A 57,671-nucleotide genomic window follows, 5' to 3' on the forward strand; every position below is an offset into this window, starting at 1 on the left:
CAAATAAACGGTCTTGAGCATTTCTTACAACAGCAAAATTGTCTACATTGTAATGTCCATGAAGGATCTCATTGTGATGGGAAATGATTTTCTCAGCAGACAAAATCTTAGAGTCTGTCGTCGAATGTCCATCCCCTACGAGAGTTACATCAAAAGAGTGGACTGTAGCCGTTCTTACAGCCGTATCGATGCAATGTTCAGTCTTACATCCCATAATAACTAAATGACCTACTTGATTATCTTTTAAATATTGAAGCAAATCCGTTTTGTAAAAAGAATTGGTCGCCTCTTTGTCTATAAAAATTGCAGTATTGGTTGGAACCTTAATTTCATTGTGAACTTGAAAGCCAGCACCCTCCCCATTGGCAACATCTTTATCTCTTACAAAAATGATAAGTGCAGCTTCTACTAATGCTTGATTAATTACGTTATTTATATTCGCAATCAATCTATTTTTCTTGAACACTTCCTTTTCTTCATGGTTTCCGTCAATTAACTCTTGTTGGGCATCAATAACTAATAATGCTTGATTCAATAATATCCCTCTCCTCTGTGCTTTTAATTGTTGTAGGTATTCGACAAAATAATTGAAATTCCTGTTGTTTTCAATTAGAACTACTGTTTGTTCTAAAAAATTTACCTCTCAGTACGAAAAAAACGTAGTTGCTAAACTAACCTGCCTCGATAGTAGATTAGCAGCTACAATTTTTCAAAGTACTTTATTGTTCTTTAAATGACTTTATTATTCGTATACAACACGTTCTTCTATTCGATCTACCAGTTCGTTATAAATTCAATGCAAAATCTGATCAAATTAAAGCTAAAACACTCTATCTTGGAGAAAAAAGAAGGAGCTGTAGCGTTGAAATAAAGTTTGATTATTTCTGTGATCCTTCTTCCATTAAAGCGCCCTTTTCTTGAATAAGTACATAACTTGTATTAGCTTAGTAACCACCTTTATTAGCAAGAAACACTGCTCCTTAAACATTGTCTATGGTTTTGAAATATATTTACTATCTCAATATTCTCCAAAAATCCGGTCCATAGTTCCTATTCTCAAATTTAACTGGAAGTCGTGTCTTTGAAAAATTATCACCAACGTTTATCTTATATAATTTATTCTGTAAAGGAGAACCAAAGGAAAACTCAAGTTGACGATCAGTAAGATTAAACAAAACTGAATGAACTGTTCCAAAGTTCTCTTTGTAATTATGAATTGACACCCCTTCTGGAAACTCCGTTAAAAGAAGTTCTTTAATTTCGTAAACAGATCTCTTACCATTAACACTAAACTTATTCTCTAAAACATTATATCGCAGCTGTGATTGATCTAGCTTACCTGGTTCGAGACTTTCAATTTCAGGAAATAGTCCATGATTTGTTGCGATTAAATAATCTAGTTCTGCTTTTTTTACTGCTTTAACTCCATCATACGTTCCAACTAAAGCTGCCTCTCCATTTGCATCCGCTAAAAGTAAATTCATATTCGTTCCCACAGGCATGTTTTTCACAGCATAAACGGCTTCTTCAATATTTTTGCACGTCTCTAGTACAGCTCTAACAATAACCATAAACTGCAACCCAGTGACTGCTGGTTCTCTCATACCTGGATATTTACCTATTGGCATGCCACACGAAGCAAAGGCTACACATAGACCTTTCTCGTTTAATCCTTCACTCCGACCAAATGCAGATACAGAGAAACCAGTATGCGTGTAACTTCCATCTACTTTAGTTGTACAAAGGCGCATATCTGAAATGTTAGGAGAGAGGTCGTAGTTTCGTACTACGTATGTTTTACCATCAGCCATTTTTTTTGGCGAAATTGCGCCTAGACTACATCCTCCAGGTATTAACCAGGCATCGTTATAAAACTTTAATTGATTTGGTTCAAAGCCAAAACCTTCCGCAAAACCTTCTAATTCCTCATTTAATCCCGGACAATACTCCTCGATTTGAGATCTCATTTCAAGATATGCTTTGTCAGAATCAGGTTGTTCCCTAATAAAAATTTTCTTAGCGTGTGAATTCTCACGGTATTCTAATGCTTGCTGTTTGCCAATCTCATACGAACTTCCTTTAAGATAAGTAAATTTCCCTGTATGCGTATTCATTTCAAGCTCCCCATTCTGCATTTTAATAGCAAGACACATATACCTTGCTATAAACAGAATAAACTCTCCAGTTGCTGGAGAGTTAACCTCATTATTCATTATTCATTATTCATTATTCATTATTCATTATTCAATTGTTATGAATTGTTACCTTACCTTTACAAACACTTTCGTCAGAAAATCATTTGGGTGTATTTCATTATTCGGTTTCATATTTATTGGATTCACTATTTTGGATGGAACGAGTCCCTTTATGTACTGTTCCATATACATCCCTTCAACATGCAGTGACTGCTCTGCTAACCATGCCTTTAAACGACTGTAACCATAGTGAAGTTCTGAATAAGGCCCTTTCACATTGACACATGCATACATTCCTCCAGGTAATATCATAAGAGGCTCCTCGTTTTTATCGACTTTTACAGGTAAAAGTAATTCAACATCTGCTTTCTTTTGTTTCCAGTCTTTTTGATGAAAAATAGCTAATAGCTCCCCATCTATATCCAACTGATATGCATATATCCGTTCAAACAACTTTTTAACGAGTGTGTCCATTTCAACGAGGTTTATTGTTTTGCGTATAGACACAACCTGTATATTTTGTCGCTTCTCTATGTAACAACTTGACAGAGTGGGCTCCGGAATGAATGCTTCCTCATTCTTTATGAACTTCTTTATTTGCTGAATGTTGTTAATTTGTTTGGTGATTTGTTCTTGCTGATACTGTAACTCCTCAGTTTTTTTCTTTAATCTTACATCCAAATTTTTCATATCTTCACCTTTTAAAACTTGCTCAATTTCATTTAACGAAAACTGGCAATCTTTAAGAATCAGGATGGTTTTTAGCTCTTTCATCTTATCGTAGTCATAATAACGATAGCTTGTCTCGGGATCTACATAAGAAGGTTCGAGTAAACCAATGTCACTATAGTAACGAATTGTTTTCACGGGTACATCGCACAAATTTGAAAATCTTCCGATGGTATACATAGCATAGCCTCTTTTCTAAACTACATTTACTTCTAAATAATTTACTCAAATTAATTCCATAAGTTAAAAATGCATAAAATGAAGAATCTTGAAAGACTCTTTATTTTACGCATCCAATGGGAAAGAAATTGAAATTCTTATATGAATATAGTACCAGGTTTGCTAGCCTACGGTAAAACTATATGTGCCGTTAAAAACAAGAAGCTAAAACATATACGAACACTCACAATATGTGCGGAGAGTAGTGATGGCACAACGCAATCTTGCATGTCAACCATATTATTTATCTAATCCTATAATTGCTAAAAGAAAGGAAAAAGATAAGAAAACACAAAGTGGCATAAACAACATCGTATCCATTCTCGCAAAATACGTATCTTTTTTTCGTTTGAAAATACCAAAATAATGAAACTCCCCAACTATCCTAAGCCCAAACACAAACATACAAATCCAAGAACCGATTTGTACAATAACGCGTGGAATGAATGAAGTAATTATATTTGCCTGTAATAATAGAAGTAACGCTGCCATGCTTAGTAATAGCGTAACTAATAACGTCATATAAGCACTAGGAGTAAAAGCTTTCCCCTCAGACTCGGTTGGAATAGCAGCTTCTATCCCCCATTCCCCTCCATAAAATTACAAAGTATCTTCTAACATGTTAAGGATATTACCAAAATGAAGATTTATTAATCCATTGGAAATTGTTGCATAAGTGCGTCTCTCATCATTTCAACTGGGTATTTTGGTATTTTCAGCATAATCATACGGTTTAAATAATGATTCAATTCCGCCATATTGATAAAATCACTCTTTTTCACCTCTAATTCATCATAGAAATAATCATTTATCATAAAAACAGATTCATTCATTTGCGAAATAATACTACGATTATTCGTTGCAGCATATTGAATAGTTAGATCTTGATTTAAATATTGTTCAATCACTTCTGGTTCAATTCCATCTAATAACAAATTTGTTACTAAATCTTTTTTGAATAACGCCTCTAAATTTCGTAAATCTTTTTTCTTTACTCCATAAATCACAAAATGATACCTTGTAATATTGTTCATGACTATGACACATTTCTTACGATTAATTGTAAATAAGTTTGCATGCCAACAATTTAACGTATTGCTATCACTTGGGTCTATCTTTTCTATTTTTATTCCCATGTTATCTGCTAGTTTTTTTGTACATTGGATTAGTTGCATATACGTTCGGTCCTTCCATTTTATATTTCAAAACGCTATTCATTACAGAATTTTCTCCATCGTTTATAATGTTCTTTCTCCATGTCTTGTTCGGTAAATAAGCTTAATTCTTTTTTAGCTTGGAAAATGAGAAATTCATCATTTTGATCGTGAAACATCGACCAAATTTTCTTGTTTTTTTTCTGAAACTCATGGATATATTCTGTTAGCTCATAATAAGGCAATTCTCCTTCCTTCCATTCTACAAATTTAACCGAAAGTTTTTCAAGAGCATCTTCTGTTAATTTTTTATGATATAAATTTACAATTTCTAAATCTCGTTTGCGTTCTGCTTTTGATTTTTTCATCGTATTTGTTCTCCTAACCATTTAGCAAAAGAGCAGTCACATTCTTAATCTCGTGACTGCTCTTTTGTTTCCTTATTCCACTCCTAAAGCCTTAAACACCGAATCCTCAGCACTCTGATAAAATGCTATTTGAAACTTAGCAAACAACTTTGGTGGAACGGTCGGAATATCAACAGCTGATGCCATTGGAAGGAGTATTTTCTTAGCTCCCGAATCAAAACATACTTGTAATACATTTGCCAATTCTTCAACTTTACTAATAGTACCACTAATACTAATAGAGCCTAATACAACCATTTGACTTTGTACCGGCTTGTTCATCCTCTCTGGAATTAACTTTCCTCCACCTTGTTCCGGAACAGATACAAATTCTTCATTCATTGTTTCGTTATCAATATAAGAAAAATTGACATCATAAAATTCCATGCCACCAATTTTCTTTAATTGTTCTTTCACACGTCTACGTCCTATCAACGCATAACGTAGTACTTCTTCCACATCTTCTTTTGTATACTCTCCGTTTGGATATAACAGTTTAATTAAACCAGAAACAGTTTTCCGCACTGCGATTATATCACGTTGGTTCAAATTGTTATCTAGTCTAAAGAATTTATCAATTGCGTCAGAGAAAGAACGCTTCCGCATTTCTCTTAAAAATTCAGCTAATATCTTCGTTGTTCAAACATCTCTTCTAAGTCCATATTTGGCATTTGGATCGGTGTTACACTTTCAATACGAAATGGACTTGTACCCTTTAATTCTTCATCAAAGTAGTATTCCATTTTGACAATACACCACATACCACCTGCGAGAAGCTTGTCAAACTCTTTTACATAGTGTGAGGGAATTGATACACCGTTTAATCCAAGATATGAACTTTATTTCCTTTTGCCTGTATACTGTCAATTGCAAATGTTAAGGCACCTAATTCCTCTATTGATAAATTTTTTACTGGAAACATTGTATGATTTTTAATTGAATATCCTCCGTTACGTCCTTGAATACTCTCTATATAAATACCTGCTAACTCTAGTTCGTTTTTGTAAATTTGCACCATACGTTCTTTTACTTCTAGTTCTTCTGCAAGTTCACGAATTTGCATTTTTCCTCTTGCTTGTAATAATTCAATCATTCTTAAGCAGTTAATTAATTTACTCATAGTAATCCTTTCTTATCGTTAATCATATATTTTCTTCTATATGAAACTTTCGATAATTAAGATACTTAATATTATACAGCGAAAAAACCCGCAATGCCCCATCGATCGTACAAAGGGGCATTACGGGTTTAGATATTTGTATAAGAATATTCTCTAAGCGTTATAACGATTTTTTCTTCGTTCCATCCTTGTTTGGCCTTGTGTTGTTTCAATTTCATGATGTTGTTGCTCTGTTTGCATTGTATGATAAGGCGTTTCTCTTTCTTCACGATTTGGTTCATACGTACGTGGTTCTTTTGATTTGGACGATTTTCTACCGAATTTTAACATCTTAATTTTAAATTTTGGTAGACTCGGAATACGAATCTTAAATTTAGGTTTGATTCGTTTCTTGTTTTGTTTGAATAGGTTTGTTTTCCCTTGTTTTTCATTACGATTCCCACGATGTAGTGCGTTTGCAAGTAAACCTCCAAATAAACAGCCCGCTACTAGAATGATTAGATACAATCGTTCTGTTGTTAGTAAGTTCATGATACGCCCAAGAACTGCTAATGATTGGATTTGTTTTATATCCCACAATAAAGCTCCCCATAATGAGAGTAAACCTAAAGTGATCGCATAAGTGCGGAATCGGAATAAAAGCGGGATCACAGCAATACATGCAGCAATTTTCGCATTGGCTATTAAAGAGCTAGTTGTTACGTATTGATTCCAAATTGCCAGCAAAAATGTGATAAATATAGTATAGGCTACCCAGCTAAATATTCGTGAATGCATTCGTTTTGCATAATAGCTTCCTAAACTAGTTAAAAACAATAACCCCCCTATAAAAAATGACAATTGTAGAGGCATTTGTTTCATAATACCTGCAATTGGGAACAGACAGCTGAGCACCATTAACAGCACATCAAGTTTCTTCACAATTCTCCATCCCTTTCAGCTTTCTTTCTAGCTTCTATATATTAAAGCAAATTTTGTTGTTTTTCTACCTATCATATTCCTCGCTTCTAAAAAATCATAACATAAAAGTATTTTGCATAGGTTACATTCAATCAAATAATAGTATTCCTAAAAGACATCTTAATCCTACTAGTGCCAAAAAGTAAACAAAAAAACAAAGCTATAATTGACAATAGATAACTACATTTGTATAAAGAAATGACAAATCCCGCTATTTATTAATCAGCGGGATTTTTTAATTATCGTATTGTATTTAACGTGCTTCCGAAAGCATACCATTTTAATACGATTATACTTTCGCTCACACCGCAGCTACTTCACACGATATACTTTACTATTTCTCATTCACTCCCAAAGCCCCACGCGCCATCTCCAAATGACCTTCCTCCTTCGTCTGCAGCGCAAATAACCCAATCATAACCGGATAAGCAGCGCCAAGTTCAATAATATGCTCAAACATTCTTGGCCAAACCTTTCCTCCTGCTTTTTCATATTCGTTTAATAATACTTTTAGATTATCCTCTCCAAAGATTGTGAGATAAAGAGTAAAATCAGTAGCTGGATCAGTCACTTTTGCTTCTGTCCAATCTAGCAGACCTGTTACTTTGTCGTTTTCATCAACTAATATGTGCGGTGGATGTAGATCACCATGGACAAATACAGAATGCTTTGGCCAATATGTTTCATCAGCAAGCCATTTTTCCCAACGCACCCATAATTCATCTGAAACGCCAAGTTGTGCTTTAATTTGATACATTCTATCTACTAGCAATTGTTTTGCTTCAACTGGTTGAAGCACTTCAATACCATACTCAGTTGCTGCGTGATGATCAACAGCATGCAATGCGACAAGAGATTCAGCTAAAGATTTAATGAAATTTATTGAAAGTGACTCATTATTAATATGCCACACATAATTTTGTATTTCTAAATCAATCACAGCAGCAGGAGTTCCCGTAACTCTTGGATAAGCAATTAATTCTGGTGTGTTAATTTTCCAATCTGGCACGGCAACCGGTAAATATTTTTGAACTAATTGTAAGATGCTACCTTCTGTTGCTCCTCTTTCAATTACATCTGGTCTTCTTGGTTTGCGAAGTACCCATGGAACCTCGTTTTCATCATTCACGAATACTACTTGAAAATCCATACCTGATTCATTTAGTTCTGCGCTTTCCTCATTCAACTGTAAACCATTTTTCCGAGCAATCTCTAAAATTTCTTCTATACTTTTCTTTTCGGTACTATTTGTCATAACTAAACACTCCTTTGATTTTCTTTATATAAAAGCAAAAAACACAGGCTGGTTGCCTGTGTTTAGAGTAAACGGAATAAGATATAACAAATAACGTGAAAGAACCTCTCTCATGTTTGTAGAAAAACAGAAATAGAGATCTTTCTAGTCTTACGAACGGTCTTCGCAGTGTAGGAAAATGAACTCGAATCAATTATGCTATTTAACCCTATTTCCTATAAAAACACATACAGGAAATAGACCTGGCCGAATCATACTGCATCGTTTATTATATATTTCTATTTTTAAAGACAACAAAAAAGAGAGCAGATTTGTCCCGCTCCCTTTTTCATGTATAACCCAATGAGGTTACCTTAAAAATAGGCAGACCAATCCCGATTACCCCGCACACAGGCAGAGCCTTTGTAGCACTATTCAATTAGCGGCTCAAAGTATTAAATCGGAATCTCATGAATGCCATCAGGTAAACCCCTCCGTTCTTTTTAGTTGCACACATCATACTATAGTTGTATGTATTTGGCAATAAAAAATCACCTTATTTTTCATTTTTTCTCGTATACAGGTGCGATTTTATCAATTCGATTCGTCCAAATACCGCCAGTATAATTTGACGGTAAACGTTTTAAGTCTCCTACCGAATCAAATCCACCTGAGAATTCTCCACTTCCACCAACAAGAATCGTTCTAACATCATGTTGATCCATTCGGTTTAAAAACTTATTTGGCCAGCCCCATAGCCACGGTGCAATCTTCTCTGGTATATGTAATTCTGTTCTTTGACAAGACTTTGGTACATAACCTGTCCATCCAGTAGCAATATACGGAAGTAAACAACTTTTCATTGTTGCTTTGGACATCACCCTCAATTGTGGCAATTGTTTATGCAATGACTCAATTGGCTCATCGCCGCCATATACAGTAATCTGATTCAAACGAGTTTCAGACATCTTTGATAAATGTTCGGCTAATCTTTTTCCTTCTTCTGAATCATTACTTTTTACATGAATTAAAAATTGTTGATTTGGAAAATGAGAAAGCACTTCTTCCATAGAAGGCATCAAGCCAATACCTTTCCCGCGAAACGGGTATGTTTTCCCTCGGTCTGCAGTATAACCATAACCAACGTCGAGTTTCTTTAATTCGCTTAGTGTATAGTCTCTTGTAACACCTTTGCCATTTGTTCTACAATCCAATGTCCAATCATGAAATACGGCAAATTGATTATCTTTTGTGATATGAACATCAAATTCAATTACATCAGCGCCGGATTTAACAGCAGCTTCCATAGAGGGAATGGTATTCTCTAAAAATGGATGATCCGGTGGATGAATCCGTTCTGCTGTGCAAGTATCATTCGTAACACCTTCTAGGTTAAAGGTTTGGGCCACCCCTCGGTGCGCTAGAAGCAATGGTTCCCCTGTACGTTTCGGTGTAAATAAAGAAGTGTTGTTCAAAAACATAAAAAGAATGACAATAATAAAAAACAGTACGAGTTTACTCTTATAAAACTTACGAATCCTATTCATTTTCTCTCCTTATTATATACATAAGTATTTTAAATTCTTAGTTGCAATCCATTCAAAAAGAAGAGTGGCGAATATGTAATCATGCAGTTGAATTTAATTTTTTATGAACAATTCTCTACAAGGTTCTCAAGCTGTTCCCTCACATTCACGTTACAAATACCGCCGTGATAACAAATAACGGTTTCAATATCAAGCTCTAAAAACTTTTTTAGTGAATGGATGGCTGTTTCCATATCGAGAGTTGTTTGCGGTACAGGTCCTCGTAAATTTCCACCTACACATATCATTGCATCACCTGCGATTAGTGTTTTGCTTTTTTCGATATACAAACTAATGTGTCCTGGTGCATGTCCTGGTGTGAAAATAACTTGAATCCCGCCGCAAAATGGTAGCTTTTGTCCATCTTCTAATGTTTGATTTACTTTCGCTGTGGGAGGTTTTTTATATAAAAATTGCATAGGCTTAGGAAGTGCTATCCATTGTTCATTACTCATTTGATTGGGATCAGTTTTTATGAGATGTAATATACCTTCAATGTAAGGTTTATCAAGTTCATGTGCGTACACCTCAATTGGATGATTTGATTCTGTTTGTATTTCAGATAGACTTCCGATATGATCTAAATCTTGGTGCGTTACAATGACTGCTTGTAATCGATCAAAAGGTACTCCGACATCATTCATAACGCTGCGGATTTGTTCCAATTGTCCTGGCATACCAGCGTCAATTAAGATCGCCGTTTCTTCATCCCATATAAGAGTTGGGTTTAAAACGAAACCTTGAATTTTTAACTCCAGCATAGCTAGTCCATTTGAAATCTTCATTATTATCTTCCTCCTCGATACTCACTTGCATATTGGTCATTACATGATACTTATTTATTTGTATCACGCCTGCAAGTATCGAGTCAACATTAAAATATTTTATTATAACACAAATAAAATATTTTGTCAATGATTATTTTTCAAGAGCTACCATCCCATTTGTATAAACTCATACGGGTAATTACGAATATATTCTCCAATTCTCTTCCATACATCTGGTGCGATCTTTTAAAACGATACATGAAATTACATATCTTTTCGATACAAATTAATCACATCTTTTAACGCTGCCGCCGCTGCTCCTCTTGGATTGGATTCCCCACCAATTGACGTAACACTGCCCATCGTATCCGTTTGAAAAGTTACGCCTTTTTCTGTTCCAGTAACGCAAGCAAGCGGATGGTCCTTATCAATTTCACATGGACTTACTTCTAATTGTATATTTCCAGAAATGTCTTTGTATGCTTGCGCCATAAGTTTTAGTGATTTGTCCTTTTCTTTTGCAGTTTGTATATCGTACTTTGTAACACTCTCTATTCCTTTTACAGTTATTTGGTCCAGTGAATACTCTGCACCAAACAAACTATTCGCTAGCAATAATAGTTTACAAGCGCTATCCATTCCGCTTACATCTAATAAAGGGTTTGTTTCAGCAATTCCTTTTCGCTGCGATTGTTGCAATGCTTGTTGGAACGATATATCTTCTTCATACATTTTTGTAAGGATGTAATTCGTAGTTCCATTTAAAACACCTTCCATTTTTTCAATCTGACATCCTGCTAAACTAAATTGACCGATATCTAATGTAGGTAATGCCGCTGCTGTTGCACCGCTATAACGAATGTGAACGTTTGCTAATTTTGCAGCTTCTTTTATTTCCTTCCATGCAGTTACAAGTGCCCCTTTAGAAATAGCCACCACGTCCATGTGATTTTGAATTGCTGTTTCAATATATCGTCTTCCAGGTTGTCCATTTTGAATGTTTGTAGGAGTAGATTCTATTAATACATCTCCAATTAGGTAATCTTCTCCTCTATCAATTGGATAACTTTCTATATATTTTACTAATGCATGTGAACCCGCACCATACATGAGTAACTCATCTATATGTAAACCATTCTCGTTATATATTCTTTCTGTTCGTCCTATAATCCCAGTAATTACGAGATCTATTCCGTATTCTTCTTTTATGTATACCCCTCTCTCATGTACCAATCTCACAAATTCTTTTCCAACAGTGCCATATCCAGATAATACCGCTTTAATTTCCATATCATCACCTCAAATATTATGCTGTTTATTTTTGAATCCATATGTTTATCTTAGTACTCTTTTTGTGACATTTCACTATTTTTCAAAACTGACGATCAGAAAGAATGATATGATTCATCAACTAAAAAATCCCTCCATAAAAAAAGCGGGAGGGATTTTTTCGATTTGCAAAATCAACATGAATCTATTTATTTCGGTAAGTTTGCTAGTCTTTCAGCAACTGTTCGATAAAAAGCATGAATATCAGAAAATCCTAATGAATCAGAGACACTCAGTCCAACCATATCAAGATGATCCCAGTTATGTTTTGTTTCTATATGGTTCCATTTTCCTGCTTGAGGTGCACCATTATAATTTATAACCTCATCAGTTGATGGCCCTATCATAGAGTTTGTATTTACGACTCCATCATTTTGCCACCAAGATGAATCAATTACTGGTCGATTTTCTTCATATCTTGCATATGAACCTAGGAAAATAGCATTTCCCATTAATGTTTTATTCATTGTTACGTGCGGAAGATGTAGACCTGTAATAGGTGTCGCTTTTGTCGCATGCCCACTATAGGAGAAATAATATACATCCGGTTGCGCTTTTACCCATTCGTTTAATTCCTTCGCTCCATCTGTACTTAGGTCCCATTGACTTATATCTTTTGTACCTTTCCAAACCGAGCTGTTTAACACACGGTTTGAATATTGAAGAAACGATTCTCCCGCTTTCTTTTTAATTCCCCATTGATCTAGTTTAAAGTCATATAGTGATAGATTATTATTTTCTCCCATACCAGCAGTTGCAACAAGTAATTGCTTAACAGATGGTAGAAGTAAACTTCCATCTGCAAGTGTTGTTCCATTATGCGGTGTTGCCAATGTTGTTACACTATGCACATAAGACTTTCCTCCCTGGAACAACGGAGAAATTTGCACATCGGCATGTTGTTTTGCATAGTTTCTTTCTTCTTGACTACCTTCTTTCAATAATTGGACAAGTGTACGTATCGTTTGCCCACCCATACTATGTCCTACCAAATGAACCTTATTTGTTTCACTCCAATTCGGAGCAAATCCCGTATATGTTCTACCGTATCGATCATGTCCATGTTTTGCAGCATGTTCCGCTCCATAGTCAACTGTCCCCCCATTGATTTGTGTGTATAACTCACATGCACGATCCCAGTTACTAGATAACGGTCCAACAGCTGCCGTATGTACATTATATCCATCTGTCTTTAAATTCTCTTGAATATCGTGAACGCCGCCCCAATATTTCACACCTAACAATTCATCTCGTCCCCAACCTGTAAACCCATGAACAAGAATAATAGGATTATTATCGCTCTTTCCTTCTTCTGCATGTACCGGTGATGAAATAATTGCACATGAAACAATAAAAAATAAAATCAAAAATCCCCCAAACAATCTTCTCATTTTACATCCCCTTTCTTTTTCTCTACCCCCTAATAAAACGCTTTCAATTCTCCCTCCTTTTATGCGATAGAAAAAAAGACCCGAAATATACACCTATGCAATACGCAAAGGTTATACAATGTGGATCTCCAGTTCTCTATCACAGTTATTAACTTAAACATACTGTAAACTATTTTATTTAAATTGTCACTAAATTATGAAATATTACATAATTAGTTTATTTTATTAATAATCAGTTACACTTTCTAATTTTCTTTATAAACTTTCATCTCTTTATTTTTCATCTTCAAGAGTTACAAACTTGACTGATATTAATTTATCAAAATCATTTACTTGTTTTTCTAGTTTTAAATATTCATTTACAATTGTATTATCCGTTGACATCGTTGGGTTTTGATCACCTAATGATTTTTTCAAACGAATTAATTGCAGATTTGTTTCATCAGCTGGTATTTGTTTATAAATATCGTTAGCAACAACAACGAGATACGTTTCAGAATCATGGTCACGTAAATGTCCAAGCCAAGAATCACTATCATATGTAACAGGTATCTCTTTACCGTTTAGGTTAAGGTTTGTTACATAACTATCGTCGCTTTCTGCAAATAGGAGTGCGCTCCCTTTTCCTATCTCTGGTAATTTAGCTAACGGCGTAGAATCCATTTTTCCATTCACATCATCACGTTTACGAAAGATTTTTGTTTTTATAATCGTTTTAGCTGTTGTTTCATCTAAAATAAGAACAGCTTTCTCATCGACCTTTCCTGTTTTCACTCGAAACATAGTCTTTGTTTTTATATTGTCTTTATATCGATCTATAACTGGAACTGCATCTTGTTCATTACCAATTATAAATATCCCATTGGCTGGTTGAGAATCCTGAGTAAATTTAGAACATGCACTTAAGCCAATAACAGCCAGTACACTGATTATAAAAATAGTCATATACTTTTTCATAACTGCTCCTTTCTTTTATTGATCCATTGTTTTATAAAGTCGTTGCAAATAGCGCCAACGGACCATAAAGAAATACAAAATTTGTATACATAAGAACGAGATAAGAATTGCAATAGAACTTTTGAAAATAGAATAGTCGATTAGTTGTTGCAGCGCTGTATATGCTACAGCACTATGAACTACCGCAACGAGAATTGGTAAAAAGAACATCAATAATAATTGTCGCGTTACAATTCCTTTTAATTCTCGCTTACTTAAACCAATTTTCCCAATCATTTTATACTGCTGCTGATCTCGCTCTAAATCTGTATACAAACGGAAGTAAATAAAACTTGCTGCAAATGTGAAAAAGACAATCCCAACAAGTACACTTGCTATCATTAATAATCCATTTCCTTGCTTTACTTCCAGCCATTCTAATGTTAAAGCAGAGAAATAAAAATTTCGCTCCTCATCGTTTGCATCGATTGCTTTCTTCAATTGATGCGAGATCTCTTTCGTTTGAAGCCAATCTTCCACAACAAATCCGTAAATGCGATCTCGAGTATGATCAACATCTGTAATTTCATCGTAAATAGCCTCTTTTACTGCAATAAGAATTCCCCCTACTTCATGTGGTAAGACAAGATGCTGTACTGCTTTTTTTACACGGAATGTTTGCATCCAATCTCCATGAATAAGCTCTATATCCTGTTTAAACTCACCATTTTTAAATTCTTGTTGCTGGGATACCCATCCTGGAACTAATATTATTTCATCCTCTTTATTCAATATCTCCTTCTGATAACCGAGAGCATTTGCAAGATTATTATATTCACTTAATTTCATGACATAAATACCGTTCTCTGTATACTTAAATGAAGCAGATGCGACCTTATAATCAAGTTTTTCATTTTTAAGCTGCTTCTCAATTTCAGAAAGATGTTCTTTTTCAAGTTGATTTTCTTGTGAACTAAAATAAGTGAAAGTGTATGGATTGGTCATTCTTGCAAGTTCTTCATTTCCGATTGCTGCACTTGTGCCAATAGCAGTGAATGATACAGCCGAAATAATTGAAACGATAAAAAACATCGTTGCATTATCTTTCATACGATATACTAGTTCTGAAAACGTTAATATATTTGTTTTCTTTAGAAAAAAACGCTCTCTCTTTTTTACAGTATGCAATAGAAAGACGCTACATTGCGTATACAAAAAATATGTACCAACTACAACAAACAATACACCTAATCCTAAAAATAAGATGGAAATTACTCGATAAATCACAACATAGAATACAAAACCGTATCCCGCACCTATACTAACCACTGAAAGAAGTGATAAAAAAATAGAAGCTTTCGGTTCAGGTTTTGGTTTTTCTTCTGCTTGTATAAGTTCTACAAGCTCCGTCACTTTAATCATTTTAAAAGTAAACAATGAAACGATTAGAAACAAAATCAGAAATGCTATAACTGTTAATAACACTGCTTGAAACGGGATATAAAAAGGCAAGCCATCATTAATCGCTAATACGCTCGCACTAATCAGCAATACTAATTTTGCAAAGATAAGACCTATAATAATTCCTGTAAAGATAGAAGCAATGCCAATTAACATATTTTCAATAAGCACTAATTTCTTCAACTGTTTCATCGACATTCCTTGCATCATTAAAATACCAAATTCTTTTTTACGTGTTTTTAAAAATGAGCTTACAGAGTATAAAATAAAGAAAAATGAAAAGATAAAAATTAACCCTTGTGATATTCGTAATCCTAGCGTTCCAAATTCACTCATCGTCTTACTAGTTGACTCTAGCTCACCCACTAAATCAGGATGAAACAGTAAAAGCGCATAAGTGAAAAAAATCATAATAGAGAACGTACTACTTAGAAAATGCGCAGCGTATGTTCGTTTGTTGCGGAAAATATTATTAAATGCGAATTGACGAAAAGTCATGCCTTTTCCCTCCTAACAGCGAGAGCACATCCATAATCTTTTGATAAAAAGTTTCTCTACTATCACCACGATAGATTTCATTATATAACTGGCCATCTTTAATAAAAATGACACGATTACAGTAACTTGCTGCATACGGATCATGTGTCACGAGCATGATTGTTGTTCGCTCTTCCTTATTAAGCACCGCTAACATTTCCATCACATCGTTTGAAGATTTAGAGTCCAGGTTCCCGGTTGGCTCATCTGCTAGTACGAGTTGCGGCTTATGAATAATCGCACGCGCAATCGCTGTACGCTGTGCTTGTCCCCCTGATATTTCGAATGTTCTTTTACTTAATATATCGGTTATACCTAGCTTTTCCGCTACTTCTTCCACTCGTTTATTCATTTCTTTTACAGGAACTCCATCTAATGTCATTGGTAACACAATATTTTCTTTCACTGTAAGCGAGCTTAGAAGGTTAAAGGATTGAAAAACAAAACCTAATTGCTGACGGCGAAATAACGCTAGTTTTTCAGGTGATAACTGAAAAGGATTTGTACTATTTATTAAAATTTCACCTGACGTTGGTGAATCTATGGTAGATACCATATTTAACAGCGTTGTTTTTCCGCTACCTGACGGACCCATAATACCAACGAATTCGCCTTCTTGAATAGATAAATCAATATCGGTAAGAGCTTTATAAGGAACTTTTCCTTTATATACTTTACTAATACCTTTCGCATGTAATATTTCCATGTCCATTCTCCCTTCATGTATACTCCTTACTATGAAGTGTAAAGTAGTTTTCTTACATCTCATATTGAATCGTCTTTCATTTCCCTTACAACTTTGTAAGATTTCTGAAAAAAGCCGATGAAATGTATTGTTTCATCGGCCTTTCTTATGAGATATGAAAAATAATCCGCACGAGTGTTCCTTTATCTACTTCAGATTGCAATTCAATTCCATGTCCTAAGTGTTTTACAATTTCGTATGCAAGATATAATCCCATCCCAGTAGATTCTTTAAAGTCTCTACCATTTTCACCAGTAAAAAACGGTTGAAAGACACGTGGTACATCCTGTTTCGGGATACCAACGCCATAATCTCTCACTTCTAAAATAATTGCTTTCTCTTCTTCATAAGCTGTAATTATGATTTTTTCTCTACTACCTGCAGAATACTTAATCGCATTAGATATAAGTTGACCAACTAAAAATTGGAGCCACTTCGCATCACTTTCTACTACAATCTCTTTATTAATTTTAACTTCAGGATATACAAAGTTACGGATAAAAAAGCGTTTATGATCAAGCACAGCTTCGTTTACTAATTTATGTAGTTGTACTCTTTCTACATAAAAATCTTGTGTAAATGTTTCTAAACGCGCTACATATAAAGCCATTTCTAACCCTTTTTTTAGTTTATCTGCCTCTTCGCTAATACTTTCAAAACGAGGATCTACTTCGTCTTGTGTAATCAATTCAATAACGGATAGAGGTGTTTTCATTTGATGAACCCATTGATTCATGAAAGTTAAGTGTTCATCATTTTTTCGCTCCTGTAATTGCAATTGCGTTTGATAGTGATGATATTGCACTTCTAATAAATCGTGCAGAGCTGTTGATAAAGCCGCAAAATCTGATTTCTGTACAGATTCATCTAAAGACTGCATCGGGTTTGATAACCGCTCATAAAAAGAGCGATGGGTAAAATAACGATAGAATAAATACGTAATAAAAAAACATATTCCGAGAAACATAGCGTAAAGTGCCGTTGCGACATGATGATACCCATCAAACCAATATACAAGGAAAATCGCCGTTAACTGTAAAACTGTAAAACAAATAAGTGGAAGATGATCACGCAAAAATAACTTCATCATTTCTTCTCACCCTGATCCCATGTAATATGGATACGATAGCCAACGCTGCGAATTGTTTCAATCGCTTTTGTAATACCTAATGCTTGTAATTTTTTGCGTACACGAGTTGTATTGACACTTAACGTATTATCATCGACATAAGACTCACTATCCCATAGTTTATTTAACAATACTTCTCTACTTACAACACGTGGATAATTTTTCAGAAGCACCTCTAGTAAGATTGCTTCATTTCTTGTAATATCGACTTCTTGACCATGTAATTGAAGCACAAGTCTTTCGGGGTATAAGTTAAGCCCATGCTGTTCAATCATGCGCTCTTCTATTTTAGGAGCGTAGTCTCCATATGCTCGCCTTAGTTGGCTCCGGATTTTCGCCATCACAACTTCATAATGAAACGGTTTTGGTATATAATCGTCCCCACCGTTCTCTAAAGCCATAACTTGATCCATCGTCCCTTCACGTGCCGAAATAAATAAAATTGGACATGTAGAAACAGCTCGAATCTGCCTACACCAATAATATCCATCAAAACTTGGTAGATTAATATCCAATAACACTAAGCTTGGTTGTTCTTCTAAAAAAGTATCGAATACGCGCTCAAAATCAGAAACAGCAACGCTTTGATACCCATATTTTTGAACGTATGATGATAATAATTCCGCAATTTTCGAATCATCTTCCACGATCATAATCTTTACCATTTTATAGCCCCTTTTATTTAAAAATTCTCATCAACAACTATGCAACACTTATACTACCATATTTTTCAATAGTTCACATATCATAGAAAAGAGATGCTTTTTTTAGTAAAAAGCATCTCTTTAGGTTCAAACTCATATACCAGTAAGATTATTTAATCAGTGGAGGTTTTCTTCATCCCCCACTGATTATTAGTCCTGACCAATCGGGGTTTTACTGCCCGTTAATGTGGGATAAAATCGTACTTGTAAAAGCACTACGCTACCTTTTCAACATAAGATTAACTATAATACACCTCTAGAAAGGCGGAACAGATATGGCACTCATTCCTTATAACGAAAGTGACGTCGATGTGTTAGCACGTTTAATTCGTGCCGAGGCTGAAGGTGAAGGTAGACAAGGCGAACAACTTGTCGGTTGTGTGGTAGTGAACCGTGTTTTTTGTGACTGCTTAGATTTCAAACAATTACGTACCGTGCGCGATGCGGTATATCAAAGTCCAGGGGGATTTGAAGCTGTTCAATACGGATATTTTTATCAACGTGCTCGTGAATCAGAAAAAGAAATTGCAAGGCGTGTATTACAAGGAGAATGGTTCTTGTCCGAGTGAGTGGTATAACCAACCTTTCGTCGGACAATATAAGAGCCATTGTTTTTACGAGCCAACTGGGGATGAATGTCCGAAGTTGTATACAAGGTAATAAAAATGTTTTCTCCATAACATCCCTTCCATTCACTTGTATGTAACAAACGTCTATTTTTATGTAATAATAAATAGATGTAAATCTTTCGCATTTGGACTGGAAATACTTTTCCTTTAAACTGAATTCAAATTTGTAAAACTACTCACCATTTCGCTGTGCTTAAAGTGGTGAGTAGTCCACAGACATCAATTGTCGTATATTTTTAAAAATATGGACAATCTATTCGATCAAGAGTATTCCACACTTTTTGTTCCAAAATTTGAGAAGGTCCTTTCTCAATAGGTTTGAATTCTTTTAAAGGATTTACTTCAATTTTTAGTAAAGAAGCTGCTTCAACATGTAAGGAAAAAACATGGTTGTTCGGCAAAACTTTAGCGACATCTATGTCTCCCACTTGTTTATACAATTGTTGAACTCCATACAAAAAGAGCTTTGTTATATCTGATTGGTTATTAATCCAGGAAATGAGTTCAGGAGAAACACATTTGTTTAAATTAATCTTTATCCTATCACCACGCTTATACCGTTTACGTCGCATACTTACACCAACTAACTAATTGTTAAATTCGTAAATCCTAGTTCTTTTTGCTTATGCTCTCTATATCGAGGAGAACATGTATAAACTAATAAACCACGCGCATTTGTAAATAATGGATCATCTAAAAACTTTACATTTTTTAAACGACCTTTTTGCTTTAATATAAGTTGCAGGCTATTTTTTAGCATAACTGCTCCTCCACCATATATAAATACGTAAGGATCATCCTTCATATCATCAATTTTATTTATAATATCTGTAGCGACTCGCGCAGCTAAACCTAGAAGAGCTTGTTGCGATTCTTCTACTAGCATATCATGTCGTGGATGCTTCGGATTCAAATAAATTTCATTAAATTCCGTAATACTATCTATCGTTTTAGTCGGATTTTTTCGGTTCCATCTTGTAATGATTTGTAATAACGGTTCTTTTACCCCGTATGATAAACCTTTACTTAATTGCGGCTTAAAATTAATTCCATATGAAACAACTTCTTCCGTTGTACCCGCACCTATATCAAAAGATAATAATGTTTTTTCAACAAAATCAATTTCAGTAACTTTATCTTTTGCATCTTCTACTTTATGTTTAACCGCATTACCATCTTCGTCATATACAATTCCCCACGTACCAGATGCTCCCTCCGGCAAGCATTTACAAAACTCCACTGTAATATTAACTGTTACATCTCTGCCGTTTGGATAATGAAAAATGACTTTATGACTTCCCATATAACGCTTCGCATTTTCTCCTGCTATTTCTGGTGTGATAATCTGCATTGGAAGTGCTACTGATAAATCGTATCGAATATTGATATGATTCGAATTTGGATTATGTCGCATAGCACCAACAGCCAATCCAGATAAAATTGTAAGAACCATGAGTTCATCCGTAGATTTGTTGGATTTCTTCTCTATTTCTGTCCCTTTTAACTGATCATGAATTACCTTCTCACCTACAATATAACGGATGTTATTTAACATTAATGATGGGGAACTGATTGTTACATCAATGTTTTTTTCTAATTCAGAAATTGAAACATCTTCTTCATCTAATAATCCTGTTGATTCCCCAATATATAGTGAATAAATACTTGGAATATAAATAGGTTTTTGCCCTTTAACCATTAATTTTAATCCATTATTCCCAGCGTCTGCACCAGCTTTTAAAATTACGGACATATTTACCCCCCTAAATTTATCTGGCATTCGTTCCAAATATATGCGAATCATAACCTGAAAATTCAATGCAGCATAAAATCCTTTTAGTAAATGATACGTTAGATGCAGTAGAAAAATAACAATATATACGTACTAACATGAATTATTTATCCTTTTGTAAAATATGTTTGACATAAACTTAGGTGATACATACAACGTACATCCTATAGAAAATACAAAAGCATATAATAGTTCTGGATCATCTTTACTCTTAAAACGTTTAATGGGATTAGTGCAACAGACGTATATGATAAGTATGATCAAGAAATACCGTCTATACTAAAGACACTCAAATGAGTGTCTTTAGTGCGTAAAAAAATTTACCGTACAGTGCGAACTTAAGAAGAGAATGCTTTGTATGATTACCTTAATACTAGTACAATAATCATTTTTTTTTACTACCAATAATGAGGTATTAAGTAAACTAGATATGAATACTATCGCTTTAAAACATAGGATATAGACTGGTAAACAAGCCATTTTTATTTTTAAACATAGAATATGATGAACCCTACTATTGAGAGGAGGTAACTATTTTTATGAGATGTAGTTGTCATTCAAGACATCGTCGAGATTGTGGAGATTTTTGGGACCATTTAATGTTTGGAAGAAGGATACGCAGACACAGAGATTGTGATGTATGTCGTCGTAGACATAAACATGATTGTGACTGCTGTCGAGATTGGTAAATTTCTTTGAACGAGTGTTTTGAAGAAAAGCACTCCATACTCAATGAAATGAAAGAGGTATTAACAGTATACTTTTTCGTACATCACTATCTGTATTTTTGTATTTTTTTGTTCCTATAAGATCTCTTATTGACCTCATTTACTTCCACGATAACAAAATAAAGATATTGATTTATACGAAAAGTCTTTCTGTTATAAAAAGCACGATTTCTCTATAATTTAAAGAGAGCAATCGTGCTTTGCTAATTTAGGCCTTTAGTTGAGTAAGAAAAAGAACAATTTACAGTTTCAGAATTGCTTACTTCTCCTAAAAATATGCTTTCTTGCATTGCTCATCTTTGTTACATCAATCTCTCATTGCCTGCGCCATTGTATTGAGCTTATTGATTGTTCTCCAGTTACGTAATGTTGCCGGGACATTCAACTTTTGGAGATGAGCCGCTAACTTGGAATTCCGGATACTTTGACGGAAAAAGAGGTATACCTCTTTACCTTCAATACGACACTCTTCCACTTCACTCCTAAAGCTAAGTACATGGTTAATTCCTTCTTGGGAAGGCGCTTCAGCTAAAAAAGATATGTGCAAGCTCTCTCCTTCCAACAATGCATCTGTCTGGAATGGACAATTCCTAATAATCTGTTCCAGTTCCATTTCTGTTCTTAGAATAACAGGAACTGTAAAACCGAAAACCCTGCTAATCTCATGCTCTATTCTTTGGCTCAACAAGTCTGCTGACTCTTCTGATTCAAACAAGACATTCCCACTTTGAATATATGTTTGTACACTTCCTAAGCCCATCGTTTCAAATACATTTCTCAATTCCGCCATTTTAATTAATTTATGTCCTCCTACGTTGATACCTCGTAATAACGCAATATAAATAGTCATTTTTGCACCTCTCTTATTCGAATGAAATGGATTTTTATTTTTTGTTGCGTAAATCTCAGTAAATGCTATACATGCATACTTAATTTTACTATTTTTCACCATTCAACTAAACTGCCCCTGTCTTGGAAAAATATCATTAGCAACACATTGAAAAATGAAGGGAGTTCTTCAACTAATAGGTGGTAATAGTACAATAAAGAAAATCAAAAGGGCGGCACATATTGTACATGACCACTATGTGCCGCCTTTTATTTTAAAAATTTTTTTGAATTTAGGTCTTGATAATAAAACAATCCACACCTGAATAAACTACCCCTTTATTTTTTTCAAAGGTAAATATAAAACAAGTTGGCTACCAATTGGTCCCATTCTCCGTTGTCCTCTATCTTCAAATCCCACTTTTAAATATAATTTTTGAGCAGGAATATTTCTCTCATTCACCGCTAATACAATTTCATTTTTGTCTGGAAAATACGATGCTACAAAATTATGTAGTAATGCTAATCCTCGTTTAGCATATCCTTTTCCTTGTTCATCGTGATTGATGGAAAAAGCAACTAAGAGTAAAGCATTCCCATTATCTGTGTACTCGTCCACCCTTTCACCACATTGTAGTGCAAAAATCCCTACAGGTTTATCATTTGCTAAAATTACAACAACATTGCGAGTAGAATCTTCTTTTGCTTTTTCTAGTAACTCACTTGGGTTTGCTGTAAATTGTACTTGTTCACTAGGTAAAGTAAATGCTTGTATCATTTCTTTATATTTTTCCTCGTAAGGAACTAATTGAAGGTTTTCCATATGTGATTTCATTTTCATTTCCCCATTTCTTCTCGTTATGACGCTAAACCTCTCTGTGTTTTAGAGCGCACTTTTCCTTCTAAAAAGGTAATCTCGGCAAATGATTACGGGACATTGCCTTTCCAAGAAAAAAATTGTTGATAATTAGCTGCATTTTTCTCTCCTTGTTCTGTTAGTAAGTCTCTTTCACACCCCACCAGTTCTTTGACTTCGTTATATGTCATTCCCTCATTTATTTGAGAAAACAATTTTATATTAATTGGGATTGTCCCCTTTTTTTCCATTACAGTTGACGAAGTTGCTGTTTGTTTCTTTGCTTCTTTCTTCTGATCACAAGCTGTCATGCCAATTAGTAAGCTCATACTCAAACAACAAACGCTGAGAAATTCATTATTTTTCATAATTGAAACGTCCCTCCCCAAGTATAATTAAACCATATATTCCCTTTTGGATAAACTGAATATTTATAATAAAAAAACATCCCGTGCTATGCAACACGGGATGTTTTTTATCTTTGAAGGTGCTTATTTGATTGATCCTCTTGCTCTTTTTTCAATTCATTCTCTTCACCTTTAGGCAGTTGTTTATCATTTTCTTTTACTGGATTTGTTTCTTTATTTTCGATCATGTCATTCGGCACTTGTGGCACCACACGTCCAACAATTGCCGCAAGCTCATCGAGAATACCTTCACCTGTTTTTCCATTTCTAATTTGTTTTCCCATCTGATTTAACCGTTCATACGTATCAACGTCAGCCACAACAACTGCATTGGCACCATTTGGATCGTGTTTTAAACTTTCCGCGACAGAATACTTAATAGAATCTACACGAGTACGATCCAGTTTTGCTTTTACATCAATGCCTACAACTGCATATTTACCTACCACTACTGCCGTCGCATCTCTTACACCTGGTATTCTAGAAGCGATATCAGCTAAATGGTCAGCAAGTTTTTCATTCGGTTTCGTTTTTTCATTTGTGTAACCGACATTTTTCATGGAAACATTTTTTTGCTGCGCGTTTTCCGTATCATTATCTTTTTTACCTACGCTACAACCTGTCATCACCAAGCAAAGCATTACCATGTATATAAGAAATTTCATCATTCTCACCACTTTATCATTGTGTTTAATCATAAATTTTTTCTACCGATTGCATCTTTTTCACTTTTTCTTCTGTTCCATCATTTGCATTGATAAAGATTTGGTACGTATCTTTTCCTAATGTGCCAACAAATTCATAGCAAAGTACTTCTTTATGCAAATCATTTACAATAACTGCCTGACGCTCTTCCATCACTTTCACATCCCGATTAATTTTTGTTCTTGCGTCAGAGACAGACAATTTTGCCGCCGGGATCGTACGTTTTTGATGAGATGCTAAATATTCTTTTGCGGAAAAACCAACGATGGATCCATCATCTAAAGCAATTTTCATTTGGATCGCTTCAGGGTAAATACGCACGTTATTTTCATTTACAACATACGTAAATACACCGATGTTATCGTATTGCGAACTATCATATAGCTCCATATTGGTAAACTTATGTTCTTTTAAGAAAGCTAATCCTTTATTTCCTGCATCATTTAAACTAATTTTTTGTTCTTTAATTTCCCGATTATTCATAACCCAAATTGGATATCCGCCTTTTCCTGTAATATCCATGTAAAATTCATTTTTTGTTTCTGGATCTTGAATTGTTACACTATAGAAGGAGTCTTTTGCGCCTTTCCCACTCTTCTTAACTTCTATTTTTTCTTTCCCTTTTAAATTTAAAAAGGATTTAGCAATATTGGCTGCTTCATCTTTTGAAATTTGTTTTCCTGCTGCTTCAAATCCACCTTTTGTTTCTTTTTGTAAGCTTGTAAAGGTCGGACCAAAATCATTGGAAGCGTAGGACGTTACATTTTTCTCAACGGTTTTAAACCCATCAATAATGGTGTTATCTGCCGGATCACGATTTGATGCTAGCGCTAGCTCTACATCCATCCATCGTAAATTGTTTTTTAAAACAAGATGCTGTACTTTTCGAAGTTCATCTTGAATATTAGCTGCATTTGAATATAAGCTTTGCAACGATTTATATTCTTGATCATTTAATGGTTCTTTCTCTAAATCACGGATTGCAGCTCGATAACTAAAATCACCGATGTTCGCTAAAAATTCCTCTGTTTTATTGAACGGCAGTAATGTTAAAGGTAATTGACCAACATCAGAACGAGCCTCTGATGTTAAACGCCATACATCCGCTAGTGCTGGTGATAAAGACGTACGTGAATTCATCGCCAAAGTTGTTCCAATTTTATCATGTAGTAAATCTACTTCATATGTTAAATCGTGAAATGCACGCTGATAGCTATTTTCTGCTCGAATCAGCACCGCATTTTTTTCCTGATGCTCTTTATAGCCCCAATACCCTGTTCCAACTACACCAATTGTTAACAATACAATTACAATACCTCGTAACATTTTTTCACCTCCACTCTATTTACAGAAAATATGTTTACCAATTTTTTTAATTTGCGGACGACCCCAAATCCATTTACTCGTTGCGGTATCTGGATTGAAATAATAAATTGCATTACCCGTTGGATCCCATCCATTAATCGCATCTAACACTGCTTTTTTGGCAGATTCATTCGGAGTCAAATAAATTTGCCCATCTGCTACCGCAGTGAACGCACGCGGTTCAAAAATAACGCCTGATATTGTATTTGGAAAAGACGGACTTGTAACACGATTTAAAATAACTGCCGCCACGGCAACTTGTCCAATATACGGTTCACCACGTGCTTCACCGTGTACAGCGTTCGCCATTAATCGAATGTCATTTTGTGAATAACCATTCGGTACATTTGAACCTGTATTTTGGGGTGGCTTATTACTTTGTCCGCCAGTCGGTTTCTCATATTTTGTTGCTTTAACAAGCTTTTGTTTTGTCTTTGCTCCCGCTAATCCATCAACAGGCAAACCAAACCTTTGCTGAAAGTTGCGCAGTGCCCAATATGTACCCCAGCCGAATACCCCGTCTACTTTTCCTTTATAATATCCGTTATATTTCAGCCGAGATTGTAATTCAATGACATCTTCTCCAGAAGCTCCTCTTTGAATGACTTGATTGGAAAACGCTTGTACATTTTGTGTTTGCCCACTACTTACGATCAAAGATAACCCGATTAAAACGAGTAAAATCGGTACTTTGAAAACTACTTTACGACGCATACATTTACCTCCTTAGATCCAGCAATGATTTCTCGGTTATTTTTTGTAAAAGAAGCGTTTTTATGTAAAGAAGGCAAAAAAAAACAAATTTATACGATTCGAGCATCCTGTAAACACTAATATAAAATGAGAAAAGGAGTTTGCCATGAAGCGTTTTCTTACATGTTTCCTATTAGGGATTGTATTAAGTACGGCATATGTTGATATATTTGCACAACCATCCATCGTTCATGCCCAGCCGCCATATGCAAAATGGGGTAAGCTTGCAGTAGAAAAAACGAAAGAAAAGTATCCAAAGGCACAAATTGTTGATTATCTTCATATAGGAAGAAAGCCAAAAACAGTAAATATAACAACCGAAAAATTTAAGTTATGGTTACGAGAAAATGGAGAAGAGTACGGTGTTTTTGTGGATGTGGATTTTGATACGAAGACAGAGCGTTTTTTAAAAATTACGTTTCAGAAAACATCAAGATGAAATGTTAAATTGGATATCACTCATAAAATAGTGGACAAATTGTATACTTAATATATAATTCGGTTTTGTTCCTTCAAAAGTCAGGGAAATGTAAAAAAAGCTAGCATGAAGCTCATAGCCATCAACTTAAGAAAATGAATAATTTCCACCTAAATAGGTCTAAACTCGATGATATAACACAAAAAGAATTACGTTTATTAGGTGAAGAATTTAAAAGTAAGTTCAAAAGCTGGAGTAAATTCAAACCAAAATAAATGTCTCTTTTAATCCATTATTTTTCATTTTGTTTAACGTTTTGTAAAATTCTCATATAATCCTCTCTTTTTTCAAGAGTCTTTTTCGCATCTTCAGCAGTTAATACATAGTCTACTACAAGATAATTTAATAGGCCGTCATCAACACCTGGTAAAATAATGTTCATGTCTTCAATAATAAAATTGCTTTGTTTTATCGTTTGATTAAAGCTTTTAGTCTGTTGTGCCATTGCCGCTAATTCTTCCATATGAACCGAATTATTAAGGTCTAGAAATTCGTTGCTTTTTAATACGATGTTTAAAAAGCTATTGGGATTTTTCTTTTTTGCAGCTGATACAGTTTCTTTGTCCAACAGAACATCACCAGAGTTTATTTTTTCAAATGTAAATAAACTACTGTTTACATTTTCCGCTGCACATTTTTTAAATTGTTCTTGTATTTCATAAGCATCTTTTTTAATTTTATAATTATCATTTGTTACTGCAGGAGAAAATTTCCCTTCAACAAAAAGTTTAAACTGAATATGCGGCGCTTCTGTTTGTTGAACTGTCACTTTCCTTGAACTTGGACCAAACATTTCTTTTGCATCCCCTACTATTTCAACATCTACTAGTTTAATAGGGACTCCGTATTGAGACTTCATATATGCTTGCGCTTTCTTTTCAATTTCTTCATTTGATATCTCACATGATGTTAATAGTAATAAGATGGAAAGTAACCCCATCAAATATTTCATTTTCTTCATATCATACCTCTTTCAACAGATATTCTGACTTTATTTCCGAGCAAAATCCCCCAACATTAAATAAAAGCGGGTGGCATCCACCGCTAATTATTAACCCTCACCAATTAAGCTTTTACGGGCAGTTCTCCCCCACCAAGCCTCTTTGCTTTTTGCTTAATTTTGAGGTGGGGGTATTACTGCCCGCGAATAGCGGGATAAAGAAATATGGAGGTTTCACTTCTACAATTTCCTCTCCATATATTCATTTAACTTTATATTCATATAAAAAACAAGAGTTTATGCAAACTCTTGTAAGTGCTGAATAAATAACTTTAACGGTACTAACCCACGCTTCGGCATTTGACTACTTATTACTGCAACAAGCTCTAATTGTGGCACAATCAAAATATACTGTCCCCCATACCCCATCGCAAAATAGGTATGGTACGGCATGTTACATGTTTGTTGATCTAACACCCACCAGTGAAAGCCATATGATCCTATGTTTTCATAGGTTGTAAATCGAGGCAAATGAGATTGCTCTATCCAGCTTGAAGATACAATATGCTTTCCATCCCAGTATCCATTTTGCAAACATAATAGACCTAATTTCAACAAGTCTTCTGACTTCATTTTCACACCAAACCCACCAACGTAAATTCCTTGTGGATCTTGTTGCCATTCATAATCGAAAATATGTAATGGTTCAAATAAATATGTTTTTGCAAATTGTTCTGTCGTCATCCCTGTGGCAGCTTGTAAAATATAACTTAACAGATGCGAAGAACCTGAATTATAGTTCATTTTTGTTCCTGGTTCGTCAATCACTGGTGTCTTTAAAATATAGTCCATCCAATTTTTTGACTCCACAAAATCATTTGGAAATACAACTCCGTTTCCAAACTCCTTCCAATCTTCACCAGTTGTCATCGTTAACAAATGATAGAGGGTCAGTCCCGATTTTTCCTTTGGTACATTTGGAATCCATTTTGTTATAGGTATATGTATATCATTTATATACTTTTTATCAACGGCAATACCGATTAAAATCGATACGATACTTTTTGTGATAGAATTAATTTTGTATAAATTCTGTGCACATTCTTCTGTTTTGTAGTACTTTGTGGTGAGTTCGCCATGTTGATAAATAAGGAATGCATTAACTTTTTTCTTTTGAAATGCACTTTCTAGTTGTTGAAAGTTCAAGAAATTTTCCTCCATTTGGTCTATCTATTTGTATTTGTCTTTTATTATGTATTATTGGTGATTTTCGATTTTTTATCTATTCAATTCTATCAAAATAAACAATCGTTTCGTATCTATTCTTGTAACGAGGAGGTTTTCATTATGACAAGTATTATGAAAGAGCTTATTAATAAATATAGTTATCCAAGTGTAAATGACGTCTATTTACGGCCTGCACTCTGTTTAGATTTAGATGTTTATCCAAAAGTGTTTCTTGTTGGTTATAACCCCGCTACGCCAATTCATGTAAAAGATCTCAGCCGAGATGATTACATACAATTGCTTTTATCACATACAAACTTCATGTCTTATTATGAAAAATTACGAGAACAAAAAGGTAAAACAAAACAATCACCAACAAGAAAACGAATGAATCATTTAGTCAGCAGAGTCTTAACAGAAGCAAATGAAATAATGCTCGAAACAAATGTTTATTCTTATCCAACGTCAAATGAAAAAGAACTGTCGAAATTGCCTACATCTGTTCTTGAAGAAATAAAGCAGCCTTTCACAGATTTATTACATACTTTTCAGCCAAAAGTCATTGCAATTCATGGTCAGAAAGCTCTTCAAGAAGTTATCATGACTTTAAGAAATTTAAAATATTTTCCGGAAAATGTTTTAATAAAACAAGGAGAAAAAATGAAATTCATGTACCCAAATGGTGAAGCTTGCACCATTATTCCCTATCGCCATTTAAGTAGAATAGAAAACATTTCTTATGAGCAATTTCAAAAGCTTCTTATCCAAGAAATCAAGTCAAAAAATAGAACCTTTAACTTTTAGACTGTTAAAGGTTCTATTTTTAATCATTATAATTTCGTCCGCACATTCCAAAGCTCTGGGAAAAAGCATTGATCGAGGACACGTTTTAAATAAGACACGCCTGATGAACCACCTGTGCCCATTTTATGTCCGATAATACGTTCAACCGTTTTCATATGACGGAAACGCCACTGTTGTAGCCAGTCTTCAATATCAATAAGCTTTTCAGCGAGCTGATATAAATCCCAATATTTCTTAACATCTGAATATACTTCCACCCATGCTGCTTCAACTGTTGCATCTTCTTCATAAGGCTGTGTTAAATCGCGCTGGAGAAGATTTGGATTGATTGGGAAACCTTCTTTTACAAGCGCTTGAATCGCCACATCGTAAAGGCTTGGTGCATGTAGTGCTTTATGCAAACGGGCATGTAATTCTGGATCTTTTTCATAAATTTTTAAAGCGTGAGGCGTTTTGTAGCCAAGTGCGTACTCTATCATACGGTATTGATAGGATTGAAATCCTGATGCTTGACCGAGCGAATCACGAAACTCGATATATTCAGCTGGTGTAAGCGTCGCAAGAATATCCCATGATTGAATAATTTGGGATTGGATTTTTGAAACGCGCGCAAGCATTTTAAAAGCTGGTGCTAATTTATCATTTTTAATTGATTCAATCGCAGCATTCAATTCATGTAAAATCAGTTTCATCCAAAGCTCACTTGCTTGATGAATCACAATAAATAACATTTCATCATGATGATCTGATAGTCTCTTCTGACTCCCTAGTAAACTATCTAACTGTAAGTACTCACCATACGTCATATTCTCTCTAAAATCAGTATGGATTCCCTTTTCCATAATTACTTTTTCATTCTCTTTCATAAATGGAACACCCCTTCTATACTTATGTCTTCTCTTATAGTGGTCGAATTACAGCGCGAACAGGACTGCCATCCCCATCCACTAACGCTAGCGGTAAGGCAATGAGTTCATAATCTCCGTCTTGTACCCTGTCTAATACAATATTTTCTAAAATGTGAATATCATGTTTAAATAATTCATGATGTGCTGCTAACTCTTTATCATCAAGTGGGTCTACAGAAGGTACGTCCACACCGATTAAACGGATTCCCTTTTCTGAAAGAAACGGTGCAATATCAGCACGTAAATATGGGATTTTTTCTGGAAATACAAGCGAATTACCATGCGAAGAAGTTCTCAACAATACCCGCTCTACACCTTCTAAATGAAATCTCTCTAATTCTTTCGCACCAATGCTCTCCATACCTGATACATCAATGATACGAGCTGGACCAATATAAACTTCAACGTCTAAATCTAGTACCTTTTTTCCATCATTATCAAAATGAAACGGTGCATCGATATGCGTGCCAGTATGAATACTCATTGTCAGTTTCCCAACATTCACAGATCCACTTTGTTCTTTGGACCATGAAACTTCATACGAGAATGGTGTATCTCCTGGCCAAGTTGCAATATCATTATTTAATGGTTGTGAGATGTCAATCCAGTTGCTTTCTTTCATGGTTTATGCCACAACCTCTCGTGTATTTTCAAATTGTTTATATTGCTCTTCGGTCATAATCTTTTTCAAAATTTGTACAGACTTCCATACTTCTTCGTACGTGTTATATAAAGCCACAGGTGCAAGACGAACTCCATTTGGTGCACGAAAATCAGGAATAACACCATTTGCTTTTAACGCTTTACAAATCCGTGCCGCTTCTGGGTGTTCTAAATAAATATGTCCTCCGCGTTTTTCATCTTCTAGCGGATTACCAATCGTAAACCCCATATCTTTCAGTTCATAATCGATTAAATCCAGCATATAGCGCGTAATATGTAGTGATTTTTTTCGTAATCGTTCCAGTCCTGCTTCTTTAAAAATCTCGAGTGATCCAATTAATGGTGCCGTACTTAATACGTGCGGTGTACCAATTTGATACGCACCTGCATGTTCGGCTACTGTTAATGCATGCTCCATATCAAACTGCTTATCTTTTCGTGAGCTAAACCAGCCTGAAAGTCCCGGAAGACGATCGAAATGCTTTTTGCTTACATATAATCCGGCAACACCACCAGGTCCTGCATTTAAATATTTATAATTACACCATACAGCGAAATCAACATCCCATCCTTGGAAATCGTGTGGTATCGATCCGATTGAATGACATAAATCAAAACCGATATGGATGCCTCGTTTATGGGCTTCTGTAGTTAGTCGCTTCATATCAAGAATTTGGCCGCTTCGATATAACACTGCAGGTAACAGAATTAAAGCAATATCATCAGTCATTGCTGCAATGATATCTTCTTCCAGTAACGTTCGGCCATCATGGCTCTTTACCTGAACAAGATGTTCACTTGGATCGAGTCCCTTTAAACGAATTTGGCTTTGCAGTGCATAAATATCAGATGGGAAGGTAAGATCATCCGCAAGAATTTTTGTACGTACTCCTTTCGGTTCATAAAATGTTGCAATCACTTGATGAATATTCGTCGTCGTGGAACCGGTTACAATCACTTCTTCTGGTAAAGCTCCCACAAGCGGAGCTGTTAACTCTCCTAATTGCTCTGATAGAAAAAACCAAGGGTGTTTCCCTTCTGTCCATCCATCAATCCCGTATTGTTTCCATGAATCTAACATAGTAAGTAGAGATTGTTCCGCTCGTTTTGATAGAAGTCCAAGTGAATTACCGTCTAAATAGATTGTTCCTTCTTTCTTATAAAATTCTTGTTGAAAGGATGCAAGTTCATCATGTTTATCACATGCAAGTGCATATTCATAAGATGGTTCAAATGGTTTTTGATACATTCTCTCACCTTCTCTTAATTTTCTTTTAATTCTAATTAATTGAAATATATCATCAAAATTGACATAACGTCAATGATATTATGTCAGTTGACATTCTACGCTACCTTCACCTAAAATAAAGTTGTATTTTCAGATTTTTCAGTATAAAGGGGTGGTATATTTGGAAAAAAGTCTTCTTTCAACAAGACAAAAACGATCAGTAGAAACAAGAAAAAAATTATTAGCAGCTGGCCGGGAAGTTTTTATAGAGCACAGTTTTCAAAAAACAACAATCTCACAAATTATAAAAAAAGCAGCAACCGGCTATGGTACTGCATACGTATACTTTAAAAATAAAGATGATATTTTAATTGTTCTTATGGAAGATGTAATGAATCAGTTTTACAGTATTGCAGAACGTTCTTTTCAACCGAAATCAAAAAAAGAAGCTCACATGATGATCCAAAATCAAGTACGAGCTTTTTTACAAATGGCTGAAAAAGAAAGAACGATGTTGCAAATTTTTGAAGAAGCAATTGGTGCTTCAATCGAAGTTCGTCAAAAATGGAGTGATATTCGTGAACGCTTTATAAATCGAATTATTCAAGATATCGCCTTCTCGCAAGAAAATGGTTTGGCAAGAAATAATATAGACAAAGCGATTGTAGCACGTGGTTGGTTTTACATGAATGAAATGTTCCTATGGGAAATTGTTCGTAATGATAAGGAAATATCTTTAGAAAAAATTACATTTACGTTAACGGAGCTGTATACAGTCGGATTATATGAGAAAGGCTAACCTTTCCTCATCATATTAAGCATCATGATTTTGATTATAGCGAATTCGCGCTACATGCTTCCTCGATACATACATTACTTTTGTTTTTGAATGCTTAATATATATCCCCTTCTGTTCCATCTTTATGTTCTATTTCCGTTCGAATAAACCAACTATTTCCTAATCCAATCTCGATATATTTCACATATGATTCTCCTTTTCATTTCTTCTATAAAAATAATAAGTTAGAATATTTACCTTTTCCGGAAATGAATTTCCCCCTCCGTACTTTTATTTCCCTGGGAAGCGCAGATTCCGACAGAACATGCGTTAACATGTAAAGAAGCAGATTTCTAAAAATCTGCTTCTTTACAGCTCAAAGTGATGAAGCTACTTTTCCTATTATTTTTTACCTTCTAATTCTTTTTTAATACTTTCTAATGTTTTCCCTTCATATTTCTCTTGCGGTTTTGGAGGATTCGTTGCAGTTTGATTCACCAATAAGAAATTCTTTTCTATAAACGCAAAGTCTTTCATATCAACTGTACCATCAAAGTTGATGTCCGCGCTGCGTTTATTGGTTTTCCAGTTTTCTTCCACGAACACTGCATCCATAATATCAATTACATCGTCTCCATTGACGTCCCCTCCAATAGATTTAGGAACATCCATTTTTTAAAATTGTCCTATTGTTTCCCCGGTGCTGCTTTTCATACCGATATGGAAATCATACATCGTTTTAAAATGTCCCGGTACTTTAACAGCCAAGCTTAGAGATTGATCTGTAAGAGGTAGACGTAAAGCTTCTATTCTCCCATATTGTGTAAGGAGTTGGTTATACGTATTCCCTTCTGCATCCTGTATATATACATCTGCTCCCACCTTGCTGTAATCTCTTGTACTATCAAATACTCCTGTACTTTTTAACAAACCATCAGCATATAAAATCGACTTCATTTTCGAATAAGTTGGTACAAATTCAATATACGGGGTATTATACCCAAGCTGCGTTGTTTTTCCTGATCGATTTTGATATGAATTTAGAGCCATGGAAATAGTAGTGCCATCAGGTCTGATTTCAAAGTTATAATCTTTTGCTTTCAACGTCGCTTCCGCTAATGGTATTTCCCCATTTAAAGTTTGCGTATTCCCCTCAGCAGTTTCAATGGTTAATTTGTTTAGTGTCGTTTTTGTCAGTTTCATTTCTCCTAATTTGCTAGATTCAGGATGTAGATCGACGTTTTCTACATCGAAATATTCTGGAAAATGAGAAAAGTTTAACGTGCTCTTTTGGAAATCACTAGCATTTTTCAAAACAAATTTCACCTTAACAGTATCACCCGGTTTCACACTCGTTTTATCGAAAGTCGCCTCCAAGTAAGGGGTTCCTTTTTTTATAATTTTTATAATTTTAGGTGCCCCAAAAGCCCCGTTACCTGCTGGGTCTACCGCGATTAAACTAAGCATTCCTCCCCCAGTCCCTACAGGTACATCATACTTAAATGTACCATCTTTATTTACAAGCATTTCAATAGCTGGTTCGTCCTGTTCGACCATAGTATTTACGATTTTGTTAGCAGATTGGTCTATATTCATACCTGCTGCCTTAAATTCCTCAATATCTTGATCGTACACAGAGCCGGAAATAGAAACAGTTTTTTGTCCCTCCTCAAATTCAATCACATCCGGTACGTCAAATGTATATCTTGGCTTACCTTTGTCAACTACTATCTCTTGAACCTCTGTGAATTGTTTACCAGTATCGCTTGTAGCAACCATTTTGATTTTATAATACCCTTCGTTGGCCACTACAGTTGTAGCACTTATACCATTAGGAGACTTGTTATCAAACGGATAATAGTTCCCATTGAAGAAATACGGCACATCATACAGTACACCTTCACTTTTCTGTATTCCGTCCATAGATCCAAGATATCCTATATCCTTATTTGTCTTTCCATCTACCAAAATAAAGTCAATATTCCTCATATTGGATTTCAATTGAAATTTAATACTTATGTTGCCTTTTGCGAGAGTAGTTGAGTATGGATCTCTATATCTATCTTCTGATATCCCCGATGATGCTTGAAACAATTCAATTCCTTCTTCCACAGCGTGAACACCAAATGGAACCTGATATGTTTCAGATGGATTGTCTTTGTTTGTATACACCACATATCCTTCATAGATTCCCTTTTCTGCTGTTTTTGGAATGAGAATCCCAATGTTGGTCTTTTTTTCACTGCCGCCCTCGAGTGTAATTGAATCACCTGTAAGCACCTTCACTCCATTCTTTCTTGCGTCCTTTGATCCCCTTGCATCTGTTTGGAATTCCACTTTTACATCAAATATTTTTGTTGTTTTCCCTTTGTTACTGAGTGTCAAAGAGCGGAGGTCCTTAACATCCTCGTCTGTAAATGCAAGTGTGCCAAAGCTGATGCCACCTGTTTGTTCTTTGATGAGTTTGTCCTTGCCGTTTCCAATCATTGGTGTCTTGTCATTCACTTTGATCTCCACATCAGAATGGATAGCTTCATATGGATCAACGCGTCCTGCACCGACTTCAAATACGCTGTATGGCTTGCTGAGTGGATCCGCTGTATTCATTAAAATGCTCTTCACATCTTCTGGCTGTAATTTAGGATTCGCTTGCAGTAAGAGCGCAGCGATACCGGCAACATGCGGTGATGCCATAGATGTACCTGACAGACGTTGATATGCATATTGGTAATCATTTGTATTCTCTTTATTTATCATATAAGACGGTACTGTAGATAGCACAGCGACTCCCGGTGCTGTAACTTCTGGCTTAATATCGTAAGTAATACGAGATGGACCACGCGAGCTGAAGTCCGCCAATGCATCTCCTTCTGTTTGCATTTGTCCTAATTCATTAAAAGTAAATGTACTTTCTGTATTCATTTTCGCTTTTAAAGCCAGACCTTGCGTATTTGTTAAAGAGAATGCAGGAATAAAATCCAAACCTTCTCCTAAAAACGCAGGAATGTGGCCTTCTTGCGGAATATTATTGAATATAAGTACAGCAGCTGCCCCGTTTTGCTTTGCATATTTCACTTTATCGTTCAATGTAATATTATTGCCACGACTTACTAGTACAATTTTGTCTTTTACAATTTTGTTCTTATATTCTGATTGGCCACCAAAACCGACATCTATGATTGAGAACGTCTTTCCACTCAATTGTTGAATATTATCAGCATATCCTTTGGCCATTTGCTGCAGGTCAGCCGGAATTGTTTCCATTCCAGCTTGAAGTGCACCCTTAAAAGTAAATAATTTATAAGGTTCATTGCTTGCTCCTACAGTCAGCGCAAGTGCAGCAGTACCCGGAGAACCTAATGTGTACATATCATTTCCTCTGTTTCCTGCAGAGACCACAGCAGTAATTCCACTTAATACCGCCTGATTAATTGCAATACTTGTTGAATAAAGAGGATTATTGATACCGGCACCCAAGGAAAGGTTGATTACGTCCATTTCATTTTCCACAGCCTTATCAATAGCGGCTAGAATATTTTCTGTTGTCCCAGTCCCGTATTTTCCTAATACACGATAGGCATACAAATCTACATCGGGAGCGATACCTGTCATTTTATATTCACTTTCATTCTTTCCTTGACCAGCGATGATACCAGCTACATGAGTTCCATGTTCTGTGTAGTATGTCGATCCTGTCGCCCAAAATATTTCTGGTAACCCGGATTTCTTCCAATCTTCGTATGTAGTTTCCATTGGATCTTCATCGTTATCTACAAAGTCATACCCTCCTTTATATGCACCCTTTAAATCAGGATGGTTATAATCGACTCCTGTATCAATCACTCCTACTTTGATTCCTTTTCCCGTGTACCCTTCCGTATGCAATTTGTCAATTCCAAGAAGCTGCATACCACCTGACATTTGAGGAGAAAGTAGGCCTGTTGCTTCTGGTTCCTGAACCGGTGGCTCGACTTGAACTTCTTGATTGCTCCACACTGCTTTTACGGTTTCAGAACGTAACAGCTCCTCTGCCTTGTTGGCCGGAATTTTCATTGCCACTCCATTAAAAGCATTTTTATATGTGCGATCAATCTTATAATCTATTTTTTTCTGCTTATTGTTTCCATTAAATAATTGACTAAGCTCCTCTTTAAATTTGACATGAGATGCATTCACTTTTTGTTTTGCTTCTGATAAGCCTAACTTTTTCCCCTGAAGTTCTGCTTCTAATACAGCTACTTTATGTGGTCTTTGTTTAAATTCAACAATAACGGAAATTTCGTCTGTACTCTCCACATTTACCTCTGGTGCTAAATGCAGGCCAGTTTCATCTGTTGTTTGTAGTTTCGTAAGGGCTGCACGCTGTTCTGAAGTGAGATTAGCTAGTATTTCCTCTGTTGATCCTTTCTCCTCTGCATGTGCAACCGTTTGGGAGTAAGGACTTGTTAAGAGTCCAGGGAATTGTGATAAAACAAGAGTGCTGGAAAGACCAATTATCGCAAATCGTTTTTTGATGTTGTACACTTGATATCCACCTACCTATTATTTTATTTTTATTAATCTCTATAAATCCAACTAGAGTCTTCAATACGTTTACCGTCCTTCACTTCGGTATACTACTGGAAGTAGAACGAAAAAAGGAGTGGATGGAGGTGTTGTATAAATGTTGAAAGATTAATTTGAATTTATATACTACCAAATCATGACGCTTATTTTGAAAGTGTTTACATAAATTGAAGTGGGCTCGGGGTCATAGAAGTTACTAACTCTTTTTGTTTGTACTTTAAATCCCGTGAATTCTAAGAGTGCTGAAGATATAGGAAAGTTAATTCAGGCATGCGTATCACATCATCGTATGTATTTGTTGTGCTATTCGTTTGCGTACTGATAATTTTGACTTGCTCGCCTACTAACCTCGTAACTTGATCTTCTACTTGTGATGGGAGGTAAAATTTTACAATAGTTTGCTTACTTAATCTTTTAGCATGAAATAGTGCAGTTGACACGTTTGTTAATTCACAGCAAATGTGGCTATTATTGGCAATTATATTCCAAATTCAACAAATAAAGCCAATATAACAAATATTTCTGCTTATTACTCATTTTTTCTAGTGTTTCTTTTTTAATCCTCCCTTCTTCGGAATTTACTGTCGAAACAATTACTATTATTCAGAAAATTCAAACTTAAGTCAACCGTTTGCAGTACAATTTATGTTGGGAAAATTCTACGTTTTTTTGTAATAGAAATATCCTGATTCAATATTTTCTGATAATTCTATATAACGAATATCAATAGAGCTGTTTTTCAGTGGAGAATAAAGTGAAAATAAACTCGTTTCTGTAGTGTTTTTGGTTATATTTGTACTAGAACCCATAAAACTTGTTATAAGAAATTCCTGTGCACCTACTAAGAAAATAGGAGAATGAAGAAACTCCCACTGATTACAGTTTCACTTTATTCATAAAGAACGAATAAACCCGAACAACAGCGCTTTTTTAGCGTCTGTGATTCGGGTTACAATTCAAAGTGATAGAGTTACTCTTCTTATTATTACTTACCTTCTAATTCTTTTTTAATACTTTCTAATGTCTTCCCTTGATATTTCTCTTTCGGTTTTGGAGGATTCGTTGCAGTTTTATTCACCGATAAGAAATTCTTTTCTATAAACGCAAAGTCTTTCATATCAACTGTACCATCAAAATTGATGTCTGCGCTACGTGTATTTGTTCCCCATTTTTCTTTCATAAATACTGCGTCCATAATGTCGATCACATCATCTTTGTTAACGTCACCCGCTTTTACAGTGCCGCTATTAATCGGACTGTCTTTTTCCCCACGAATCGTTGTTAATTCTTGTTTAAAGACAGTAAACGGTCTATGATTTGTAAAGTGTCCAGGTATGTTAGTGTGGTACATCATTTCTTTGTCAGTTACCGGCAATTTAGAAAACGTTGATTGTGGATAACCGCCGCTGCCCGTATTTGCAATTGTACCTTTATATTCTTTGTTGTTCATATCCGTAACAAATGAAGTTGCACCTATTTTACTGTAATCCACCGTTTGCGGGATACCTTCTGCCAAACTTCCCACCATAATTTCTGAAAACGTCGGGATTACATAAGATTCAACAGATGCACTTGGTACAGAAACCGTTGCATTTTCAGCATTGATATAAGAGGACGTAAGGTTTTTCAATTCTAATACGTCGTCGTAATATAAGTTGTCCTTAACTTTCATTTTTACATCTACCATTGGCACAGTGCCGTCTATCCCCTCCGGTACAGATACATGTATGCTATGCTTTTTAACCGCCCCACTGCCTGGTAATTCTTTTTGATCCAATTGTACGTTGGCTTTTTTCTGTAATTCCGGATTAACGGTTACACTTTCAATTTCAAAGTGATCGCTTAAATAGTCAAATGTAAACGTTTGTTCCTTTAATTTGTTAGCATTATTCATTTTTAGTGTATAAGTAACAGATTCACCCATTTTTGGCTCTTGCTTATTTGGCGTTGCGTCTACATATTGCGTACCCTTTTTAACAAAATACGTTGTCGGCATTTTTGGATAATCTCCAGCTCCTGATATACTATGACCATAGAAACGAACAGGAAGAATTGGGATAGATTCATCCATTGGCATCTCACTTGCAAATGTGCCATCTGGATTAAGAGAAATGGCTCCGCTTGGTTTCCCTTGTTGAGTGTTCTGCCAATCCTTTGGTCCCGGTTTAGCTTTGTTGTAATAATATGCAACTTTATTTATAGATTGAGAGACATCGAAACCGGCAGCCTTTATATCATTAACACTCTCGTCGTAAATAGACCCTGAAACAGGAACTGTTTTTTGCCCTGCTTCATACTCGTACACTCCGTGCGGAAGGGAAAGCTTAAATTCTGGAGCCGTATTATCTACAAAAAAAGGTTCTTCTGCAGATGTAGAGATTTTTCCTTGATCATTTGTCGCAATGGCCCTTATCTTATAATTTCCAGGTTTTACCCAGTTAAGTGTATCAGTAAATTGAGAGTTTAAATATTCGGCATCAGTAGAAAATGGTTTATTTGGATCTCCAATAAACGGTAAATAAAATCCCCAAAATCCTATAACAGGAGTATCTACATGTGGCTTCAAGGTTTGACCAGAAAGAACGCCAAGATACCCAGCATACTGGTTTGTTTTGGCATCTATAAGCAAGAAATCAACCCTTTTTACATGAGATTTCAAATTTAAAAGGAAGATGGAGCCGTTATTCATAAATGGGTTTGGAGCCGATATAGATGTTGTTGTTGTTACTGCCTTTGTTAGCACTGTGAACTTTTCAAATCCTTCTTCTACATAATTGACACCAAATGGAACTTGATACGTTTCTGATGGATTGTCTTTGTTTGTATACACCACATACCCTTCATAGAGTCCCTTTTCTGCTGTTTTTGGAATCAAAATCCCAAAGTTGGTCTTCTTTTCACTTCCGCCCTCGAGTGTAATTGAATGACTTGTCATCGCCTTTACGCCGTTTTTCTTTGCGTCCTTTGATCCCCTTGCATCTGTTTGAAATTCCACTTTTACATCAAACGTTTTTGTTGTTTTCCCTTTGTTGCTGAGTGTCAAAGAGCGTATGTCCTTAATATCCTCGCCTGTATAAGAAAGTGTGCCAAAGCTGATGCCACCTGTTTGTTCTTTGATGAGTTTTTCCTTACCATTTTCAATCATTTCTGTCTTGTCATTCACTTTAATCTCCACATCAGAATGGATCGCTTCATATGGATCGACGCGTCCTGCACCAACTTCAAATACACTGTAAGGTTTGCTGAGTGGATCTGCTGTATTCATTAAAATAGTCTTCACGTCTTCTGGCTGTAATTTAGGATTTGCTTGTAGTAAGAGTGCAGCGATACCGGTAACATGTGGAGATGCCATCGACGTTCCAGACATGCGCTGATATGCATATTGATAATTGTCTTCTTTACCATGATTGACCAAATCTGAAGCCACAGTAGAGAAGACTGCTACGCCTGGTGCTGTTACTTCTGGCTTGACGTCAGAATTGACACGTGATGGTCCGCGGGAGCTAAAACCTGCCAATACATCTCCTTCTGTTTTCGATTCTGTCATCTCTCCAAATGTGAAGTTGTTGTGCCCCGCTTCTACCTTTTCTTTCAAGGCTAATCCTTCTGCATTGGATAAGGAGAATGTCGGGATATAATCGATTCCTTCTGCTAAATAAGCGGGAATATGTCCTTCTTCTGCCTTGTCATTGAATAAAAGTACCGCAGCTGCACCATTTTTCTTAGCAAAATTAATTTTATCGGCCAATGCCATGTTATTTCCACGGCTTACTAAGGCAATCTTTCCTTTTACATCTTTACCCGTAAAATCGGTCTCGCTGCCCATACCAGCATCGACAATCGGAAGCATCTGGTCTTTTAGTTTGGTAACGTCATCTCCATATCCGATTGCCAATAGGCGTAAGTCTGCAGATATTTTATCTTGTCCTGCTGCAAGTGAGCCTTTATAGTTTACAAGTGTAATTGGAACATTACTTGCTCCTACGGTAATTGCTAATGCTGCTGCAGCTGGAGCTCCTAACGTGTACATTTTATCTCCTGTGTTTCCAGCAGATACCACTGCCGTAACTCCGTTTAAAACAGCGTTATTCACGGCCATACTTACGGGATACATCGGGTCATTTATGGCTGCGCTCAGTGACATATTAATCACGTCCATGCCATCCTCAACCGCTTTATCAATTCCGGCAATAACTCCAGTAAATGATCCTGATCCATATGGTCCTAGAACACGGTACGCGTACAGTTCAGCGTCTGGAGCGATCCCTGTAGTTGCGTGTTCACTAGTATTGGTTCCTTGTCCAGCAATGGTTCCTGCAACATGTGTTCCGTGCGTGGTGTAATAGGTAAATCCTGGAACTTCCGGCTTGCCCGAATTTTCCCAATCCTCATACGTCGTTTCCATCGGATCAGTATCATTGTCGACAAAGTCATATCCACCTTTAAAAGCATTCTTTAAGTCTGGATGGTTATAGTCAATTCCTGTATCTATTACTCCTACTTTAATGCCTTTTCCTGTGAACCCCTCTTGATGAAGCTTGTCCACTTGAAGGTAGGAGATCTCATCTGCCATTCCTTTACTAAGGGTGCTGACTTCAGTTTTTTCCTCTTTTACAGGTGGTTCAGCTTGGACCTGCACATCACTGTATACGGCTTTGACTTCCTTTGATTGTAGGAGTGATTGCACTTGGTTTGCCGGCAGTTTCATAGACACACCATTGAAAGCGCTTTTATAAGAATGTTTCACTTGGAAAGAAGGTGCTTTTTTCTCTCCTTTTGACGTAAAGATCGTTTTTAAATCTTTTTTAAATGTATCATGGGAGGCATCTACTTGTTTTTTCGCTTCTGATGCAGACAAGCTTTTTCCTTCTGCCGCTGCTTCTAACATAGCTACTTGATGTGGCCTTTGTTTAAATTCAACAATAACAGAAATTTCGTCTGTACTCTCCATATTTATCTCTGGTGATAAATGCAAACCAGTTTCATTGATTGTTTGTAGTTTCATAAGAGCTTCACGCTGTTCTGAAGTGAGATTAGCTAGTAGTTCCTCTGGTTTTTGTAGCTTTGTAAGAGCTTCACGCTGTTCTGGAGTAAGATTAGCTAGTAGTTCCTTTGGGGTTCCGTTCTCTTCTGCATGTGCAACCGCCGAAGGGAAAGAATTTGTTAAGGGTCCAGGGAACTGTGATAAAACGAGAGTGCTAGAAAGACCGATTATCGCAAATTGTTTTTTGAAGTTGTTCACTCAATATCCACCTACCTATTATTTTATTTTTATAAATCTAACTAAAGTTTTCAATACGTTTACCATCCTTCACCTTGGTATACTACTAAAAGTAGAACGAAAAAGAAGTGGTGGAGGCGTTGGATAAATGGTGAAAGATTAATTAGGATTTATATACTACCAAATCATGACAACAAATCAGAAAACGCTTACATAAACTAAAATGGACGCAGAGTCATAGAAGCTACTAACCCTGTTTGTTTGTACTTTAAATCACGTGAATTCTAAGAGCACTGAGATATAGGAAAGTGAATTCAGGCATGCGTATCACGTCATAGTATGTATTTGGTGTACTATCCGTTTGCGCACTGATCATTTTGAATTGCTTGCCTACTAATCTCTTAACTTGATCTTCTACTTGTGCTAGAAGGTAAGCTTTTACAATACTTTACTTAGTCCTTCAGCATGAAATCGTGCAGTTAATCCGTTTGTTGATTCGCAGTAAATGTAGCTGTAATTGGTAATATTTTTCCAAATATGGCGAATAAAGATGATATAGCATGGATTACTGCTTTTTACTCATTTTTTCTAATGTTTCTTTTTTAATCCTCCCTTCTTCAAAATTTAACATTAGAACAATTATTATTATTCAGAAAATTCTGATTGAAATCAACTGTTTGCAGTACAATTTATGTTGGGAAAATTTATGTTGAGAAAATTTTTATCCCGCTATTCGCGGGCAGTAAGACCCCCATCTCAAGATTCTAAGAAATTCAAAGAATATAGATGGGAGATAACTGCCCGAAAAAGCCTGATTGGTGAAGGCTAATGATCAGTGTAGACGAAGAACCCCCACTGATAAAAGTTTCACTTTATGTCTTCTCTATCACTTTCCGTCTTTTTTTACGACTAGAATCATAGATTTTATACTCATAACTAGATATGATGAAGTTAAAAAGAAAGTGAGCAAACAATGCAGAAAAAGATTGCAATTATTACAGGGGCATCAAGCGGTTTTGGACTTTTAACTTCCCTTGAACTCGCGAAAAAAGGATTTTATGTCATTGCAACGATGAGAAACCTTGAAAAACAAACAAATTTACTTTCCCAAGCAACAACATTGCAGTTAGAACAAAATATCCAGACACATCAACTAGATGTAACCAACCAAGAATCTATTACTAGATTTCAATTATTTTTAAAACAACTTGATCAAGTAGATGTCCTTGTGAACAACGCTGGCTATGCAAGCGGTGGATTTGTTGAAGAAATTTCAATTGAAGAATACCGAAGACAATTTGAAACAAACGTATTTGGAGCAATTGCGGTAACACAAATTGTGTTACCTTTTATGCGGGAACAAAAGAGTGGAAAAGTTATTAATGTCAGCAGCATTAGCGGAAAAATTGGATTTCCGGGCCTCTCCCCTTACGTTTCTTCTAAACATGCACTTGAAGGATGGAGCGAATCACTTCGTTTAGAAGTAAAACCGTTCGGTATTAAAGTTTCATTAGTGGAACCTGGTTCCTATAACACAAACATTTGGGAAGTTGGACAACAGCTTGCACAAAGTCATTCTAACTCCGAATCCCCTTATAAAGAATATATGGACAAAATACAAAATCACATCAATAGTGGTAGTGATACTTTTGGTAACCCAATAGACGTTGCTAAAAAGATTGTATCTATTGCAGAAGCTAAACAAACAACTTTGAGATATCCCATTGGGAAAGGTGTAAGGCTGATGATAGTTGCTAAAAAAATTCTTCCGTGGAGATGGTGGGAGTTTCTTGTTTTGAGGAGTTTTAGGAAGATGTAGTGTAGAAAGCTGATAATAAATAAGAGCAGTTATACAAAGGAAATTTGTGATAACTGCTTTTTTTGATAAACTACCGCAGCTTCTGAAAACATCGATTTTACTTTTAATAAACTACACATCTTCATTGAATCTCAACTGCAAATATTCTTGTATATTAGGACTCCCTTTCGGATTATCCAATACCGCTTTTATCCAACTATCCCTTTCAAAACTTAACACTTTTACATCCCAACAACATGCAATTAATCCATGAGGTGTAAAATATTCAAACTTATTTGGAGTCTCATGTGATGCAATATAGGTCTCTTCATTCTTTCTCCCATTATAGTTTTGGCTCTGAAGGACGCATTTTATCAGGCTGATCACTTGGATAAGTAGAATAATCATGATTTACATAATCCCAGCTAATCATTGTTGCGCTATCTCTTCCAAGCTGATGATGGACATGTTCTAGTACATTCTGAACACATTTCGTTAACTTCTCTTTATTTTGATACAGGTCTTTATACAAATGAAACGGCTTTTCATAACGACGTTCTCCGCATTCTAATACACCATCTGTAACCATTACTATTCTATTTTTTCCTGTACGTAATTCTCGAATACCAGATGAATAACATGGAACTGGTAGTGAAAATGTATTTACATGTCCAACCCATTCATAAAAATGCCTTTGATTCAGCATATATTGCCCTAATGTATGTAACTCTTCATGCAATAAGTAGACAAGACAATCCCCTACCGAAAACCACCAAATATAGTTTTCTTTTCGGACACAGATTAAGCAAGCTGTTTCACCTTTGACTTGCTGACAAGATTGCTTAAATGACTCTGATTGAAAAAGTGATAGTATATACTCTTCAATGGATCGGAATACCGTTTCAATTGGTTCCTCTAGTAAAACCTTTATATTTTCATATTCATTTTGCACTGTATTGACTAACAAAGCTGTACTTTCTGCACTATAGTGTGCATCTAATATCATCGCAAACTCCCAATCATCATGCGACCAAACTAATGCACCATCTTCATTTTTCCGAGCTCCTGCACTTGTATTGCCACCATATCGTCCAATGACTGCATTACCACATTGCTTAACTGAAATTTCTCCTAAACACATTTCATCACTGCCGATCCATGAATATTGCTTTGTATTATTTGTTATATGCATATTCGTTCACCAAGTAAGCTTGAATCCTTTTACATAGATTTTGAATTGCTTCTGTTCCTCCATATGGTGCTCCTTCCCAATCTGCTACCTTTGTTGGAGACCAATATTCCCTCGGTGTATTCGGATAACGTGGAATAATGTGCATATGCATATGTGGCACACCATTACCTGATACAAATGCATAAATATGTTCCGCACCTTCACATTCTTTTAGCGCACGGCTTACTCTACTTGTGATTAAGCCAAAAGCTTGTGCTTCTTCCTCATTTAAGTCTGCTAGACCAGGAGTGTGTCTTTTCACATCAATCATAAGATAGCCTAAATACGTCTCGCTTTCTTCCCAATGCACATGTCCTACATACACAAGATCATCTTCATAAATTGCTCCGCCAGGTACAACGATATCTCCCTGATGTTTTTTACAAATAAAACAAGCCATATACAATCCCCTCTTCTTGATATTTTTTATATTCAACCACTACGTGTAAGACTATTATTTCGACAAAACCCCATGATTCTCCTAGAAAACTGTTAATATTTACTATTCACCAAACTAAAATAAAGTGAAACTTTGATCAGTGTTTTTTTCATCTCCCACCTATCTTATTTGGTTTCCTTAGAATCTTGAGGTGGGGGTCTTACTACCCGCAAATAGCGGAATAAAAACACGCCCCGTAATTAGAGTCTTAACATACGGAGCGTGTTGCTTTCGATTATTAAAACAACTTCATTTTTTCCTATGAAACCCTTGCGTAATTCTGTCTAACACAATCGCAATCACTACAATAGCTAGTCCAGCTTCAAAGCCCATACCGATGTTTACTTGTGTAACAGATCGATACACATCGACACCTAGCCCTGGTGCGCCTACAAGAGAAGCGGTTACAACCATTGATAATGAAAGCATAATACTTTGGTTTACGCCGGCCATAATCGTTCCTGTTGCGAGTGGCAGCTGTACTTTGAATAGCTTTTGAGATGCTGTTGAACCAAATGCATTTGCGGCCTCGATTAAGTCTTCTGGTACTTGTCTGATTCCTAAATCAGTAAAACGAATCGTTGGGGGCATCGCAAAAATAACTGATGCAATAATGCCTGGTACGACGCCTACACCGAAGAATGTAATAGCTGGAATGAGATAAACAAAGGCTGGCATTGTTTGCATGAAATCTAAAGTAGGTCTTAAAATTTTTGAAAACCGTTCATTTTGAGATGCTAAAATTCCAATTGGAATACCAACAAGAATAGAAATAATTACAGATGTTAGAACGAGTGATAATGTTTGCATCGTTTGTGCCCAATACTCAATATTTAGGATAAAAAGAAATCCGATTAATGAAAAAATAACTAACGATATTTTACGGGTCGTATACCAAACGAGAAAACACACGATAATGATAAATAAAAAAGCGGGGATAATCATTAAAAAATCTGTAAGTAACTCTACAAACCCTCCAATGACAAAAGAAAACCCTTTGAAAAGCCCTTCAAAATATGCATATAAACCCGCCACAAATGAATCGACCCATTCGCCTAAAGGAATACGCGGAATATTATTCATTGTCATTCACCTCTTCCTCTATATTTCCTGCTAGAGCTTGAATGACACTTTCACGTTTTATAATCCCTTTTAACCTTTTCTTATCATCGATAACCGGTAAGGGTAGCTTCATTTCTGCCATTTTTGCATACATCTCTTCAAGTAACGTATCTAAATATACGTGAGAGATATCTTTTAGTAATAAATCAGCAATTGGCCATTGTTTTTGAACTGCTTTACTTGCATCATCAGCAGTTAAAACGCCTAGAAACTCATGTTTTTTATTCACTACATATACGGTGGATACACTTGCATTTCTCATAATTTGCAGCGCTACTCGTGGGCCTCGGTCAATCAATAACGTTTCTGGTCTTCTCATGATGGATTCGGCAGTGATGACTTTCCCTAAATTTACATCTGCCACAAATCTCTCTACAAATTCATTGGCAGGGCTCATCATAATTTCTTCTGGTGTTCCAATTTGAACAATTTCTCCATCTTTCATTAGTGCAATGCGATCACCAATTCGCAGCGCCTCATCTAAGTCATGTGTAATAAAAATAATCGTTTTTTCCATTTTATCTTGCAGTTCTAATAACTCATCTTGCATTTCTTTTCGGATGAGTGGATCTAATGCACTAAATGATTCATCCATAAGAAGAACATCCGGATCATTTGTTAACGCTCTTGCGATACCAACGCGCTGCTGCATACCACCACTTAACTGTCCTGGGTAACTATCTTTATTATGTTCTAATCCTACTAATTTAAGCGATTCCAGTGCTTTTTCTTCTCTTTCCTCTACCGGTATTCCTTGCACTTCTAATCCATATGCTACATTTTGTAAGACGGTACGATGAGGAAATAACGCAAATTTTTGAAAGACCATGCTCATTTTCGTTCTTCTTACCTTCCGCAAGGCTTCCTTCCCCATCGTCGCAATATCTTCTCCGTCTATGTATATATGTCCAGCAGTGGGTTTAATCAATTGATTTAACATACGAACAAGCGTAGACTTTCCACTTCCTGATAACCCCATAATGACAAAAATTTCTCCTGTATACACTTCAAAACTTGCTTTCTTTACTCCGACATTCATTCCAGTTTCTTTTAAAATTTCTGCCTTGCTTTTTCCTTCTTTTAATAAAGCAACGCCTCTTAATGGATTTTTTCCAAACACTTTTGTCACGTTTTCAACACGAACTTTTGTATTTTCCATGCGACTACTCCTTTTTTGCCCATCTATTCACATAGTTTAGCAATTTTAATCAGAAATATTACATCAAAATCGTTTAGATAAGAGTTTTTTAAAATCTGCGTTTCCGTTCATAATAAGATTACTTGCGTGAAGCTTTGCTCATAAATAAGTTTGCCTTACAATGACAAACACACTTCTGTACATAAAGTGAACTTTTCATCAGTATAAATTTTCTGGTGAAAAATATACCAATCACTGTTGTCAGCTATAGAAATAGGAGGATTCTAATGAAGCGTAAAATATGGATGATAAGCATTTTGTTTTTAATCAGTATAATTGTCACCGCTTGTAACACAACTAATGCGAATACAAAAGGAAAAATCAAACTTGGTGTAACAAGCTGGAAAGAAAACATTGCTACGGCAAATATGTGGAAAGTATTACTTGAACAAAAAGGATATAAAGTTGAATTAATGTATTTAGAAAAAGCTGCAGTTTGGACCGGTGTAGCACGAGGAGATGTGGATGCAAATCTAGAAGTTTGGCTCCCTGTTACTGACAAACCACTTTATGAAAAATATAAAGACAACCTTGTAATAAAATCAAAATGGTATGAAGGAACAGGTCTTGGTTTAGTTGTTCCCTCTTATATGACAAACATCAACAGCATCGAAGACTTAAATGCTCATAAGGACGAATTGAACAATAAAATTATTGGTATCGAACCTGGAAGCAGTCTGATGAATTTAACCGATAAAGCCATGAAATCATATGGCATTGAGCTTAAACTTGTCCAATCTTCAGAAGCTGCGATGATGAGTGAGTTAAAGAAAGCCTATAGTAACAAGAAACCAATCGCTGTTACATTATGGAATCCACACTGGGGCTTTTCAGAATTTGATTTAAAATATTTAAAAGACCCTAAGAAAGTATATGGTGAAAAAGATGATATTTATTACTCTGTACGAAAAGGATTCGAAAAAGATTATCCTGAGGTCATCAAGTACTTCGAGAAATGGAAAATGACCGATGAGCAGCTCGGAACGCTAATGGTCATGCTGAATAAAACAAAAGATCCTGAACAAGCTGCTAGGGACTGGATTAAGAAAAATCAACAGGTAGTCGATTCTTGGATCAAAGATTAACTATAAGGAAACAAAAACAGGCTGTTGAACGACATTGTTCAACAGCCTGTTGCAATGCTATTTAATTTTTCGAATAACAGCATCTACAATTCCATACTTCTTCGCTTCTTCTGCAGTCATAAAATAATCTCTTTCTGTATCATGTGCGATTTTTTCAATTGGCTGCCCTGTTTGATCAGCAATAATTTGATTAATATCTTGTTTTAACTTTAAAATTCGCTTTGCTGATATTTCAATTTCAGTTGCTTGCCCCTGTGCCCCGCCAAGTGGTTGATGGATCATAATTTCACTGTTTGGCAATGCAAAACGTTTCCCTTTTGCCCCAGCCAGTAGCAATAAAGCTCCAAATGATGCTGCGAGACCCATACAAAGCGTTTGAACATCTGGCTTAATATAATTCATCGTATCTAAAATCGCAAATCCTGCCGAAGTAGAGCCACCAGGGCTATTGATATAAAGGAAAATATCTTTCTCAGCATCCTCAGCTTCTAAAAACAATAACTGCGCAACGACACTGCTCGCTACTTGCTCATTAATTTCTGATCCAATCATAATGATTCGATCTTTGAGCAGTCTTGAATAAATATCATACGAACGTTCTCCGAGCTTTGTTTGCTCAACAACATAAGGAATTGCATTCATAAAAATCCCTCCATCTATTCTTTTATCCTGTATTAACGGGCAGTAATATCCCTCCTTAAAGTTCTGCAGCAAGCACCAAAGCTTAGCGGAGGATAAACTGCCCATAAAAGCCCGATTCACTCACCTACCCATCAATTGGGAGTTTCACTTTATGCCGCACATAACATATAACCGTGAGAAGACGACATTTTTTTGTTAAATAATAGTACCGGTTGCTGGAAGGAGAAGTGTGTGAATTGTAATGTTGGAAGTAGTTTGGTTAATAATTCTGGTCTTTGTTGCTGTATGGCTGTCACAACTATTTCAACTTCAGCCTCCTGGTCAGCAATTTCAAAAACATCTTCATCATTTATCTTTTTAATCTTATTCCGACTACGAAATAACGAAGCTTTTACCGCACCTTCTGATATCGAACACACCTTTGCGATATCAGATAAACTATATTGAAAGACATCCTTTAATATAAAAATGACTGATTGTTGTACATTTAAAGAAGACAATACCCTTTCAACCATTTCATGCAAATCAGCAATCTTTTCATGCGGTTCTTCATATAAATGTTGTTCAATTTTCGCTTGAGATGGTTTTGCTTTTATTTGATCTAACCACTGATTTCGAGCTACTTTGTATAAAAGTGTGATACATATGTCTCGTACCTCTGTTTTATGAACATACTTCTGCAATACTTTACATATCGTTTCTTGGGCAAGATCTTCTCCGTCCCATTTGTCCTTTGTTAAAAACGTACAGTACCTGTTTAACTCTGCATAATGCTCTATGAGGAAATTTATATTTGAATGATTCATATCAACATGGGATTCCAGGAATTGCTTTACTTTTGTGCACAAAATAACCACTCCTTTTCAGCGCTTACTTAATAAACGATTCAATACATAAAAAAGTTACGGATCTATAAATTTTTTTTATAATGTTTATGTTAATAAAAGTCAGGTCATAAATATGTTATGTAGAATTTTATCCCGCATTAACGGGCAGTAATCCCTCATCTCAAATTTTTTTTAAGTATTCAGGGAATAACTGCCCGTTAATGCCCGATTCGTGAGGGCTCATCATCAGTGGAGAATTGATGAAAGTTTCACTTTATAGGAGGAGGTAACAAAATGCCAAATTTAACAGTGTTAGGTGTAGGAACATTTGATGTGAAAGAAGGAACGAAATTAGTATTAGCACTCGAAGACAATGGTGTACATATTCTTCATCGTTGCGGAGGAAAAGCTCGCTGTACAACATGCCGAGTTGAAATAGTAGCAGGCGATTTTTGCGAACCTACTCATGTCGAAAAGAACGCTATTACCGAAAAAGGAATTGAAGATCATTTACGGTTATCCTGCCAAATGCGTGTACAAACAGATTTAACAGTTCGCCCTATCTTAACTGTGGAAAATTCAGGGTTAGATGCCGGACCAAGGCCTGCAGAATCATAAGGAGAAATACCAATGGACTTAAAACGTTCAGCTGGTGAATATGCTGCCAATTATGTTAAGGATGGCATGACAATTGGACTAGGAACAGGTTCTACAGTATATTGGACGATACAAAAATTAGGTCAGCTGATAAAGGGTGGATTATCTATTCAAGCTGTTCCTACATCTATAGGAACAGCAAATCTGGAAAAACAACTGTCTATTCCGTTAATGTCCTTATCTGAAGTTGACAAACTTGATCTCACAATTGATGGAGCAGATGAAATTGACACTCACTTACAGCTAATTAAAGGCGGGGGTGGTGCTCTTCTTCGCGAAAAATTAGTCGCCACTTCGTCCGAAAAACTGATAATCATTGCAGATGAATCAAAACTTATTTCCGATTTAGGTACCTTTCCCCTTCCAGTCGAAATTGTGCCGTTTGCTTGGGAGCACACAGTAAAAAGGGTTCAATTATTAGGCTGCAAACCTACATTACGTCTGCAGAATGATAAACCATTTATAACAGACAATGGGAATTTGATTTTAGACTGTGTTTTTCCGGAACGCATAACCAATCCAAGTAACACACATCAACGTTTGAAAGCAATAACAGGTGTAATTGAAACAGGTTTCTTTATTGATATGGTACATACAGCAATTATCGGGACAAATGAAGGCGTTAAACGAATACTACCTCATCACAATAACACTTGAATACACATCTAATATATTACAAATATTCCCTTTAGATATAAAATCTAAAGGGAATATTTAGTTCACGTAGCTTCACCAAATAAAATTAGAGTACTTATAGCCTCATAATACAGTCTACTAATCGCTTCAAATCATTCATATTTGATTGAACCTGTAGTGCATTATGAAAAAGAATATAAGTATCTCGTTCATTTTCATAAAGCCAACTTAGAGATTTTTTAGGTCCTAAAAACCAAATCCCCTTTATGTTAAAATACATCTCTAAACTATCTACAAGAAGCCAGTGATATCTAAAATCACCCTCAATATCACCTTTTAAAGCTCTTCTGTACATCTTTTGGACCCAACTCTGTAAAAATTGTTTTTCTTCAAGTGTTAATCGTTTCGGCCCCTTATGAAATAACTCATCAATATCGTGAAGAAAACTACTACAAATTCCCCTGTCGTCTAGTAAAATTTCTCCTCCCTTTATACGAAGAAATTCTTCTACATCGTTCATCTTTTCCGTTTTATACATCCAAGCATCTAATTGTTTATCACTTAAAATACACGTATCATTACTTTTTATTGTTGGTTCGTCAGAAAAGCAAACTACATCTATATCGCTTTCATCTGTATAGTCGCCATTCACATATGATCCATATATTACGATAGAATGACATTTATATTCTTGAACTAAATAATCTGTGATCTTCTTTTTCAATTCATATTCCATGAAACTCACTCCAGATTAAAATACTTTAAACTTTGGTTACTATTGCTTGTTTGGATTGAATTGTATAACATCCTCTTTCGTTATTTAAAATAGAAAATAACAGCCTAATAGCTATAGTTAAATTAATCTGTTTAGGTTATAAGCGTTACTCTAGAATGAATCACTGTACTTGATAAATTAAATCCCTTAAGCCAAAACTTTGCAATCACTAAAGCTCGTTCCATTCTATTTCCTTCCTACATAACCCTAAATCCTCCACTATATTCCTATTTTCAAATGCGAGTTTTTCTATATAGAAATTCAATCACTCCCCCTGTTCCAATTCCGATCGCATACGCTAATAAATCACTCCATAAAAACCCATATCCTAATACTAATCCACCTAATGTTGTTTCTCTAATATTATCGATCCAATTCGCATGATACAGTTGACTTACTTCAATTAGATAGCAAAATGATATTCCGAGTAGTGCTACTTTCTTTGTTTCCATCCTGCTAAAAATAAAACCAAAACCAATGAAAATCATTAACGCCCATAGAGCGTCACCTACATAGGCATTCACTACATCTGGGAACAGATTTGCCATCTTTCTTGAGCTTAATCCTAAAATTATTACAACTATTATTAACATCGCATATATTACTCTATTCCGTTTATCATTCATGGTAAAACCTCACACAATACTTTTTTTATAATAAAGTTTCACTTTATAACATACTTTCATATATTTTCAGTCTGCTATATACAGTCTGTAATATCGGATAATTCTCTTCAGTAGGAGAAATTTTTGCTAATAAGAATCCGTGAAGATGCTGAGCTTCAACAGACAAGTTCTTCTCCATATCGCGCTGCATAGAAGATTTCATGGAAGGACTGAGAGCTAAGGTTATTTGGAATGTCTGTTCTTCAACTTCTTCGGATACTGGAGCTCCTACTAGTTTCGCAATGGAAGTCACTTCCAAAATGAGACGGCGATATATTTTCTGTCCATTTTCATCACTAAGGATCGGACCAATTGGTGCGTTCATTAACGTTGTTACACCACTCATACTAGCAATAAAGATGTACTTATGCCATATATCTCTTTGAATGTTTTCACTTAATGTAACATTGAATCCTGCATCATGAAAATGGCTCAATATTCGTTTCGCTCTGTCAGAGTATGTGCCATCCCATTCTCCAAAAACAAGATCATGTCGCGGACTAGATTGGATTACCGTTCCATGCTCGTCCAGTGTGGTTTCGATAAAACAGAGCCCTCCTAATATTGTTTCCTTACCAAATGCATGCTGGAGGTGTTCGAAATGCTCATAACCATTAAGTAAAGGAAGAATTACTGTTTTGGATCCTACATATGGAGCAATATCAGTTTGTACTTGTGGTAAGTGATACGATTTTACAGCAATAATTATTACATCATATTTTTGTACCGGGTCTTCATAACCAATTGTTTTAACTGGAGTATGAAAATCTCCATGTATACTTTTAATCGTTAGCCCTTCATCATTTAGTTGTTTCTGCTTTTTTGAACGAACAAGAAATGTTACATCTTCTCCTTTTTGGGCCAAACGTCCGCCAAAATACCCACCAATCGCTCCTGCTCCTACAATTAAGAATCTCATCTCTTTCCCCCCATTTTGTATTCTTCATTCTATTCCTAAAAAATGGCGTTGCCGTAAATACATTGTTGAATCTTCATTTATTTACATTAAATGTTTTCGAAAATGTATTTGATTATCTTTCGTACCTGTTGTTATATAACCTAATGATTTGTATAAACCAATCGGCTTTCCCCACTGTAAATTTGTCTCTATTACAATTTGTTTATAACCCCATTCGTAGGCCTTTTCTTCAAGGAAATGTACAATTTGCCTCGCAAGTCCCCGCTGCCGATAGTCTTTTAATACAGATACTCTACAAATACGAGCTGTTTCCTCATCTTCTTTGTATAAGGCTCCTGTACAGACAATCTTTTTTTCTACTGCCCCAACTACGAACATATTCCCTTTTTCAGAATATGTTTGTAAAACATTATGTAAATCTGGATTTAAACTGTAATCAATTTCACTAAAGTAATCAAGAAAACCAGTAAAAATAACTTGTCTAGCTTCTTCCACTGTATCCAATGTCACAGGTTCAATCCTCATTATTGGTTCCTCCGTTCTTATAAAATCACTCTCCTTGCATTCATTCTATTACACTTTTATCCATAATTATATTTCATTTATCTTATTAAGGGCATTACGTTTTACGAATCAAAAAAATGCTAGCTTTGCGCTAGCATTTCAAATTGATAGATAATTCATATCTCACTTCTGTTATTCTTGACCTAGAATTTCTTTCTGCTTCTTCTTTGAAAAAGATTTCAATACTAATTCATAAGACCAATCGATCATTTTGTTTATTTCTTCTTGACTTAACTCCCCATCAAAATAAATAGTATTCCAATGCTTTTTATTCATATGATAACCTGGGATAATCGTCTTAGGGTATTCTTCTCTTACTTGCAGTGCAATCTCTGGATCGCATTTTAATGTTATTGAAGCTTGACCCCCATTTTCATTATTTAAAATCGCAAATATTTTATCATTGATTCTCATACAGGTAGCATTCCACCCCTCTGGAGAATCTTCAGTCGCTTTTCTCTTTGATAGACAATATTTACGCGTTGTGTCAAACATTGGTCTTGTCTCCCTACTTATTTAACGTACTTCCCGAAAGAAGTCCTTATCTTCAAGCTCGTGACGGGCGATAGCCAAGCGATAAAGTGGGGATAAATTTCAGTTAGGCATCGCCTAACTGACTTGTAAGAACTGCCAGTTGTTATTGTGGTGTTTACATTCAATATCCGATATATTCACTTGCTTATAAGATTTAGCAGGATTTTGTATATAATGACCATCTATATCTTGCACATACACCATCTTCCCTGTAAATCCTGTCACGAATCCTACTTGCTCAAACACTTTCACTTTATCACCTAGATAAATTCCATTTACATAAGGCGTATTTTTATTGTTTCTTTTCGCTGTTCTATTTTTTGTTTTTCTTCCTTTCCTTGGAGTTGCTTCATGAAGAGAACGCTTTTTCTTTCTAAATTGTTTGATGCGAAACTCACCACTTTGCTGATATTTTTGTAATTGTTTCGGATTGGTAATCGCAATGGCATCGTTATAGTGTGTTTTTGATAATCTTAATTCTTTTCGCTTCGGTGTTGTGTAACTGCCATACGTGATCTCACAATCTAAACGCTTCATGATTTGAAGCCGCAAAATATTCATAAAGGCGGTCTCTTTATACTGTTTTGGTTCCTTAAAAACGTGCTTAATTTTTCCTTGATGGAATTTTCCATGGCAATCTTCATGTACTGTCACGAGGTTCTCTGCCATATCTGAACCACCCTTATGTCGCTCAATTATATGGTGCGTGTGCAAAATGCCACCTTTTTTCTTACAGATTTGACATGTATAATGGTCTCTCGCAAATACATAGTATCTTGTATTCCAAAAGCCAAATGCGTCTCCTTGTTGATACGCTTTCCCTTGTATATCAGGGTTCTTTAGTTTTTGTATATCAAACTTGCCGACTTCTACAATGACTTTTGGTGAAGGCAATAGCGATTTGAATGTCTCAATCCAATGAATGATGTTATCGGTTCGACTTTGAATCGATGGGGAAGCCAGCCTTCTTTCTTTTTCGATTGAGAAAGCGCGCTTTTCGGTAACGGGTTGTACGTTGTCTTCTACCTCTACGTAATGTAGCTCTGAGGGTAAGATTCTCTTTGATATCTTGACGTAGCTCAATGGTTCCTTTCGCTAGT

At 35.6% G+C, this 57,671-nt stretch carries 53 protein-coding genes and 5 pseudogenes (2 of these 58 running past the window's edge); 9 read left to right on the forward strand and 49 right to left on the reverse strand.

Features of this window, described 5'->3' with window-relative positions; genetic code table 11:
- The 19 genes and pseudogenes from QRE67_RS12840 to QRE67_RS12930 all read right to left on the reverse strand — a co-directional run.
- Nucleotides 1-535, reverse strand: the 5' portion of a protein-coding gene (locus tag QRE67_RS12840) for an isochorismatase family protein (protein ID WP_286120568.1). The gene continues 26 nt to the left of window position 1, outside the view; the window shows 535 of its 561 coding nt (coding positions 1-535); its start codon is at nucleotides 533-535; its stop codon lies beyond the left edge, outside the window.
- A 478-nt stretch (nucleotides 536-1,013) separates the two neighbouring features.
- Nucleotides 1,014-2,114: a C45 family autoproteolytic acyltransferase/hydrolase gene (locus QRE67_RS12845; RefSeq protein ID WP_286120569.1), complete on the reverse strand. Its 1,101-nt coding sequence runs from the start codon at nucleotides 2,112-2,114 to the stop codon at nucleotides 1,014-1,016.
- A 147-nt stretch (nucleotides 2,115-2,261) separates the two neighbouring features.
- On the reverse strand, nucleotides 2,262-3,104 hold the full coding sequence (locus QRE67_RS12850) for a MerR family transcriptional regulator (RefSeq protein WP_286120570.1): 843 nt from the start codon (nucleotides 3,102-3,104) through the stop codon (nucleotides 2,262-2,264).
- A 279-nt stretch (nucleotides 3,105-3,383) separates the two neighbouring features.
- Nucleotides 3,384-3,740: pseudogene (locus QRE67_RS12855) on the reverse strand (DUF3995 domain-containing protein); the annotation flags it as partial.
- A gap of 53 nt (nucleotides 3,741-3,793) precedes the next feature.
- Nucleotides 3,794-4,318 (reverse strand): DUF6933 domain-containing protein, encoded by a 525-nt coding sequence (locus QRE67_RS12860; RefSeq protein ID WP_286120571.1) that lies wholly within the window; start codon nucleotides 4,316-4,318, stop codon nucleotides 3,794-3,796.
- Nucleotides 4,319-4,353: 35 nt separating this feature from the next.
- Nucleotides 4,354-4,665 (reverse strand): hypothetical protein, encoded by a 312-nt coding sequence (locus QRE67_RS12865; protein WP_286120572.1) that lies wholly within the window; start codon nucleotides 4,663-4,665, stop codon nucleotides 4,354-4,356.
- A 72-nt stretch (nucleotides 4,666-4,737) separates the two neighbouring features.
- Nucleotides 4,738-5,540, reverse strand: a pseudogene (locus QRE67_RS12870) (BREX system Lon protease-like protein BrxL); the annotation flags it as partial.
- The gene (locus QRE67_RS12875; protein ID WP_353507036.1) at nucleotides 5,525-5,824 is read right to left on the reverse strand and encodes a helix-turn-helix transcriptional regulator; all 300 of its coding nucleotides are present in this window, start codon (nucleotides 5,822-5,824) and stop codon (nucleotides 5,525-5,527) included. The gene QRE67_RS12875 and the pseudogene QRE67_RS12870, both read right to left, overlap by 16 nt.
- A gap of 153 nt (nucleotides 5,825-5,977) precedes the next feature.
- Nucleotides 5,978-6,745, reverse strand: coding sequence for a DUF3959 family protein (locus QRE67_RS12880; protein ID WP_286120573.1), 768 nt, complete (start codon nucleotides 6,743-6,745; stop codon nucleotides 5,978-5,980).
- 373 nt (nucleotides 6,746-7,118) lie between these two features.
- The gene (locus QRE67_RS12885) at nucleotides 7,119-8,039 is read right to left on the reverse strand and encodes a macrolide 2'-phosphotransferase (protein ID WP_286120574.1); all 921 of its coding nucleotides are present in this window, start codon (nucleotides 8,037-8,039) and stop codon (nucleotides 7,119-7,121) included.
- Nucleotides 8,040-8,581: 542 nt separating this feature from the next.
- On the reverse strand, nucleotides 8,582-9,565 hold the full coding sequence (locus QRE67_RS12890) for a glycerophosphodiester phosphodiesterase family protein (protein WP_286120575.1): 984 nt from the start codon (nucleotides 9,563-9,565) through the stop codon (nucleotides 8,582-8,584).
- A gap of 101 nt (nucleotides 9,566-9,666) precedes the next feature.
- Complete coding sequence (locus QRE67_RS12895; protein WP_286120576.1) at nucleotides 9,667-10,389, reverse strand: MBL fold metallo-hydrolase; 723 nt, start codon at nucleotides 10,387-10,389, stop codon at nucleotides 9,667-9,669.
- Nucleotides 10,390-10,635: 246 nt separating this feature from the next.
- On the reverse strand, nucleotides 10,636-11,661 hold the full coding sequence (locus QRE67_RS12900) for a homoserine dehydrogenase (RefSeq protein WP_286120577.1): 1,026 nt from the start codon (nucleotides 11,659-11,661) through the stop codon (nucleotides 10,636-10,638).
- A 188-nt stretch (nucleotides 11,662-11,849) separates the two neighbouring features.
- Nucleotides 11,850-13,091 carry an esterase/lipase family protein gene (locus tag QRE67_RS12905; protein WP_286120578.1) on the reverse strand — a complete coding sequence of 414 codons (1,242 nt, stop codon included), beginning with the start codon at nucleotides 13,089-13,091 and terminating at the stop codon, nucleotides 11,850-11,852.
- A 273-nt stretch (nucleotides 13,092-13,364) separates the two neighbouring features.
- Nucleotides 13,365-14,048, reverse strand: a complete 684-nt coding sequence (locus tag QRE67_RS12910) for a lipoprotein BA_5634 family protein (RefSeq protein ID WP_286120579.1) — start codon at nucleotides 14,046-14,048, stop codon at nucleotides 13,365-13,367.
- A 15-nt stretch (nucleotides 14,049-14,063) separates the two neighbouring features.
- Nucleotides 14,064-15,986 carry an FtsX-like permease family protein gene (locus tag QRE67_RS12915; RefSeq protein ID WP_286120580.1) on the reverse strand — a complete coding sequence of 641 codons (1,923 nt, stop codon included), beginning with the start codon at nucleotides 15,984-15,986 and terminating at the stop codon, nucleotides 14,064-14,066.
- Complete coding sequence (locus tag QRE67_RS12920; RefSeq protein WP_286120581.1) at nucleotides 15,961-16,731, reverse strand: ABC transporter ATP-binding protein; 771 nt, start codon at nucleotides 16,729-16,731, stop codon at nucleotides 15,961-15,963. The genes QRE67_RS12915 and QRE67_RS12920 overlap by 26 nt, the downstream gene beginning before the upstream one ends.
- Before the next feature lie 145 nt (nucleotides 16,732-16,876).
- A complete protein-coding gene (locus QRE67_RS12925) occupies nucleotides 16,877-17,860 on the reverse strand; it encodes a sensor histidine kinase (RefSeq protein WP_286120582.1) in 984 nt (327 codons plus the stop codon).
- Entirely contained in the window at nucleotides 17,857-18,564 is a 708-nt protein-coding gene (locus QRE67_RS12930) for a response regulator transcription factor (protein ID WP_286120583.1), read from the reverse strand. The genes QRE67_RS12925 and QRE67_RS12930 overlap by 4 nt, the downstream gene beginning before the upstream one ends.
- A 314-nt stretch (nucleotides 18,565-18,878) precedes the next feature.
- On the opposite strand from QRE67_RS12930, the pseudogene QRE67_RS12935 reads away from it, so the two are divergent.
- Nucleotides 18,879-19,263 (forward strand): annotated as a pseudogene (locus QRE67_RS12935) (cell wall hydrolase).
- Nucleotides 19,264-19,468: 205 nt separating this feature from the next.
- Here the strand turns inward: QRE67_RS12935 and QRE67_RS12940 are convergent.
- Together QRE67_RS12940 and QRE67_RS12945 are read right to left on the reverse strand one after the other, a co-directional pair.
- The gene (locus tag QRE67_RS12940; protein ID WP_286120584.1) at nucleotides 19,469-19,804 is read right to left on the reverse strand and encodes a hypothetical protein; all 336 of its coding nucleotides are present in this window, start codon (nucleotides 19,802-19,804) and stop codon (nucleotides 19,469-19,471) included.
- An 11-nt stretch (nucleotides 19,805-19,815) separates the two neighbouring features.
- A complete protein-coding gene (locus QRE67_RS12945; protein WP_286120585.1) occupies nucleotides 19,816-20,985 on the reverse strand; it encodes a ParM/StbA family protein in 1,170 nt (389 codons plus the stop codon).
- Nucleotides 20,986-21,148: 163 nt separating this feature from the next.
- Here QRE67_RS12945 and QRE67_RS12950 point away from each other — a divergent pair.
- Nucleotides 21,149-21,321, forward strand: a pseudogene (locus tag QRE67_RS12950) (spore germination protein).
- Between the two features lie 738 nt (nucleotides 21,322-22,059).
- On the opposite strand, the gene QRE67_RS12955 reads toward QRE67_RS12950, so the two are convergent.
- The 6 genes and pseudogenes from QRE67_RS12955 to sleB form a co-directional block, all read right to left on the reverse strand.
- Nucleotides 22,060-22,602, reverse strand: coding sequence for a DUF1697 domain-containing protein (locus tag QRE67_RS12955; protein WP_286125276.1), 543 nt, complete (start codon nucleotides 22,600-22,602; stop codon nucleotides 22,060-22,062).
- Between the two features lie 309 nt (nucleotides 22,603-22,911).
- Nucleotides 22,912-23,415 carry a GNAT family N-acetyltransferase gene (locus QRE67_RS12960; protein ID WP_286120586.1) on the reverse strand — a complete coding sequence of 168 codons (504 nt, stop codon included), beginning with the start codon at nucleotides 23,413-23,415 and terminating at the stop codon, nucleotides 22,912-22,914.
- Nucleotides 23,416-23,438: 23 nt separating this feature from the next.
- A pseudogene (locus QRE67_RS12965) lies at nucleotides 23,439-23,804 on the reverse strand (hypothetical protein).
- 107 nt (nucleotides 23,805-23,911) lie between these two features.
- Nucleotides 23,912-24,508, reverse strand: a complete 597-nt coding sequence (locus tag QRE67_RS12970) for a YhcN/YlaJ family sporulation lipoprotein (protein WP_286125277.1) — start codon at nucleotides 24,506-24,508, stop codon at nucleotides 23,912-23,914.
- 25 nt (nucleotides 24,509-24,533) lie between these two features.
- On the reverse strand, nucleotides 24,534-25,874 hold the full coding sequence (ypeB, locus tag QRE67_RS12975) for a germination protein YpeB (RefSeq protein ID WP_286120587.1): 1,341 nt from the start codon (nucleotides 25,872-25,874) through the stop codon (nucleotides 24,534-24,536).
- A 15-nt stretch (nucleotides 25,875-25,889) separates the two neighbouring features.
- Entirely contained in the window at nucleotides 25,890-26,627 is a 738-nt protein-coding gene (gene sleB, locus QRE67_RS12980) for a spore cortex-lytic enzyme (protein ID WP_286120588.1), read from the reverse strand.
- A gap of 145 nt (nucleotides 26,628-26,772) precedes the next feature.
- On the opposite strand from sleB, the gene QRE67_RS12985 reads away from it, so the two are divergent.
- Nucleotides 26,773-27,105, forward strand: a complete 333-nt coding sequence (locus tag QRE67_RS12985; protein WP_286120589.1) for a DUF3889 domain-containing protein — start codon at nucleotides 26,773-26,775, stop codon at nucleotides 27,103-27,105.
- 271 nt (nucleotides 27,106-27,376) lie between these two features.
- Here QRE67_RS12985 and QRE67_RS12990 read toward each other — a convergent pair whose 3' ends face one another.
- Together QRE67_RS12990 and QRE67_RS12995 are read right to left on the reverse strand one after the other, a co-directional pair.
- A complete protein-coding gene (locus QRE67_RS12990) occupies nucleotides 27,377-28,105 on the reverse strand; it encodes a hypothetical protein (RefSeq protein WP_286120590.1) in 729 nt (242 codons plus the stop codon).
- 276 nt (nucleotides 28,106-28,381) lie between these two features.
- Nucleotides 28,382-29,290 (reverse strand): serine hydrolase domain-containing protein, encoded by a 909-nt coding sequence (locus QRE67_RS12995; RefSeq protein WP_286120591.1) that lies wholly within the window; start codon nucleotides 29,288-29,290, stop codon nucleotides 28,382-28,384.
- Nucleotides 29,291-29,431: 141 nt separating this feature from the next.
- Between QRE67_RS12995 and QRE67_RS13000 the strand changes: the two genes are divergently transcribed.
- Entirely contained in the window at nucleotides 29,432-30,115 is a 684-nt protein-coding gene (locus tag QRE67_RS13000; RefSeq protein ID WP_286120592.1) for a hypothetical protein, read from the forward strand.
- 26 nt (nucleotides 30,116-30,141) lie between these two features.
- Here QRE67_RS13000 and kynA read toward each other — a convergent pair whose 3' ends face one another.
- Genes kynA through kynU form a run of 3 tightly spaced genes read right to left on the reverse strand, consistent with a single transcriptional unit; the run spans nucleotide 30,142 to nucleotide 32,935 of the window.
- Complete coding sequence (gene kynA / locus QRE67_RS13005; protein ID WP_286120593.1) at nucleotides 30,142-30,981, reverse strand: tryptophan 2,3-dioxygenase; 840 nt, start codon at nucleotides 30,979-30,981, stop codon at nucleotides 30,142-30,144.
- 34 nt (nucleotides 30,982-31,015) lie between these two features.
- The gene (gene kynB, locus QRE67_RS13010) at nucleotides 31,016-31,645 is read right to left on the reverse strand and encodes an arylformamidase (protein ID WP_286120594.1); all 630 of its coding nucleotides are present in this window, start codon (nucleotides 31,643-31,645) and stop codon (nucleotides 31,016-31,018) included.
- Nucleotides 31,646-31,648: 3 nt separating this feature from the next.
- Complete coding sequence (kynU, locus tag QRE67_RS13015) at nucleotides 31,649-32,935, reverse strand: kynureninase (protein ID WP_286120595.1); 1,287 nt, start codon at nucleotides 32,933-32,935, stop codon at nucleotides 31,649-31,651.
- A 160-nt stretch (nucleotides 32,936-33,095) separates the two neighbouring features.
- Between kynU and QRE67_RS13020 the strand changes: the two genes are divergently transcribed.
- Nucleotides 33,096-33,713 carry a TetR/AcrR family transcriptional regulator gene (locus QRE67_RS13020; protein WP_286120596.1) on the forward strand — a complete coding sequence of 206 codons (618 nt, stop codon included), beginning with the start codon at nucleotides 33,096-33,098 and terminating at the stop codon, nucleotides 33,711-33,713.
- Between the two features lie 94 nt (nucleotides 33,714-33,807).
- Here QRE67_RS13020 and QRE67_RS13025 read toward each other — a convergent pair whose 3' ends face one another.
- The 4 genes from QRE67_RS13025 to QRE67_RS13040 form a co-directional block, all read right to left on the reverse strand.
- A complete protein-coding gene (locus QRE67_RS13025; protein WP_483298678.1) occupies nucleotides 33,808-33,897 on the reverse strand; it encodes a DUF3977 family protein in 90 nt (29 codons plus the stop codon).
- 197 nt (nucleotides 33,898-34,094) lie between these two features.
- On the reverse strand, nucleotides 34,095-34,364 hold the full coding sequence (locus QRE67_RS13030) for a dockerin type I domain-containing protein (protein ID WP_286120597.1): 270 nt from the start codon (nucleotides 34,362-34,364) through the stop codon (nucleotides 34,095-34,097).
- A 3-nt stretch (nucleotides 34,365-34,367) separates the two neighbouring features.
- Entirely contained in the window at nucleotides 34,368-38,216 is a 3,849-nt protein-coding gene (locus QRE67_RS13035) for a S8 family serine peptidase (RefSeq protein WP_286120598.1), read from the reverse strand.
- 1,027 nt (nucleotides 38,217-39,243) lie between these two features.
- Nucleotides 39,244-43,500 (reverse strand): S8 family serine peptidase, encoded by a 4,257-nt coding sequence (locus QRE67_RS13040; RefSeq protein ID WP_286120599.1) that lies wholly within the window; start codon nucleotides 43,498-43,500, stop codon nucleotides 39,244-39,246.
- A gap of 952 nt (nucleotides 43,501-44,452) precedes the next feature.
- Between QRE67_RS13040 and QRE67_RS13045 the strand changes: the two genes are divergently transcribed.
- Complete coding sequence (locus QRE67_RS13045) at nucleotides 44,453-45,298, forward strand: oxidoreductase (protein ID WP_286120600.1); 846 nt, start codon at nucleotides 44,453-44,455, stop codon at nucleotides 45,296-45,298.
- A 322-nt stretch (nucleotides 45,299-45,620) separates the two neighbouring features.
- Here the strand turns inward: QRE67_RS13045 and QRE67_RS13050 are convergent, their stop codons facing one another.
- The 4 genes from QRE67_RS13050 to QRE67_RS13065 form a co-directional block, all read right to left on the reverse strand.
- Entirely contained in the window at nucleotides 45,621-46,469 is an 849-nt protein-coding gene (locus QRE67_RS13050; protein ID WP_286120601.1) for a PP2C family serine/threonine-protein phosphatase, read from the reverse strand.
- Entirely contained in the window at nucleotides 46,453-46,908 is a 456-nt protein-coding gene (locus QRE67_RS13055; protein WP_286120602.1) for an HIT family protein, read from the reverse strand. Before QRE67_RS13055 ends, QRE67_RS13050 begins: the two co-directional genes overlap by 17 nt.
- A 288-nt stretch (nucleotides 46,909-47,196) precedes the next feature.
- Nucleotides 47,197-48,030: an ABC transporter permease gene (locus QRE67_RS13060; RefSeq protein WP_286125278.1), complete on the reverse strand. Its 834-nt coding sequence runs from the start codon at nucleotides 48,028-48,030 to the stop codon at nucleotides 47,197-47,199.
- The gene (locus QRE67_RS13065) at nucleotides 48,023-49,228 is read right to left on the reverse strand and encodes a quaternary amine ABC transporter ATP-binding protein (RefSeq protein WP_286120603.1); all 1,206 of its coding nucleotides are present in this window, start codon (nucleotides 49,226-49,228) and stop codon (nucleotides 48,023-48,025) included. The genes QRE67_RS13060 and QRE67_RS13065 overlap by 8 nt, the downstream gene beginning before the upstream one ends.
- Before the next feature lie 266 nt (nucleotides 49,229-49,494).
- Here QRE67_RS13065 and QRE67_RS13070 point away from each other — a divergent pair, with 266 nt between their 5' ends.
- Complete coding sequence (locus QRE67_RS13070) at nucleotides 49,495-50,352, forward strand: glycine betaine ABC transporter substrate-binding protein (protein WP_286120604.1); 858 nt, start codon at nucleotides 49,495-49,497, stop codon at nucleotides 50,350-50,352.
- A 57-nt stretch (nucleotides 50,353-50,409) separates the two neighbouring features.
- Here QRE67_RS13070 and clpP read toward each other — a convergent pair whose 3' ends face one another.
- Entirely contained in the window at nucleotides 50,410-50,994 is a 585-nt protein-coding gene (clpP, locus tag QRE67_RS13075) for an ATP-dependent Clp endopeptidase proteolytic subunit ClpP (protein ID WP_286120605.1), read from the reverse strand.
- 149 nt (nucleotides 50,995-51,143) lie between these two features.
- The gene (locus tag QRE67_RS13080; protein WP_286120606.1) at nucleotides 51,144-51,842 is read right to left on the reverse strand and encodes an RNA polymerase subunit sigma-70; all 699 of its coding nucleotides are present in this window, start codon (nucleotides 51,840-51,842) and stop codon (nucleotides 51,144-51,146) included.
- 273 nt (nucleotides 51,843-52,115) lie between these two features.
- Between QRE67_RS13080 and QRE67_RS13085 the strand changes: the two genes are divergently transcribed.
- Together QRE67_RS13085 and rpiA are read left to right on the forward strand one after the other, a co-directional pair.
- The gene (locus tag QRE67_RS13085) at nucleotides 52,116-52,439 is read left to right on the forward strand and encodes a 2Fe-2S iron-sulfur cluster-binding protein (protein WP_286120607.1); all 324 of its coding nucleotides are present in this window, start codon (nucleotides 52,116-52,118) and stop codon (nucleotides 52,437-52,439) included.
- Nucleotides 52,440-52,451: 12 nt separating this feature from the next.
- Nucleotides 52,452-53,135 (forward strand): ribose 5-phosphate isomerase A, encoded by a 684-nt coding sequence (rpiA, locus tag QRE67_RS13090; protein WP_286120608.1) that lies wholly within the window; start codon nucleotides 52,452-52,454, stop codon nucleotides 53,133-53,135.
- A 94-nt stretch (nucleotides 53,136-53,229) separates the two neighbouring features.
- Here rpiA and QRE67_RS13095 read toward each other — a convergent pair whose 3' ends face one another.
- The 7 genes from QRE67_RS13095 to QRE67_RS28665 form a co-directional block, all read right to left on the reverse strand.
- Nucleotides 53,230-53,850 carry a nucleotidyltransferase domain-containing protein gene (locus QRE67_RS13095; protein ID WP_286120609.1) on the reverse strand — a complete coding sequence of 207 codons (621 nt, stop codon included), beginning with the start codon at nucleotides 53,848-53,850 and terminating at the stop codon, nucleotides 53,230-53,232.
- Nucleotides 53,851-54,122: 272 nt separating this feature from the next.
- Nucleotides 54,123-54,515 carry a ribosomal maturation YjgA family protein gene (locus QRE67_RS13100; RefSeq protein ID WP_286120610.1) on the reverse strand — a complete coding sequence of 131 codons (393 nt, stop codon included), beginning with the start codon at nucleotides 54,513-54,515 and terminating at the stop codon, nucleotides 54,123-54,125.
- Nucleotides 54,516-54,558: 43 nt separating this feature from the next.
- Nucleotides 54,559-55,473 carry a ketopantoate reductase family protein gene (locus QRE67_RS13105; RefSeq protein WP_286120611.1) on the reverse strand — a complete coding sequence of 305 codons (915 nt, stop codon included), beginning with the start codon at nucleotides 55,471-55,473 and terminating at the stop codon, nucleotides 54,559-54,561.
- An 81-nt stretch (nucleotides 55,474-55,554) separates the two neighbouring features.
- Nucleotides 55,555-55,998, reverse strand: a complete 444-nt coding sequence (locus QRE67_RS13110) for a GNAT family N-acetyltransferase (protein WP_286120612.1) — start codon at nucleotides 55,996-55,998, stop codon at nucleotides 55,555-55,557.
- 171 nt (nucleotides 55,999-56,169) lie between these two features.
- Nucleotides 56,170-56,532, reverse strand: a complete 363-nt coding sequence (locus QRE67_RS13115) for an MmcQ/YjbR family DNA-binding protein (protein WP_286120613.1) — start codon at nucleotides 56,530-56,532, stop codon at nucleotides 56,170-56,172.
- Nucleotides 56,533-56,646: 114 nt separating this feature from the next.
- The gene (gene iscB / locus QRE67_RS13120) at nucleotides 56,647-57,654 is read right to left on the reverse strand and encodes an RNA-guided endonuclease IscB (protein ID WP_353507037.1); all 1,008 of its coding nucleotides are present in this window, start codon (nucleotides 57,652-57,654) and stop codon (nucleotides 56,647-56,649) included.
- 12 nt (nucleotides 57,655-57,666) lie between these two features.
- A protein-coding gene (locus QRE67_RS28665; RefSeq protein WP_353507038.1) for an RRXRR domain-containing protein crosses the window boundary here: on the reverse strand, nucleotides 57,667-57,671 show its 3' portion. Its footprint extends 220 nt past the window's final position; only the last 5 of its 225 coding nucleotides appear in the window; its start codon lies beyond the right edge, outside the window; it ends in the stop codon at nucleotides 57,667-57,669.

This window comes from Bacillus sp. DX3.1, from assembly GCF_030292155.1.
GTDB lineage: Bacteria > Bacillota > Bacilli > Bacillales > Bacillaceae_G > Bacillus_A.

Excerpts from the sequence above, each read along its gene's own strand:
- QRE67_RS13065 (WP_286120603.1), bottom strand. The coding sequence starts at position 49,228 with ATGGAAAATACAAAAGTTCGTGTTGAAAACGTGACAAAAGTGTTTGGA.
- QRE67_RS12960 (WP_286120586.1), bottom strand. The coding sequence starts at position 23,415 with ATGAAATCACATATGGAAAACCTTCAATTAGTTCCTTACGAGGAAAAA.
- QRE67_RS12905 (WP_286120578.1), bottom strand. The coding sequence starts at position 13,091 with ATGAGAAGATTGTTTGGGGGATTTTTGATTTTATTTTTTATTGTTTCA.
- kynB (WP_286120594.1), bottom strand. The coding sequence starts at position 31,645 with ATGAAAGAAAGCAACTGGATTGACATCTCACAACCATTAAATAATGAT.
- QRE67_RS13110 (WP_286120612.1), bottom strand. The coding sequence starts at position 55,998 with ATGAGGATTGAACCTGTGACATTGGATACAGTGGAAGAAGCTAGACAA.
- QRE67_RS13000 (WP_286120592.1), top strand. The coding sequence starts at position 29,432 with ATGACAAGTATTATGAAAGAGCTTATTAATAAATATAGTTATCCAAGT.
- QRE67_RS12890 (WP_286120575.1), bottom strand. The coding sequence starts at position 9,565 with ATGAATAGGATTCGTAAGTTTTATAAGAGTAAACTCGTACTGTTTTTT.
- QRE67_RS13100 (WP_286120610.1), bottom strand. The coding sequence starts at position 54,515 with ATGAATGATAAACGGAATAGAGTAATATATGCGATGTTAATAATAGTT.
- QRE67_RS13050 (WP_286120601.1), bottom strand. The coding sequence starts at position 46,469 with ATGCATATAACAAATAATACAAAGCAATATTCATGGATCGGCAGTGAT.
- QRE67_RS12885 (WP_286120574.1), bottom strand. The coding sequence starts at position 8,039 with ATGACAAATAGTACCGAAAAGAAAAGTATAGAAGAAATTTTAGAGATT.
- QRE67_RS13115 (WP_286120613.1), bottom strand. The coding sequence starts at position 56,532 with ATGTTTGACACAACGCGTAAATATTGTCTATCAAAGAGAAAAGCGACT.
- QRE67_RS13070 (WP_286120604.1), top strand. The coding sequence starts at position 49,495 with ATGAAGCGTAAAATATGGATGATAAGCATTTTGTTTTTAATCAGTATA.
- QRE67_RS13055 (WP_286120602.1), bottom strand. The coding sequence starts at position 46,908 with ATGGCTTGTTTTATTTGTAAAAAACATCAGGGAGATATCGTTGTACCT.
- QRE67_RS12990 (WP_286120590.1), bottom strand. The coding sequence starts at position 28,105 with ATGAAGAAAATGAAATATTTGATGGGGTTACTTTCCATCTTATTACTA.
- QRE67_RS13060 (WP_286125278.1), bottom strand. The coding sequence starts at position 48,030 with ATGAATAATATTCCGCGTATTCCTTTAGGCGAATGGGTCGATTCATTT.
- QRE67_RS12915 (WP_286120580.1), bottom strand. The coding sequence starts at position 15,986 with ATGACTTTTCGTCAATTCGCATTTAATAATATTTTCCGCAACAAACGA.
- kynA (WP_286120593.1), bottom strand. The coding sequence starts at position 30,981 with ATGAAAGAGAATGAAAAAGTAATTATGGAAAAGGGAATCCATACTGAT.
- QRE67_RS12850 (WP_286120570.1), bottom strand. The coding sequence starts at position 3,104 with ATGTATACCATCGGAAGATTTTCAAATTTGTGCGATGTACCCGTGAAA.
- QRE67_RS12945 (WP_286120585.1), bottom strand. The coding sequence starts at position 20,985 with ATGTCCGTAATTTTAAAAGCTGGTGCAGACGCTGGGAATAATGGATTA.
- QRE67_RS12955 (WP_286125276.1), bottom strand. The coding sequence starts at position 22,602 with ATGACTATTTATATTGCGTTATTACGAGGTATCAACGTAGGAGGACAT.
- QRE67_RS12920 (WP_286120581.1), bottom strand. The coding sequence starts at position 16,731 with ATGGAAATATTACATGCGAAAGGTATTAGTAAAGTATATAAAGGAAAA.
- kynU (WP_286120595.1), bottom strand. The coding sequence starts at position 32,935 with ATGTATCAAAAACCATTTGAACCATCTTATGAATATGCACTTGCATGT.
- QRE67_RS12900 (WP_286120577.1), bottom strand. The coding sequence starts at position 11,661 with ATGGAAATTAAAGCGGTATTATCTGGATATGGCACTGTTGGAAAAGAA.
- QRE67_RS13030 (WP_286120597.1), bottom strand. The coding sequence starts at position 34,364 with ATGGATGTTCCTAAATCTATTGGAGGGGACGTCAATGGAGACGATGTA.
- rpiA (WP_286120608.1), top strand. The coding sequence starts at position 52,452 with ATGGACTTAAAACGTTCAGCTGGTGAATATGCTGCCAATTATGTTAAG.
- QRE67_RS12970 (WP_286125277.1), bottom strand. The coding sequence starts at position 24,508 with ATGAAATTTCTTATATACATGGTAATGCTTTGCTTGGTGATGACAGGT.
- QRE67_RS13085 (WP_286120607.1), top strand. The coding sequence starts at position 52,116 with ATGCCAAATTTAACAGTGTTAGGTGTAGGAACATTTGATGTGAAAGAA.
- QRE67_RS12910 (WP_286120579.1), bottom strand. The coding sequence starts at position 14,048 with ATGAAAAAGTATATGACTATTTTTATAATCAGTGTACTGGCTGTTATT.
- QRE67_RS12930 (WP_286120583.1), bottom strand. The coding sequence starts at position 18,564 with ATGGTAAAGATTATGATCGTGGAAGATGATTCGAAAATTGCGGAATTA.
- QRE67_RS12895 (WP_286120576.1), bottom strand. The coding sequence starts at position 10,389 with ATGAAGATTTCAAATGGACTAGCTATGCTGGAGTTAAAAATTCAAGGT.
- QRE67_RS12845 (WP_286120569.1), bottom strand. The coding sequence starts at position 2,114 with ATGAATACGCATACAGGGAAATTTACTTATCTTAAAGGAAGTTCGTAT.
- QRE67_RS12875 (WP_353507036.1), bottom strand. The coding sequence starts at position 5,824 with ATGAGTAAATTAATTAACTGCTTAAGAATGATTGAATTATTACAAGCA.
- QRE67_RS12940 (WP_286120584.1), bottom strand. The coding sequence starts at position 19,804 with ATGCGACGTAAACGGTATAAGCGTGGTGATAGGATAAAGATTAATTTA.
- QRE67_RS13095 (WP_286120609.1), bottom strand. The coding sequence starts at position 53,850 with ATGGAATATGAATTGAAAAAGAAGATCACAGATTATTTAGTTCAAGAA.
- QRE67_RS12985 (WP_286120589.1), top strand. The coding sequence starts at position 26,773 with ATGAAGCGTTTTCTTACATGTTTCCTATTAGGGATTGTATTAAGTACG.
- QRE67_RS12925 (WP_286120582.1), bottom strand. The coding sequence starts at position 17,860 with ATGATGAAGTTATTTTTGCGTGATCATCTTCCACTTATTTGTTTTACA.
- QRE67_RS12860 (WP_286120571.1), bottom strand. The coding sequence starts at position 4,318 with ATGCAACTAATCCAATGTACAAAAAAACTAGCAGATAACATGGGAATA.
- QRE67_RS13045 (WP_286120600.1), top strand. The coding sequence starts at position 44,453 with ATGCAGAAAAAGATTGCAATTATTACAGGGGCATCAAGCGGTTTTGGA.
- clpP (WP_286120605.1), bottom strand. The coding sequence starts at position 50,994 with ATGAATGCAATTCCTTATGTTGTTGAGCAAACAAAGCTCGGAGAACGT.
- QRE67_RS13105 (WP_286120611.1), bottom strand. The coding sequence starts at position 55,473 with ATGAGATTCTTAATTGTAGGAGCAGGAGCGATTGGTGGGTATTTTGGC.
- QRE67_RS12865 (WP_286120572.1), bottom strand. The coding sequence starts at position 4,665 with ATGAAAAAATCAAAAGCAGAACGCAAACGAGATTTAGAAATTGTAAAT.
- ypeB (WP_286120587.1), bottom strand. The coding sequence starts at position 25,874 with ATGTTACGAGGTATTGTAATTGTATTGTTAACAATTGGTGTAGTTGGA.
- sleB (WP_286120588.1), bottom strand. The coding sequence starts at position 26,627 with ATGCGTCGTAAAGTAGTTTTCAAAGTACCGATTTTACTCGTTTTAATC.